The following is a 57196-nucleotide window of genomic DNA, read 5'->3' as shown; positions in this document are numbered from 1 at the left end:
GTATTGGTTTAGCAGGCTTAATTATTAGCTTCATGAACTTTTTATCAAATCGCCAATTCCAAAAACGTAAAGACAAGCGTGAACAAGAGTTACATGAAATTGAAATGTATGAAGCTAAACATAAACAACGAATGAATGATTTAAGAAGTGAGTTAAAAAATGAAATTGATTGATCAAAATGCGTGGAAATATCTTTCCGTGAAGCTCCCAATGTTGGTAGCTTTTTTTATGCTTGTACTAATTCCATTGTTGCAATGGGCATTAGATTTTCAGCTCATTCCAAAACAGCATGAAGCCGTAGTTGTTGGAATTGTAATTCCATTGCTTGGCTTGATCGGCAAGAAGATCTATCAACCAGAGCTACATGCACCACAATTAAATGGCATTAATAGCCTTTTAGCTACCCCACAAGCAACCAATGATTTGGCGTGGATGGTTGAAGCGAAAAAACATATTGGCTTGCGTGAAATTGTAGGTAAGCAACATAACAAAACTATCTTAGGATGGATCGAAGGACTTGGTGGTTGGTTCACCGATGATGAAACACCGTGGTGTGGAACTTTCGTAGCTCATTGCTTAAAGACTGCAGGTGTAAAATATCCAAAGCATTGGTACCGGGCACTTGATTATGTGAACTACGGATCAAAACTCGCTAAGCCTGCCTACGGATGTGTTGCAATTAAAACTCGCAAGGGCGGTGGTCATGTTTGCTTTGTTGTAGGTCGTGATCAAAAAACTAAAAAATTAGTCTGCTTAGGTGGGAACCAAGGCAATGCTGTTTCTTATGCATTATATTCCGATGGTGAATTTCAAGAGTTTCGTTGGTATGGGAAAACGAGCCGACCTGCTGAGTCTCGTTATGATTTGGCGGTACTAAGTGGAGTGAGTGCAATTAAGGTGAGTGAATTATGATGTAAATTGACAACCATTATATGTGCACCTTTAAATAAGCCTTAACTTAGCCCCATTTAAAAACAAGTGGGGACTAAATTTATGACAACAAACAGGCATAATAGCTAGAAGGAAATCCTTCGGAGTAATACAAAAAACGCTCTTATGCTACGCTCACATTGAATAATGATCCAATCCAAGAACTAAGTAGCATCGCGATAATACCCCAAAGCATCACTCGGATTGAGCCTCTCCAAATGCTAGCTCTCCCTGCATAACTGGCCAGTGCACCCATAATGCCAAGACTTAATACTCCAATCACCATCACGCCTTTCTCTAAGTATTGCTCAGGCAGTAATATAATGGAAACTAAAGGAAAGAGTGAGCCGACTGTAAAAGCAGTGGCTGAAGAAAAAGCAGCGCGAAAAGGCTGGGCAGAGGTATGATCTAAAATACCAATTTCATCACGAGCATGGGCATCTAAAGCATTATGTGCGGTGAGCTGACGGGCAACTTCTTCAGCTAAAGTGGGTTGCAATCCGCGTTGTATATAAATATTTTTTAATTCATTTAATTCATGTTCGGGATGGCGTTGCAGTTCACGTTGTTCCATCTCCAGATCATTCTGCTCAATGTCTTGCTGGGATTTAACCGAAATATATTCACCCGCAGCCATTGATATAGCTCCAGAAATCAATCCAGCGATACAGGTCACTAGTAGGGTATGGGTAGATGCACCACTGGCTGCAATGCCTACCACCAGACTGGTCACTGAAATAATTCCGTCATTTGCCCCCAGTACTGCTGCACGTAACCATCCAGCACGTTCAATATAATGTTTTTCGATATGATAAGAATGGTGCACAATAAACTCTCTTGCTGTTATCCACATGATTGTAGTCAATATAGGATGACGAAACCTTAATTGAGCGGTAAGCATCCGACTATTAAACTGTGTTTTCTTTAAATTTTATGATGATTTTTAGAAAAATAGATAGTTGTTATAGTTGTGTGTTTTGACGTTTTCATCAATCATTAACAAAGTTAGTCCTAACTTTTATAACTAATTTGAGTGAAAAATAGTCAGGAATAATTTTGGAATGACTAATAATCTAAATGTAGTAGTTTTGCAAAAAACAGCAATAAAAATTAATTTTGAGATAAGAATTAAAAACTTTCACTATCTCGTAATACTTAATATTAGAGGGAGTGTACTGTGATCAACCTTTAATTTTAAATGCAAAAAAGCTATTTATCAGTCTTTCCTAGCTTGTCTGAAAATTATAGACCATATGGAAAGACATATAGAAAAATTCACGAATAAGAAGATTATTTTGTAATAAATTATTGTCATTTTGTTTTAAATGTTAATATAATTAATAATGATTATTATTAACATTGGTGTTTATGTGTTTTACGCAAAGAAAAAACTACCTTTAATGATGCTTTCTACGGGCTTTCTTTTTGTTTCTTCAGCAAAAGCTAATTCTGAAGTAAATGAGGATGCAATATATGCAACACTTCCAACTATTGTAATGCAGGCAATGGCTGAAGGTGACCCAGTCAAAACCTATGTAGATTATAAACAAGCAAATGTTACTCGAAATGGTCTAGATAAAAAGGATATCCCCCAAACGATTGATACAATCGATGTATCAAAATATAAGCTCTATGGAGCAAATGATTTAAGTGTAATGCTACAAGGCACACCAGGCGTATCAACATCTTATGATATGAGGGGGGATGGGATTATGCTGCGTGGATTTAGTGCCGATTCTGGTGATATTTATCGAGATGGTATTCGTGAAAGTGGTCAAGTAAGACGTAGTACTGCTAACGTAGAGCGCATCGAAATTTTAAAAGGTCCAGCCTCTGTTTTATATGGTCGTAGTGGTGGTGGTGGTGTTATAAACATGGTCACTAAATTCGCTAACTTTGAATCACCTAGTACGATGGGGGTATATGCTGGCTTTTATGAAAATGTTGGCAGCACAGTTGATATTAATAAAGTTCTAAATGATAACTGGGCAGTACGATTAGTTGGTGAAAAATCAGATACAAATAGCTTTCGTCACGGTATTGGCACAAAAGAAGAAATGATATCGCCAAGTTTTACTTATCGAAGTGATGATGAGAAACTGTTATGGACAACAGAATTTACTTATGATGATTTAAACCGTATTCCTGATCGTGGTCCGTCTTATGAAAATTTACCTAAAGGGACCTCCACTAAAATGGGGTTTGCACAATCTGGGGATTATGTTGAGGATATTTTAAAAACAGCGAGAACAGATGTTAAATATGAATTTGCACCAGATTGGAAGTTTCATTGGGCTTTAAGTCATCGTGAAGCGGAACAAAATTTTGATCATTTTTATGCTGGATCAATGTGTACTTCTGATAAGACACCAACCTCTACAGACAAAGGGTGTTATAAAGGGTATGTCAACCAAATTTATTATTGGCAACAAACAACAAATAAGACCACTTCCAATACGTGGGATGTTACTGGTGAATTTAACACAGGATCAATTAGACATAATATTTTAATTGGTACGGATTGGACTTACGAACAGCGCGAGCCACTATTATCTAATAAAAATCAAGATGGATCTCTTATTTATGGTTTTGTTAATCCATTAACAGGTGATCGTTTTAGTAACCGCGGCAATGGACACGTTATTACGTCTCATAACTATAATGAGGGTACAAACTACGGGATATTCCTACAAGATCTCATTAGTTTTAATGATCAAATAAAAATGATGATCGGTGGAAGGTATGATTACTATGAAGCAAAAACAACCAATAAGCTTGCAAGCTCATCTGCTTATGGGCAATCTAAAACTGTAGAAAATGAGACATTCAGTCCAAATATAGGTTTTGTTTGGCAACCAGTTCCTGCTCACAGCTTATATGCTTCTTATAGCAAAAGTTTTGCCCCTTTTGGTGGAAGCATGGGAGTGAGTGCTGTATCAGCAACAGCAGACTTAGCTGCTTTCAACTATGAGCCACAATATAATGATCAATATGAAGTTGGTATAAAAAGTGATTGGCTTAATAAAAGATTGAATACGCAATTGTCTGCTTTTCATATTAAAAAACATAATATACGTGATCATGAAGATCCGGATGATGATAACTCTCCTTATGTTGTTGTGGGTGAGCATGAGTCTAAGGGAGCAGAGTTTAGTTTCATTGGTAGGTTGGTCAATAATATTTATGTGCGCGGTGGATATGGGTATACAGATGCGAAAATTAACGAAGATAAAGTAGAGCCTAAACTTGTTGGAAATTATTTACGCAATGTTTCAAAACATACAGGAAACCTATTTGTTCGTTACTTACCGACCAAAAAAATATATGGTGAAATTGGCGCAACTTATATGGGGTCATATTACACTTCAGATGAAAACACAACAGAAATGCCAGATTGGACACGTATAGATGCTGCATTAGGTTACAAAGATAAAGCATGGGGTGCTACTGTTGCTGTAAATAATTTAACCGATAAGGAGTACTGGCGGTCAGGTTCGATGCCAGGTACCCCAAGGAATTACTTATTTAAGCTAAATTATTATTTTTAAAATTAAAGTTAAGTGCCTAGATAATTGATTATCTGAAAATAAAAACCGCTTTTTGCGGTTTTTATTATTTTCTTTCTTTTGTTTTCATTAATTGACAACATGACCCCAATTTATTATTGACACTTCTCTCAGTTTCACTGTCTGAGATAGGGTTATAGCAAGTCGGTTGTGACTTAGATTTGATTTTGAATAAAAGCAAAAATCAGTAAATATTTTAACTATAATAAGCTCGCTATCCAAAAGTGATTGTTTTTGTATGCTTATTGAGCAATCTACAAAAAATAAATAATTTTATTATTTTCTAATTTGTAGACTGATTTGTAGATTGTTGAATTGCAATCCACTACATTTAAATGCATACATATGCAACTATTACTTTTTATAACTAATTGTAAATACAAAGGTTTACAACTGAATGCAACCAATTCCAATCCAACACAAACTAGGTGCTTTTTATTTTTTCTATTATTCAATTGTTGGAACATTCATGCCTTATTGGAGCTTATACCTGCAAAATCAAGGTTTTAGCTTTAGTGAAATTGGTCTTCTGTCCTCTATTGCAATTATTACTCGTTTTTTTGCTCCATTTATTTGGGGATGGATTGCTGATAAGTCAGGCAAAAGGATGCTATTGGTTAGACTAGCAACATGGATGGAAGCTGTTATTTGGTTACTAATTTTTATTATTCCTAATAACTTTCAGTCTGTTGCATTATTGATGCTTATTTTTAGTTTTTTTCAGAATGCTATTTTAGCTCAATTTGAAGGTGTGACATTATTTTGGTTGGGAGAGCGTAGAGCTGAGCTGTATGGCAAAGTTAGAAAATGGGGATCGGTGGGTTTTATCGTTGGTGTATTTAGTATTGGTGCATTACTCGAAATTGTCACAATTTCAATGTTACCCATCATGTTGTTATGTATAGCATTTACTGCATTTCTGTGGTCTTTTACCATTCATGAGCCAAAACATGCACCACAAGCGCAAAAAAAGTTAGAACCTTTATTGCCTATTTTAAAGCGTCCTATCGTTTGGGCTTTTTTTAGCATCGAATTCGTTATGCTTTTTGCTCAAGCGCCATTTTATAGTTTTTATAGTAATTATTTAAAACAAGCTGGTTTTAGTACAACTGAAATTGGATTTTTATGGTCAGTTGGGGTAATTGCTGAAATCATGATGTTTGCCTATGCCACATTTTTTCTTAAGCATTTTTCTTGGCGCATTTTGGTCAGTTTATGTTTGTTAATGACAGGAATTCGTTTTGTATTGGTAGGTACATTTCCTGAAAGTTTTTTGATGCAATTTCTTTCACAAACATTGCATGCTTTTAGTTTTGGTTTATTTCATGTATTGGCAATGCGTATTATTTTTCAAAATTTTAGCTTAGGACAACAAGGGCGAGGGCAGGCATTATATAGCACCATGTGGGGACTTGGTGTTGCTAGCGGTAGTATTTTAGCAGGGCATTATTGGCAGCAATTTTCTGGAGAATGGATTTTTATTTTTGCAGGATGTATAACGCTATTCGGTTTTATTTTTGTTCATTGGTTACCGAGTAAAGTACAAGGAATATGAAAATATGATTATAAATTAATAGTCTATGATGATATGTGAGTTGAGGGATGATTATTTTTGAATAGATTGTAAATAGACCCAATATGAAAAACATATACTGGGTCTATGTTTAGAGATAACCAGATTTGAATCGTTTGATACAAGTCAATTTAAGTTATTAAAATTAGTATAAACATCATGAAAAATATAAAATTTTTAATCGCTGTCATATTTGTATGAGAACTTTAATGAAGAATTGGCACACCTGTGACTTTTTGCACGTCTTCAAAGTTGATACCTTCTGCCAGTTCGACCAATTTAATCCCTTGTTCTGTCACATCAAAAACACCTAAATCAGAAATAATACGGTCAACCACGCCTTTTCCTGTCAAAGGTAGCTCGCAGTTTTTAACGATTTTAGGCGAGCCATCTTTGGCGCAGTGCTCCATTAACACCACAACTTTTTGGACACCTGCAACCAAGTCCATAGCCCCGCCCATCCCTTTGACTTTTTTGCCGGGAATCATCCAGTTGGCGAGGTCACCTGTTTCAGAAACTTCCATTGCACCTAATATCGCAATATTGACTTTGCCGCCACGAATCATGGCAAATGATTCTGAACTCGCAAAAAATGCTGCGCCAGAACGTGCAGTGACGGTTTGTTTACCTGCATTGATGAGATCTGCATCCACAGTCTCTTCTGTTGGAAACTCGCCGATACCGAGTAAACCATTTTCAGACTGTAGCCAAACATCCATATTTTCAGGAATATAGTTTGCAACTAGGGTCGGTAAACCAATCCCTAAATTGACATAAAAACCATTTTCAAGTTCTTGTGCAGCACGTTGTGCCATTTCATTGCGTGTCCAAGCCATGACTTCATCCCTCTGATTTTAATGTCAATTGTTCAATACGCTTTTCAGGCTGTGCATTGACAACAATACGATGTACATAGATGCCTGACAGATGCACATGATCTGGATCTAGCTCACCGACTTCAACTAAATGTTCAACTTCAACTACGGTGATTTTTCCTGCGGTGGCACAGTCAGGATTGAAATTACGTGCTGTTTTACGGAAAATTAAATTCCCTGCTTTATCCGCTTTATAGGCTTTGACTAGGGCAATATCCGCAGTGAGGGATTCTTCTAAAATATGATCTTTACCCTTAAAATTACGGACTTCTTTGCCTTCGGCAACCAAAGTACCGACACCTGCTTGGGTGTAAAAAGCAGGGATACCTGCACCACCTGCACGGAGTTTTTCTGCTAAAGTGCCTTGAGGTGTTAGTTCAACTTCTAATTCACCATTTAAAAACTGACGTTCAAACTCTTTGTTTTCACCGACATAAGAGGCAATCATTTTTTTGATTTGTTTAGTTTCTAACAATAAACCTAGACCAAAACCATCCACACCTGCATTATTGGAAATACACGTTAGGTCTTTGACACCTGTTGCCTTTAATGCTGAAATTAAAGCTTCAGGCAGACCACATAAACCAAAACCGCCAACGGCTAAAGTTTGCCCATCTTGGACAATGTCTTGTAATGCATCCGTTGCATTTGCATAAACTTTACTGAGCATATTTCACCTTATTATTACGATCTTATTCCATTAATTTTTCTTGCACTTATGTATGGTTTATATCATGAAGCGCATTGAGTTTGCCAATAGGCATTGGCATAGTTTGAAGGATTTTGTCGATTTAAAACTTGGCTGATATTTCGACTTGCCTTCATTAATGCATCAAGATTGATCCCTGTTTCAAAACCCATTTTCGACATTAAATAATATAGGTCTTCGGTTGACACATTACCTGAGGCACCTTTGGCATAAGGACAACCACCTAAACCTGCGATCGAGGAGTCAAAAACTCGAATGCCTTGTTCAAGAGACTGATAAATATTGGCAATCGCCATGCCATAGGTATTGTGGAAATGTCCTGCAAGCACTTTTGCATCTAATTCAACAAGACACGCATCCCAGACTTTTTTAACACGATCGGGTGTGGCTGTACCGATGGTTTCACCTAAAGAAATTTCATAGCAACCCATGTCATACAAACGTTTACTCACATAAGCCACTTGTTTCGGGTCTATCGCACCTTCATAAGGACAGTCAACGATACATGAGACATAGCCACGAACTTTGACATTGTTGGCTTTGGCTGCGGCGAGAACATCAGCAAATTTTTCAAAGCTTTCATCAATTGAGCAGTTGATATTTTTACGGGTAAAACTTTCAGAAGCCGCAGTAAAAACAGCAACTTCTTGGCAGCCAACCGCAAGCGCAGCTTCAAAACCTTTAAGATTAGGCGTGAGTAAGCTAAACCCAATATTAGGATCTTTCGGTAATTCGGCAAAGAGTTGGTCGCTATTTGCCATTTGCGGAACCCATTTTGCTGAGACACAAGAGCCGACTTCAATTGAAGTCAGTCCTGTTTGCATTAAGTCTAAAATCAAGGCTTTACGTTGTTCGAGTGTTAAAGGTGTTTTCTCGTTTTGTAGTCCGTCACGAGGACCGACTTCAACGATTTTCACGCAGTTGTCGTGTGCTAAAGTCATGCAACATTCTCCGTGAGTAATTCAAATTCAACCAACTCATCACCCGCTTTGACTTGATCACCCGCTTGGAAATAGGCTGCTGCAATCACGCCGTCTTGTGGTGCACGAATGGTATATTCGATTTTCATCGCTTCAAGTGTCAGTAAAATATCATCCTTTTTCACTTGATCTTTCGCAGACACTAAGACTTTAGTAATCACCCCCGGCATCGGTGCTTTTAAATTACTTTCATTGCTTGAGCTGTCTTCATTGCTGATTTTTGGCTGAATATGTTCAAAAATATAATTTTGTGCATTTGAAAATACCGTCAAAGCTTGTTCATTACGGCTAAAAGCAATTTTTTGCTTCAGACCATTGAGGTCGATGTGTACTGTATTTTCATTGAGTAATTGACCCGAGATTTGTAGTTGTAAATCTTGATATTCTGCAATGAATTGATCAGCGACGGGGCGGAAATGGATAACAATTTCATGCCCAGCCAAGTTAAATTTGACAGGGTAGCGGTTGGCTTGGTTCAAACGCCAAATGGATTGATTTTGCCAAACTGGATTATTTGCTGTTTTATTGGCTTTAAATCGGCTTAAAAGCTCGGTAAATGCTGCGATGATGATTAAATTGGTATCCGCAGTGCGAATATTTTTAAACAAAAATTCATCTTCACGTTGAATCAGATTGGTGTCTAAGTCTGCATTTTTAAATGAATCGCAACGGATAATTCGGTCTAAAAATGCAATGTTATTGCCCAAACCTTCCACATGAAAATGCCCAAGTGCATGATGCATTTGGACTAAGGCTTCATCACGATTTTTGCCCCATACGATCAGTTTAGAAATCATCGGGTCATAATAAGTCGTGATTTCATCACCTTGCACAATGCCGCTATCAACACGAACATGTTCATTTTGTGCAGGATAATGTAGGTAGCGGATTTTTCCAATCGCAGGTAAGTAACCTTTTTCAGGTTCTTCGGCATAGATTCGCGCTTCGATGGCATGACCGTTGATGCTGAGTTCATGTTGTAATTTGGGTAATGGTTCACCGCTTGCAACACGCAGCTGCCATTCAACCAAGTCTTGCCCTGTGATCATTTCAGTGACAGGATGTTCAACTTGAAGACGGGTATTCATTTCCATGAAATACGCTGTACCATCTTGTTCAACGATGAATTCAACTGTTCCTGCACCAACATAATTTACTGCACTTGCTGCATCTATCGCCGCTTTACGCATCGCTTCCAATTTTTCTTCAGCAATATTTGGTGCAGGGGCTTCTTCAAGTACTTTTTGGTGACGACGTTGTACTGAGCAATCACGTTCAAATAAATGCACATAGTTGCCGTGTGAGTCGCCAAAGACTTGTACTTCAACATGGCGCGGATTTACTACATAACGTTCAACCAAAACTTCATCATTACCAAAGCTCGATTTTGCTTCATTTTTACACGAAGACAGCGCATCTAAAAAGTCAGCTTCACGCTTAACCAAACGCATGCCTTTACCACCACCACCTGCACTGGCTTTAATCAAAACAGGGTAGCCAATACCATCGGCTTGTTGTTTTAAAAATGCTGCATCTTGGTTGCTACCATGATAGCCCGGTGTTAAAGGCACACCTGCTTTTTCCATCAAGGCTTTTGAAGTCGCTTTAAGCCCCATTGCCAAAATTGCAGCAACAGGAGGTCCAATAAACACAATATTATTTTTTTCACAGGCAAGGGCAAATTGATCATTTTCAGACAAGAAACCATAACCAGGATGAATCGCTTGCGCACCAGTATTTAACGCCGCTTGAATGATCCGATCCACTTGTAAATAACTTTGTGAAGCAGGGGATTCACCAATATAAACCGCTTCATCTGCTTGTTTGACATGCTGTGAATTGGCATCTGCATCTGAATAGACCGCTACCGTTACAATGCCTAATTTTTTTGCAGTACGAATGACACGGCAAGCAATTTCGCCACGATTGGCAATTAAAATCTTTTCAAACATGGTGTTGTCCTTATTCTGTACTGTTTGTAATCCATTCAGGGCTTTGTTTATTTAAAAACGCCTGTAATCCATTTTTCGCTTCAGCACCCTGACGTACATGTGCGATATGCTGAGCAGTTTGAACGAGTAGTTTTTCAGTTAAACTTTCTTGGCTAACCATTTGAATCAGTTGCTTGGAAGCGGCTTGTGCTTGTGGTCCACCTAATAATAAAGTGCCCACAATTTCATTTATTTTTTCATCTAAAGTTTCAGGTGTGGTCACTTCATGCACTAAACCAATCGCTTTGCCTTGCTCCGCAGTAATACGTTCAGCGGTGAGGAAATAGCGTGATGCTTGACGTGCGCCAATGGCACGAATCACATAAGGGCTAATGGTGGAAGGCGCTAGACCCAAGCGTACTTCTGAGGTTGCAAATTTTGCATCAGTACTGGCGATACACATATCACATGCAGAAGCTAAGCCCATACCACCACCAAACGCGACACCATGCACACGCGCAATGGTCGGTTGTTTTAACGTCGCTAAACTTTGTAGCATTTTTGCCAGTTTTAAAGCATCAGCTTCATTGTCTGCCTGAGAAGCTTCACCTGCTTGTTTCATCCAATTCAGGTCAGCGCCCGCAGAAAAGCTTTTGCCACGACCTGCTAAAACCACCACGCGAATGTCATCACGAGTATTTAAATGCTGAAAACATTGGTTTAATTCTTCAATGACTTGCGTATTGAAAGCATTATGGAGTTCAGCACGATTGATCCAAACCGTTGCGACTTGCTGCTGTTGTTCGAGTTGTAAATATTGAAAATCCATTTTGCACCCCTTACATGCGGAACACGCCGAACTTGGTTGGTACAATCGGCGCATTGAGCGCAGCCGCTAAACTTAAACCTAAAACATGACGAGCTTGTGCAGGGTCAACCACGCCATCATCCCATAACCGTGCAGACGCATAATATGGATGACCTTGATGCTCATACTGATCACGAATCGGTTGTTTAAATTGATCTTCTTGTTCAGCACTCCAGCTTTCACCTTTAGATTCAATTTGGTCACGTTTTAAAGTGGAGAGTACGCTTGCTGCTTGCTCGCCACCCATCACCGAAATACGTGAGTTTGGCCAAGTCCAAAGGAAACGAGGCGAGTAGGCACGACCACACATACCATAGTTCCCTGCACCAAATGAACCCCCGATCACCATAGTGATTTTTGGTACATTTGCTGTCGCAACTGCCATGACCAGTTTTGCACCATGTTTGGCAATACCTTCATTTTCATACTGACGACCAACCATAAATCCTGTAATATTTTGTAGGAATAACAATGGAATATTGCGCTGGCTACATAGTTCAATAAAGTGCGCACCTTTTTGTGCAGACTCTGAAAATAGAATCCCATTATTGGCAATGATGCCGACTTTCATGCCATAAATCGAAGCAAAGCCAGTGATTAAAGTTGTACCAAAACGCGCTTTAAATTCGTCTAAACGTGAACCATCCACAATACGAGCGATGACTTCACGAATATCAAAAGGTTTACGTGTATCGGTTGGGATGATGCCGTAGAGTTCTTCCGCTGCATAAAGTGGTTCTTCGATTTCAACATTATTTTGATTTGGCGTTTTATTTAAATTTTTAACAATATTTCGAGCAATTAAGATTGCGTGTTCATCATTTTCAGCCAAATGATCGGCAACACCTGAAAGACGTGTATGGACATCACCGCCACCGAGGTCTTCTGAAGTCACGACTTCACCCGTTGCAGCTTTGACCAGTGGGGGACCACCTAAGAAAATCGTACCTTGGTTACGGACAATAATGGTTTCATCTGACATGGCAGGGACATAAGCACCACCTGCGGTACAACTCCCCATGACAATGGCAATTTGAGCGATACCCATACTCGACATACGCGCTTGATTGTAGAAGATACGTCCAAAGTGGTCGCGGTCAGGAAAAACTTCATCTTGCATCGGCAAGAACGCACCACCTGAGTCCACCATATAAATACACGGTAAATGGTTTTGTTCAGCGATTTCTTGCGCACGTAAATGCTTTTTCACTGTGAGTGGATAATACGTTCCACCTTTCACCGTTGCATCATTTGCCACGATCATACAGCTTACGCCTTGTACTTGCCCGATGCCTGCCACTACTCCTGCAGCAGGGACATCATCAGCGTAGACATTGAAACCTGCAATTTGACCGATTTCTAAAAAAGCTGTACCTGCATCAATCAGTTGATCAATACGATCACGTGCCAAGAGTTTGCCTCGGGCAATATGTTTTTCACGTGCTTTTTCACCGCCACCCAAAGCAATGGTTGCGACTTTTTGTTTAAGATCATCGACCAGTTGCTGCATCGCCGCTTGATTGGCTTTAAAATCCTCACTTCGAATATTAATTTTGCTTTGTATTTGGTTCATCTGAAACATCCTTGTCTTTTTTATATTCGATTATTGCTACATCAGTGTTGGTGTTTAAATGATCCTGAAATTTATTATCACGCCAAGATCATTAAAAAACAGTGTTTAATTATTTGGTTTCATTGAATAATTCACGACCAATCAACATACGACGGATTTCTGATGTACCCGCGCCGATTTCATAGAGTTTTGCATCACGCCATAGACGACCTGTGTCATATTCATTGATATAACCATTGCCACCTAAAGTTTGGATCGCTTCACCTGCCATCCATGTCGCTTTTTCAGCAGAATACAAAATTGCACTTGCTGCATCTTTACGTAAACCACGATCATGATCCGCTTTGTCACATGCAGCACCAACGGCATAAACTAAGGCTTTAGACGCTAACCATGTTGAATACATATCGGCAATTTTGCCTTGCATAAGTTGGAACTCACCCAAAGCTTGTCCAAATTGTTTACGGTCATGAATGTAAGGAATCACCACATCTAAACAAGCATCCATAATGCCAAGAGGTCCACCACTGAGAACAGCGCGTTCGTAGTCCAAGCCACTCATCAGGACTTTCGTGCCATTACCGACACCACCTAAGACATTTTCTTTCGGTACTTTGACATTATCAAAGAATAGCGGGTAGGTGTTTGAGCCACGCATACCGAGTTTGTCGAGGTGTGAACCATGACTAAAGCCTTCCATATTTTTTTCAACAAGGAATGCAGTCATGCCTTTTGCACCTGCGGCAAGATCAGTTTTGGCATACACCACTAAAACATCAGCATCGCCACCGTTGGTGATCCACATTTTTGAACCATTTAAGATAAAATGATCCCCAGCGTCTTCGGCTTTGAGTTTCATACTGACCACGTCAGAACCTGCATTCGGTTCAGACATTGCGAGTGCGCCTACATATTCACCTGAAATCAATTTTGGTAAATAACGTTGCTTTTGATCTGCGTTGCCATTACGGTTAATTTGGTTGACACATAGGTTAGAATGCGCACCATAAGACAAACCGATAGCGGCTGAAGCACGAGAAATTTCTTGCATGACAATGATGTGGGCTAAATAACCGAGGTTAGTACCACCGTATTCTTCACTCACTGTTAAACCCATTAAGCCCATATCACCAAACTTTTTCCAAAGGTGGTGGGGGAATAAATTATCTTGATCGACTTGTTTGGCAATGGGCGCGATTTCCTTTGCACAAAACGCAGCCACTGAATCACGGAGCGCAATTAATGTTTCATCAAGTCCAAAATCAATACTTTGTAGGTTCATCGTCCTGTCATCCTAACGGTTTTAGTTGTTGTTCCAAAAAACACTTTTTCTTGTTGCTAAATTTACAATACATGTTTTTTTTGAAAAAGTGAATATAAATTCAAAAATTGATTTACAATTCACTTTAATTGATTGAGAATACAAAATATGAGCTATAAACGATCATCTTTAATGCAAGAACGAATGGAACAAAATCGCAAAACGATTTTGCAGTCTGCACGTGAGTTAATTGCTGAAGGTGGATTTAAAGATGCACAGATACAAGCGATTGCTGACCGAGCAGGGGTATCAAGCGGCTTGGTCTATCGTTATTTCACCAACAAAAGCCAAGTGTTGATAGAGGTGTTAGATGACGCGATCCATGTCGAAGTTGATATTTTGAATCATATTGCGGCAGGTGAGCTTACTGCGACGCAAAAGTTACATAAAGCAGTCACAACTTTTGTCAAACGTGCAATGAATAGCCCACAATTGGCATATTCACTGATGTTTGAACCCGTTGACCCAGAGTTAGAGCATGGTCGTTTTCGTAGTAAACAATTGATCAAACAAAGCATGAAGGAAATTTTGGCTCAAGGAAAAACCACAGGTGAATTCGGTTTTGAAGATTTAAATACAGCTGCACTTTGTGTGGTGGGTGCAATGACATTTGTGGTGATTGAACCTTTAAATCCTTCAAGAAATGTGATGTTTGATGAGTCCTATAAAGATTATTTTGTGAAACAGATTGCCGATTTTTGTGTAAATGCTGTACAAAGCAAGGAGGATTAATATTTATTTAACGGTTTGAATACACATAAAATCTGTTTCGACAAGTGATCATGGAAAACAATTAGATTAGAGATTAGAAAAGCAAAATCACAAAGAATCAAGGAGTATGATTCAATGTCGCAAGTACGGTTAAGTTACGCATATGGAACAAGTCAAGAACCTTTAATTGGGATGACGATTGGTGATAAATTTGATGAAGCCTGTCAGATGTATGCTGATCAGGATGCGGTGGTCAGTCTTCATCAAAATATTAGGCTCAGTTATCAAGAGCTGCAAGATCAGGTCAATGCCTTTGCCTGTAGTTTATTGCGTTTAGGGCTTACAAAAGGTGATCGCCTTGCGATTTGGTCTCCAAACTGTGTGGAATGGACGATTGCCCAGTTTGCTGCTTTTAAAGCAGGCATTATTTTGGTCAATCTCAATCCTGCTTATAAAAAAAATGAGTTGGAATATGTACTGAATAAAGTGTCTTGCAAGGGATTAATCATTGCTTCAGTTTTTAAAAGCTCTGATTATCAGCAAGTATTGACCCAAATTGCCCCTGAAATTCAGACTGCGCATGATAAAGTTTTAAATGCTGAAAAAGTGCCACATTTAAAATATGTGATTAAAATTGATGAGCAACAACATGAAGGCATTCATCGTTTTTCAGACTTGTTGAGTCCGCCTAGCAAAAAAGAACAAGCACAATTACAAACAATTGCCCAAGATTTGCAATTTGATGAAACCATTAATATTCAATTCACTTCGGGTACAACAGGTAATCCGAAAGGGACGATGCTGACTCACAATAATATTTTAAATAATGGTTATTTTGTGGGTGAAGGGATTCATTTAACACCGCAAGATCGAGTCTGTATTTCTGTGCCATTGTTTCATTGCTTTGGTATGGTAATGGGAAATCTCGCATGTATCACCCATGGTTCAACCATGGTCTATCCATCTGCTGTGTTTAATCCATTGGCGAGTTTAAAAGCCATTGAACAAGAAAAATGTACAGCAGCTTATGGTGTACCGACCATGTTTATTGCCATGCTCGAAGAAGAAACATTTGATCAGTTTGATTTAAGTAGTTTACGTACAGGCATTATGGCAGGTAGTCCATGTCCACGTGAGATCATGCAACGTGTAATTGATCGTATGCATATGAGTGAAATTACCATTTGTTATGGTATGACTGAAACTGCACCTGTCAGTATGCAGACTTCAACCACAGACCCAATTGAATGTCGTGTCGGTACTGTTGGGCGAGTCAAACCACACCTTGAAGTTAAAATTATTGATGAACAGGGCAAAGTCGTACCACGTGGCAAACTCGGTGAGCTTTGTGTGCGTGGCTATTCTGTGATGTTGGGGTATTGGGAAGATGAGGAAAAAACCAAAGAAGTGATTGATGTGGCAAAATGGATGCACACAGGTGATATTGCTGAAATGGATGAAGACGGTTTTGTCAAAATCAAGGGACGTATCAAAGATGTTGTGATTCGTGGTGGAGAAAACTTATTCCCGAAAGAAATCGAAGACTTCTTATATACTCATCCTGATGTATCTGATGTACAAGTGATTGGTCTACCTGACCCACGTTATGGTGAGGAGCTATGTGCGTGTATTATTTTACATGAGCATCATCAAGTGACAGAAGAATGCATTCGTCAGTATTGTAAGGAGCATATTTCACATAATAAAGTTCCGAAATATGTGCGATTCTTTACTGAGTTTCCGATGACTGCTTCTGGAAAAGCGCAAAAATTTAAACTTCAAGAATTTATGCGCAGCGAGTTAAATTTAAAAGAAATTGCTTAAACGTTAAGTGATCCAAAGTCGCACTAAGTTCTATTTCAAGTGACATTGTTTTGGCTTAGTGCGTTTCATTTATTTTCAATAAAATAGTAATAAGACGATGGCGAAAGATTTTAATCATCCTCAAGTGGTTGATGGGTATGATGATCATATTCGAAAACTGATTCCAGGTTATGAGCTGATCCATTTGCAGGTTCATGCTTTACTCAAAGCGCGCTTACCTGAGCGAGCTGAAGTTCTAGTGGTGGGCTGTGGTACAGGGCATGAACTGTGTTATTTGGCAGCTCAATTTCCACATTGGAGATTTACTGCGATTGACCCTGCTCAAAATATGCTTGAAAAAGCCAAAGCACGGCTTGAGTCTGAAAATTTAGCGACACATGTACAGTTTTTGCATAGCGATACCTCTGGGCTGAGTCATACAGCACAAAAATTTGATGCTGCATTGTCTATTTTGGTTTCACATTTTATTCCTGAAACTGAAAAAATGGTTTATTTTCAAGATATTTATCATGCTTTAAAAGATCAGGCTGTGTGTTTGAGTTATGACTTGATGCAAATTGAAAATGTACAACAATTGAAAACTTTGCAGCATTTAGCTGAATTGACAGGGCTTTCAGAAAAACAAAGCCAAGCCATGATTGAGCGTTTACAAGATGATTTTTGCTTAATTTCGAATCAAGCATTGCATCAGTTATTAAGGCATATAGGCTTTAAGTCTGTGGAAAACTTTGCGCAAGTTTTAAATTATTTTGGTACGTTTGCAGTGAAATAAAAAACCGAAGCAGCAACTTCGGTTTCTAATGGTTTATACCATTCTTGAAAATTAACATAATATAAGAGGTTCGTTTTTGACGGAGTCTTACATCTAAAGTTTGTATTTAGGGAATAGCCTTCGGCTCGACCTACTTTTGTTTTGGCAAAAGTAGGCAAAACCATTGTCATCCACAGAACTCGTTCACTAGCGTCAAAAAATCTAATGTTTCGCAGAAACTTTATTTATACGAAGGAGTCCTGCCTCAAACAACTGTGGATGACGTTTCCGCGTCTTAATTTATAATTAGAAGCAGAGAAAATCATTCCAAAAATACATTATAAAACTTTTATTGATTGGTATTAGTTTAAAATCGCTTAAAATTAATGCGTTGAGTTCATCGTGTACAAATGAGCAAAAGCTTTTAATAAGCGCAAAGTATCATCCGCTTGATCAATTAAAATCGTTTGATTATCAATTTGAATCAATTTTTCAGTCACAAAATAGTCTAAAATATGCTTGATTTCTACACTGATTTCATCGGCTTGCCATTTTAAGAAGTACATTTTCTGTAGTTCTGGATATTGTTGTAAAGCAGCATTGAACAATTCGTCTTTACTGATTTTTTTAATTTGTGGCTCACTTTGTGCCGTTAAAATATGAGCAATCAGTGCAGGTAAAATCAAGGTATGCAGAATATTATTGCTAAAATATTTAAGCAAAGCCTCTTGTTGGTTACATACTTTAAGCCAACGTTCATTATCATGTTCAATAAATTCAACTTGTTTAAGTTTAATTGCATACTGAATAATTTCATGGTTTGAAAGTGCTGTAATTTGTATTCTTTCATCATATACATGATATTTAAGTAAATTTCTAAACTGTTCTAGTCGTAATAAAACATCACGTTCAGCCAAAGCATGTGTGGGTGCATTTAACAAAATAGTCGCAATTAAGTTTACAGGGTTAATGACCGCGGCTTTATTAATATTTTTTAAAATATCATTGGCAACTTCGTTCACTGTTAATTTAACAGGATCAGGAAGTTCTTCTTCAGAGCTGACATGCTCAGGCACATGATTTTTCTCTAAAATTTCTTTGAGAAAAACAGGCTCACCAAAATTAACATGCACCATTCCAAAGACTTTTTCAATTTTTTGAATAGATTTGAGTAAACCAAATAAAGATTCAGCTTGTTTTTTCTGACCACCGAGTTCTTTAATATAAGAAGAACCTTCGATCAGTTTTTCATAACCAAAATAGGTTGGAATAAAGGCGATTGGTTTGCTGTTGCCACGCAAATGACTCTGAATGGTCATTGCCAACATGCCTTTTTTAGCAGGAAGTAACAAACCTGTACGAGAGCGTCCACCTTCAACGAAATATTCTAAGGGAGTATTACGGCTGAGTAGGCTATGCACATATTCTTTAAAAACAGCCGTATAAAGCGCATTTCCACTAAAGCTACGACGAATAAAATAAGCACCAGCACCACGCATGAGCTGACCCACAACAGGCATATTGAGATTAATTCCTGCGGCAATATGCGGTACCATCAAGCCACGTTTATAGATCACATAGGACAAGAGTAAATAGTCAATATGGCTACGGTGGCATGGTGTATAAACAATTTCATAATCTTTAGCTAGCTCACGAACGACTTCAAAATTATGTACTTGAATACCATCGTAAAGCTGAGTCCAGAGTTTAGTGAGCGCAATTTCAGCAAAACGCAAAGTAGAATAAGAAAAATCAGAAACAATCTCATCTAAATACTTTTTCGCTAAATCTTCAGCGTGTTGCACACTTATTTTTTTATGAATACTTTCAGTTAAAACAGCTTCTTTAATCACATCTGAAATCAGTAAAGTATTAATCACATTACGACGGTCAGAAATATCAGGACCTAAAATGGCTTCTTTATATTGATTAAAAGACTGGTTAAGTTGTTTAACGACATAGTGTGCTGGTGCAAAGTTCGGTGCGACTTCCAAAGCACTATTGATTAATACGCGTAATGAAATCGCCTGATGAAACTCAATATAATTTTCACGACCATATAAAGTGATATTTAACGCTTGCTTAATCCCTGTCGGTTTAGTCCAAGCATCTGCCATTAAAGCTTTGTACCAACTGTCTTCATTTTCGGGCGCACGTCCCCATAAAATAGTGACAGGAACAAATAAAATATCTTCCTCTGGGTGCTTTAATAAATACTCTACTAAACGTATTAATTTATCTGGATAATAAGCAGATGCATTGGTTTTAGAGGCTTCTAATACTAAAAAAGAATCATCTTCTTGGTGGTCTTTGAGCCTTAGTGTAGAAAAAGCCGAATGTAAACCGCGTTTCTCTGTTTCATTATCAATCAGAACTTTATTTGAAGTAGAATTGTCTTGAATGACATAGCAAATTGGAAGTTGTTTTGCATTTTGTTCTTTTATTGTATTTTCAAGTGCTTGAGTATCACCAAGAACTTGTGGGCTGACAATTTTATCTAAAACTTTCTTGGTAAATTGACGATAAAATTTTTGATAAGCATTGTTTGCCATGTGTATCTCAATACTATTTTTAATGTGGTCTATTATGGGCTAAATTTATGAAAAATGTATAAGACTATTTGGATATTCCTGCAACAAACTCAACTAAAATTTAACGAAATGTAGCTAAATTACGCATTTTTAAGACCACAAAAATATCTTCAATTGAAAAAACACTTTTCTGGTCAAATCGCATGATTCGTCTGCGTCACTTTAACCTTACACATTTTTTATCAATAAATCTCTGTGTTGAATGTCAACGTGACAATAAAAGACGATATGATAGTTAAATATGCAATCATTTTAAAATTAAGGAAATTTTATGACAACTGATGCTAACTTTCCAAAAACAGAAAATTTAGGCATTGCCGTTTATAGTAACAATGCAGATGCGGTAGGAAATACGCCTTTGGTTCGTATCAATCGTTTGATTTCAGGTGCTGCGACTGTTTTGGCAAAAGTAGAAAGCCGTAATCCTGCATTTTCAGTCAAAGATCGAATTGGTGCAGCACTTATTGCAGATGCAGAAAAAAAAGGTTTACTCAAAGCAGGTATGCATATTGTAGAGCCAACCAGTGGTAATACAGGAATTGCATTAGCCTTTGTTGCAGCCGCAAAAGGTTATGACATTACCTTAACGATGCCTGCAAGTATGAGTATCGAGCGCCGTAAAGTACTGAAAGCATTAGGTGCAAATTTAGTCCTCACTGAACCTGCAAAAGGCATGAAAGGTGCTATTGATGAAGCTGTACGTTTAGTTACAGAACATCCTGAACAATATTATTTGCCACAACAATTTGAAAATCCTGCAAATCCTGAAATTCATGAAAAAACCACAGGACCTGAAATTTTTGCAGCAACGGGCGGTAAAGTTGATATTTTAGTGGCAGGTGTGGGGACTGGTGGAACCATTACAGGTATTTCACGTTATTTTGAGCAAGTGAAAAATCAACCGATTTACTCTGTTGCTGTTGAACCAGCGGACTCGCCTATTATCGGTCAAGCAAAACGTGGAGAAGCGCTTACACCTGGACCACATAAAATTCAGGGGATTGGTGCAAACTTTATTCCTAAAAACTTAGACTTAGACTTAGTCGATGAAGTTATTGCCATTGAAAATCAAGAAGCCATTGATTTTGCGCGTCAGTCAGCAACACAAGAAGGCATTTTTGTGGGAATCTCAAGTGGTGCGGCATTGGCAGCAGCAGCAAAATTGGCTGAACGTCCTGAAAATGCAGGAAAAACGATTGTTGTCATTTTACCTGATGCAGGTGAACGTTATTTATCTTCTGTACTCTTTGAAGATATTTCTGCAGATTAAATATAAAAAGAGCTTGCACCCAAGTTGTGTGCAAGCTCTCTTTAAATCACTTTAAATTATTTTGCAGCAGCAACGGAAGCTTCAGTTGTAATATTTACAGTGATTTTATCGCCAACATTCGGAACAAAGCCACCTACACCAAATGCAGAACGATCAAAAGAAGTCGTTGCATTAAAGCCGATCGACTGCGCTTTAGTCATTGGGTGTTCACCTTGTTTATTTAAAACAGCATCTAAAACAACAGGTTTTGTCACATCTTTGACAGTCAAATTACCTGTGATTTTGTACTTGTTTTTACCTAAAGACTGTACTTTAGTACTTTTGAATGTGATGTTTGGATATTTTTCAGCATCAAAAAAGTCAGCTTTTTTCAAATGCTCATCCAAAGCTTTTACGTTCGTGTTTAGGCTTTCAAGAGGAATAGTCACATCAACAGAAGAGTTTGCTGGTTTGGCATTGTCAACGTTAATTGTACCTTGGATATCACTAAAATTTGCTGATGGTGTAGAGAAACCAAAGTGATTCCATGTAAATACAGTTGCTGTATGTGTTGGATCAATCTGATAGGCAACAGGTTTTGCTACAGTGAATGTTGCAATTGAAGCAACTGCTAAACCAAGTGTTAATGCTTTAAAGTTCATCTTTTTTATCTCACATTTGAATAGGGCTAAGTCTACGTCATTTTCATTTTAATACAGCATTATGGATAAAACGATATGTTGCATGAATAGAACAATTCAAAGTATTACCTATAAAAAAGATTAAAAATAAGAGAAAATTGTTATTTTTGGCAATCATGTAGCATATTGAATATCAGTGTATTATATTGATTTTCCTGTTGTCATAAGCTTCTATCTAAAATAAAACAAGAAAATTTTGATGAAATGCACTTTAAAAATATTTAAATGCCCATATAGACATTTAAGTGTATAAAGAAGCTGATATACACTCTTTTTATTTATGTTGAGAATAGATTAATTTTCATGAAATTAGCACTTGTGGTATTGGTTGGTTTAATCCTCGAAATATTTGTATGGATTGGTGTCGGTGATCTAGTCGGAAGCATGTGGTATGTATTCTTCTGGTTTATTGCTGCCTTTTTCATTGGTTTGAACTTAGTCCGTGCCAATGCAGCAGGTTTAATGCCGCAGATGCAGCAAATGCAAATGGGGCAGATGAGTGCTGACCCACAATTAACGAACAATTTACCTAAAATTTTAGCAGGAATTTTATTAATTATTCCTGGTCTGATTACAGATGTGCTTGCTATCTTAATTCTGATTCCACCTGTGCAAAAAGCTTTTAAAAACATGATGATGAAAACCATGATGAAGCGTCAACAAGCCATGATGGAAAAAATGATGGGTGGAATGATGGGCGATATGGGCGCAGACTCAGCACAGAATCCTTTCGCAGATTTAATGCGTCAAATGCAAAATCAACAACAGGGTGGACAATATCACGATTCTTCAATTATTGATGGTGAAGCTCGTGAAATTGAACCTGAGCGTAAGCAAATTGATTTCAAAGATGTAAAAAAATAAAATTTAAAAATGTCAAAAAAAGCTAGATGATGATCTAGCTTTTTTTATATGTGAGCTTTAATGCACATTAAAATAGCGAAAACACAGCGTATAATATGACATCTTTCAAGTATTTAATGCAGAGTAATATGTCATTACTATTGACGATTTGTTCTTTACATTTTATTGCACAACTCAGTCCTGGACCAGATGTTTTATTGGTTGCTAAAAGTTCAGCTTCGACTACACGACAAAATACTTTAAAAATTGTTCTGGGTATTTCTGTTGGGATTATTGTTTGGGTGGTATTAACTTTATTGGGTTTTACCGTATTAATCGAACAATGGCCTTGGATTCAACAAGTTTTAATGTTCATTGGTGGGTTTTTCTTAGCAAAAATGGGTTATGCCATGTTGAAGGGTGGAATCTTACATTTAAAACAAGAAACTTCGTTACAAGGAGTCATGTCGGAACAACCTAAAAACTATTTTATTATGGGATTGTTGACCAATTTATCTAATCCTAAAACCTTGATTTATTTTAGTAGTGTATTTTCTTTGGCTTTAAGTTCTTCGGCAAATAGTCATTTAAAATCACAATTAGCAGTGATTATTCCGATACAAACTTTTTTAGTTTTCAGTTTGTTTATGCTTATTATGTCAATGCCTAAAGTAAAATCCATTTATCAAAAATCAGGCAGTTATATTGACATTGTTTCAGGTGCACTATTTCTTATTTTTGCGTTGTGGTTATGGTTGGATGCAATTCAACTTCTTTAACGTGATGTTCACGTTTATTTTCATTGCTAAAGTCAGAAACTTGACTCGTTTTTTTTAATCCCGAGTAACTATTTGGAATAAGTCGAGTTTCTGTATTTTCTGAGCCTTGATATTTACGACTACGATTTGCTCTTTCACGTAAACCACCTTTTTTGATCAATGCTGTCATCATGTCTTCCTCAATTTATAAATGAATATTTTAATCAATCTCATCCTTAGAGTAAAAGATTGATTGGCTTAAATGTCATTTTGCTAAAATTATCATAAATTTTTAGATGAATTTAATTGTTTGATATTTAAGAAAAACTGTAAATAAACTAGATTTTTTGCTAATTTATACATAAAAAATATTATACAAATTATTTTAATTTGGTTACTTTAATCATAGTGACATTTTTAAATATTAAGATGTTCACGTTTTAGAAAAACAATAAATGTAATCGTGTAGTAGGAGGATACCTATGCTATATCAATACCAATGCGCTTGTTGTAACAAGGCTGTTACTGCAAATGATAGAGAATGTTTACACTGTGGTTCACAGCATATTCGAAGTCCTTATAGTATTTGGATTTTATGTGTGCTTGCGTGTTTAGCTGTTGTTGTAACTGTTAAAATTATGCATATTTATGTGGAAAATCATTCAGAGGCACCACATCAGATGAGTTTGGTGGAGGTATTAAATAAAGAAAATTTACGCTCTGAATCTAAGTAAATATTTTGGTTTTGGCTTAGGGTTTCTTAAGGTGAATTAACCAATTAGGATAGGGGATAAAAAAGCTCGCATTTGCGAGCTTTTTTTGTTAGATCAAATAAGATCTAAAATTATAAGTTTGCAGATGCTTTTAATGCTTCAACTTTATCTGTTTTTTCCCATGTAAATGCAGTATCAGAGCCTTCACGACCAAAATGACCATACGCTGCTGTTTGCTTATACATTGGTTGAATTAAGTTCAACATACGAGTAATACCGTATGGACGTAAATCAAAATGTTCACGGACTAATTGAATAATCAATTCATCTGATACTTTGCCTGTATTAAATGTATTGATTGAGATCGAAGTTGGCTCAGCTACACCAATCGCATATGACACTTGAATCTCACATTTGTCAGCGAGACCAGCGGCAACAATGTTTTTTGCAACATAACGACCTGCATAAGCAGCAGAACGGTCAACTTTAGATGGGTCTTTACCAGAGAAAGCACCACCACCATGACGCGCCATACCACCGTAGGTATCTACAATAATTTTACGACCTGTTAAACCACAGTCACCTACAGGACCACCAATGACAAATAAGCCTGTTGGGTTAATATGGAATTTAGTCTCTGCATGGAACATATCCGCAGGAATAATTTTTTTCACGATTTCTTCAATCACAGCTTCTTTTAAGTTCGCTTGTGAAATGTCAGGATCGTGTTGAGTTGAAAGTACAACTGCATCTAAACGTACAGGTTTACCATTTTCATATGCAAAAGTTACTTGGCTTTTAGCATCAGGACGTAACCATGGTAATGTACCATTACGACGTAATTCTGCTTGTTTTTCCATTAAGCGATGTGCATATGAAATAGGTGCAGGCATAAGTACATCAGTTTCACGGCTTGCATAACCAAACATTAAACCTTGGTCACCAGCGCCTTGATCTTCTGGTTTTTGACGGTCTACACCTTGTGCAATTTCAGGTGATTGTTTACCAATCATGTTGATCACTGCGCACGTTGAACCATCAAAACCTAAGTCAGTATGATGATAACCAATACCTTTTACGGTATGGCGTACAACTGCTTCAAAATCAATATTGGCAGTTGTGGTAATTTCACCCGCAAGAACGACAGCACCTGTTTTTACTAACGTTTCACAGGCAACGCGTGCATATGGGTCTTCTTTTAAGATGGCATCCAAAATAGCATCGCTAATTTGGTCCGCCATTTTGTCTGGATGGCCTTCGCTTACTGATTCAGAAGTAAAAACACTGTATTCGCGCATGAAAATCCTACGGCTATTATTTTTTAGATGCGTTATGTTACATCTTGTTGCCCATAATCACTAGGCTATTATCATGAAAAAAATGAATTAGATATATAAAATAATTCATTTAACCCTATAAAAACATTCAATTTCAATATGCTAAAGTCGTTAAGCATGTCATTTTTTTTGCTTATTAAATAGCTGAATGATTAAAATTATTAATATATATCATGTATATATTTATAGATGAAGTGGGTGTGATTAAAATTTTATGTATAAATGAACATTGTGAGCTTTGAAAAAGGTGTGATTGAGGTATTTTCAGACAAAGGCTTTGAGAATGTCACGAAATAAAAAGAAAACCGAGTGAAATAGTTTAGAAAAGGAAAACTTCCTGTCATACTACAGGGTGATAAAATGGATACTTTAAAATTGAGGTAATAAACGTGATTTCAGTTGGTATTGTCGGGGGCACAGGTTATACGGGCGTTGAATTGTTGCGTCTTTTACTACGACACCCAAATGCACAGGTAAATGTACTGACTTCGCGTACTGAAGATGGTCGCCGTGTAGATGATATGTTTCCAAGTCTACGTGGGCATACTGACCTAAAATATTCAGACTTGAATATTGACGAATTAAAAAAATGTGATGTGGTCTTTTTTGCAACGCCACATGGTGTTGCTATGAAACATGCAGCTGAACTGGTGGCTGCTAATACTAAAGTAATTGATTTAGCTGCTGATTTTCGTTTGCAAGATTTAGTTCAATTTGAAAAATGGTATGCTTTAGAACATGCTTGCCCAGATATTTTAAAAGACTCAGTCTATGGATTGTCTGAACTCAATCGTGACAAGATTAAACAAGCACAAGTTGTAGGTAATCCTGGCTGTTATCCAACCACAGTACAGCTAGGACTTGCGCCTTTATTTAAACAGCAAGACATTTTAATTAAACCTGAAAGTATTATTATTGATGCAAAATCTGGGGTTTCTGGTGCAGGTCGTAAAGCAAGCTTAGGCATGATTTATTCTGAAAATGCAGATAACTTTAAGGCTTATGGCGTTGCAGGTCACCGTCACCATCCTGAAATTGTAGAAGCACTCGAAAATATTTCAGGTCAAAAAGGTGTATTTGATCATATCGTATTTGTGCCGCATTTAGTGCCAATGATTCGTGGTATGTTAAGCACGATTTATGTCGATTTAACAGATGCGGGCGATGCTTTAGATTTACAAAGTTTATATGAAACATTCTATGCGCATGAACAATTTGTTGATGTAATGCCTGCAAATAGTTCACCTGAAACACGCTCAGTACGTGGTGCAAATCAGTTGCGTATTGCTTTGTATAAGCCACAACCGAAAAAACTGGTTATTTTGTCTGTACAAGATAACTTAGTAAAAGGTGCGGCAGGACAAGCTGTACAAAATATGAACTTAATGTTTGGTTTTGATGAAGATGCAGGTCTACAAGGCATCGGATTATTACCATAAAAAACGCTTTTCAACTTCACACACATTTAACTTTGCGGTTAAATGTGTGGTTTGATGCAACTACTGATCAGAGATGACGATGCCAAATACACAAACAAATACCGCGTCACAGCCGAGCCCAAAGTCTAAAAAAACATTAATGAATGGCAACTTGCCACTTCTGGCAGGTGGTGTCGTTTTATGTGCAGGTAGTATGCTTTTGGGCTACACCGTTGGACATCGTCAGGGTTTAACAGTGGTCGGGTACGATGCAGATGCCGAACAACTTGTTGAAGTTGTTGAGAAGCAAAAAGCGACTTTAACAACTTTAAATAAAAGCCTAAATGCTGCGGTACAAGAGCGAGATGTTGCAGTAGGCAATACCAAAGATCTTTTTGATGCGTTAAATCAAGCGAAGTCGGATAAAGAACAAGTCGATGGTAAAAATGCTGTCTACCGAGATGTATTAAAACAGCGAGGTGGACTAAGTTTAACTGTACAAAATTTGGCAGTAAAAGCTTTACCTGAAAATGCGTATGAATATCAAATTGATTTAGTTCAAGTCAGTCCAAATAATCGTCGTGCAACAGGATCGGCTGAAATTCGTTTAATTAGTGGTACAGAAGTTCTAACTGTGCCTATGGAAGATGGCAGTTATAACTTTGAAGATTTTGAACGTTTGACAGGACGTTGGACAATGCCAAAAGGTTTTAGTCCACAGTACATTGAAATACGTCTCAATGGTGCAACACCTGTTGTTAAACGTTTTAGTTGGTCTAGAGGCAAGGCAGTAGAAAGTTCAGCAGCATTTGCTTCTGAAGTTCCACAAGCTGAGGCAAATGCTCAATAACTTATGAATTTAAAATATATGCGAACCCTTAAACGTCAAATTAGTTTAAATGCGATGAAATCTTCTTTTGATCAGACTGGATATGTTGACTGGCATTTTAATCCACGTTTAAGCGAATCCCAGCAAAATGAAGACCATGAAGGGGATACTGCTGTACAAACAGCACCTCCTCAGTTGAAGCGTCCTCCAATGTATGCTGTTGTTTTATTGAACGATGATTACACGCCAATGGACTTTGTAATCGAAATTTTACAACAATACTTTGCATTGAATCTTGACCAAGCCACTCAAGTAATGTTAACAGTACATTATGAAGGAAAAGGTGAAGCTGGCGTCTATCCGCGAGACATTGCGGAAACAAAAGCTAACCAAGTAAATAATTACGCTCGGTCTCAAGGTCATCCGTTACTTTGCCAGATTGAGCCAAAAGAATAAGGGGGTTACATGCTCAGTCGTCAATTGGAAGTTTCTTTACGTTTGGCTGTTAGCATGGCTCGTCAAAAGAGACATGAGTTTCTTACGGTTGAACATTTGCTATTGGCTTTATTAGATAATGACTCTGCTGTTAATGCTTTAAAGGCATGTGGAGCAGAAATTGTCAGTCTACGTAAAGAATTAGAAGAATATGTAGAACAACATACGCCAAAACTTGGTGAAAATAGCGATCAAGCACCACATCCAACAGAGAGCTTTGATCGTATTTTGCAACGTGCGATATTCCATGTGCAATCAAGTGGTGGAGATCGTACGGTTGAGGGTGCGGATGTTCTCGTTGCAATGTATTCAGAACGTGATTCTTTTGCAGTTTACTTGCTCAAACGTCATCAAATTAATCGTTTGACTTTAACTCAATATCTATCGCATGGTGGACGTAAAGAAGAAATTCAAGTTGAAGAAGAATCTGATGATTTAGAAGGCGAATCACATGCCTCTGCAAATGCTGGACCATTAGAGCTTTATACATTGAATTTGAATGTCGAAGCACAAAAAGGCAAAACAGATCCATTGATTGGTCGTGAAAAAGAAATTGAGCGTACAGCACAAATTCTTTGTCGTCGTCGTAAAAATAATCCATTGTTAGTGGGTGATCCAGGCGTTGGTAAAACTTCTATTGCTGAAGGTTTGGCTTGGCTCATTGTGAATGGTAAAGCGCCGAAGCCGCTTGCAAATGCAGAAGTGTTTAGCTTAGATATTGGTGCTTTAGTTGCAGGAACGAAGTATCGCGGTGACTTTGAGAAACGTTTAAAACAACTTTTAAATGCTTTAAAGAAAAAGCCAGAAGCGATTTTATTTATTGATGAAATCCACATGATCATTGGTGCAGGTTCGAGTATGGGCAGCACAATGGATGCCTCGAATTTGATTAAACCTGCTTTGGCAAATGGTACTTTACGTTGCATTGGTTCAACAACGTTCCAAGAATATCGTCAAGTATTTGAAAAAGATCATGCTTTATCACGCCGTTTCCAAAAAATCGATGTGAATGAGCCATCTATTTCAGAAACCATTGATATTTTGCGTGGTTTAAAATCTAAATTTGAAGAATTTCATCATGTTGAATATGATGATGCTTCTTTAGTTTCAGCGGCTGAGTTATCTGCTAAGTTTATTAATGATCGTTTCTTACCTGACAAAGCCATTGATGTGATTGATGAAGCAGGTGCGCAGCGTCGTTTAAAAGCTGAAAAAGATGGTACGCTCATTACTGTTGAAAATATTGAAGATATTGTTTCAAAAATTGCACGTATTCCACCAAAAACTGTTTCTAAAGATGATAAGTCTGTACTTGAACATTTAGAGCGTGATTTAAAACGTGTGGTCTTTGGACAAGATGAAGCAATTATTGCACTTTCATCAGCGATTAAGCTCTCTCGTGCAGGGTTAAAATCTCCAGATAAACCAGTGGGTAGTTTTGTATTTGCAGGTCCAACAGGTGTAGGTAAAACAGAAGTCACCAAACAATTAGCAAAATTGTTAGGAGTTGAGTTTGTACGTTTTGATATGTCTGAATATATGGAGCGTCATGCAGTTTCACGTTTGATTGGTGCGCCTCCAGGTTATGTAGGCTATGATCAAGGTGGTTTACTCACTGATGCGATTCATAAAAACCCACACTGTGTTTTATTGCTTGATGAAATTGAAAAAGCACATCCAGATGTCTTTAATTTATTACTTCAAGTGATGGATCATGGTGCATTAACTGATAATAATGGGCGTAAGTCAGACTTCCGTAATGTGATTATTGTATTAACGACAAATATTGGTGCAGAAAGTATTTCACGTACCAGTATTGGTTTTACTGAGCAAGACAATAGTAACGACAACCAAGAAGCAATGAAACGTGCTTTTGCTCCAGAATTCCGTAATCGTTTGGATGGCGTCATTCAGTTTAAAGCACTTCCAACCACAGTGATTGGTTCTGTTGTTGATAAGTTCTTAACAGAATTACAAGCACAGCTTGATGAGAAGAAAGTTGTACTTGATGTAGATCAATCCGCTCGTGATTGGATGGCTGAAAATGGCTATGATCGTCAAATGGGTGCACGTCCAATGCAACGCCTAATTCAAGAACATTTGAAAAAACCGCTTGCGGAAATGATTCTTTTTGGTGAGCTTGCAGATCATGGTGGTAATGTTGCTGTTTCTGCGAAAAAAGAAGATGGTAAGGCAGTTGGTTTAAAACTTGAAGTTTTTGAAGATGAAACTGCTGAACCTGCCTAATTTTATTTGAAATAAAAACCCGTGTCATAAACACGGGTTTTTTATTTTTAGCATTTTTTATTTTAGGGTTGAACTTATGGATGTGCAGTTTTCTAAAGTCATCATGACATTTTTTTTATTTGTAGTGACTGCGATTGCTGAAATCTTGGGATGTTATTTTCCATATCTGATTTTAAATCAAAATAAAAGCCATTGGTTATGGATTCCTACGGCATTGAGTTTAGCAGTATTTGTATGGTTATTAACTTTACATCCTGCTGCATCGGGTCGAATTTATGCAGCTTATGGCGGAATTTATGTTTTTACTGCACTGATTTGGCTCAGATATGTTGACCAAATGAGTTTAACGCGTTGGGATCTAATGGGTGGAGCAGTCGTTTTATGTGGCGCTGCATTAATTATTTTACAGCCAAATGGTTTAGTCCGATAAATTTGAGTATAAAGAGAAATAAGAGGGTATTTTTAGTCTAATGTTGTTGATGGTTGTATTAAATTTGCACATCACTACAAATATCATCTTATTCGTATGCAATATATCATTGTAATTTTTTAAAAATACTTTCAAAATCTTGACTTCTATTTTTTAGTCATCGGTTAGATTTATATGAAAAAATTAGGTGAACTCACCTTCAAACTTGCTGGTGTAAAGTATCATGTTGAACCCAATGTATTAGAAAAAAAACAAGTGATTATTGGTTTTGAACATACTTCAATGATGGATGCTGTTTTATCATTGGCACTTTTTCAGATTTATCATATAAAAATTCATACGTTGATTAAAAAAGAGCTATTTAAAGGTCCATTTAAACCTGTCTTAGAAGCATTGGGTGGTATTGCTGTTGACCGTAAAGCCAACCAAGATATCGTTGCACAAATGGTCAAACATTTTCAAGAAAATGAAGAATTTAACTTGGTCATTGCACCTGAAGCAACACGTGCAAAAGATGGTGAAACACGTAAACCGATTCGTACAGGTTTTTGGCATATTGCAAAAGCTGCCAATGTTCCGATTGTATTGATGTATATCAATAATAAAAATAAACAAGGTGGCATTTTTGGAAAAATTTATCCAACTGATTTAGATCATGATTTGGCTTTACTGAAAGAAATGTATAAACAGCATGCTGATTTAGATATCGAAATTCCAACGCCGAAATCTTAAGGTCATGAATAATTTTTTATTTTTATAGTTCAACGTTGGTTTTAATTTTATAAGACAATGAGATTGTGTTAAATGTAATGCAATATACAAGTTAAACTTAACAAAATTTAGGCATTCATACTTTTGTATGTAAAATCAAAAATCAAAGGCTTTCTCATAAAAAAGCGCTTATGGTAGAATTACCAACAATTTGATTTGGCATCAAGCCAATCTATAAGGAGCATATTTCGCATGGCGGGTCATTCCAAGTGGGCCAATATTAAGCATCGTAAAGCAAAACAAGATGCGAGTCGCGGTAAAGTTTTTACCAAATATATTCGTGAAATTGTAACGGCTGCTAAACTTGGCGGTGCAGATGCAGCAAGTAACCCACGTCTACGTGCAGTCGTAGAAAAAGCACTTTCAGTCAATATGACACGTGATGTCATTAACCGTGCAATCCAACGTGGTGCGGGTGGTGAAGATAACGACGATTTAAAAGAAATTACCTATGAAGGTTATGGTGTAGGCGGTGTTGCTGTTATTGTTGAAACAATGACTGATAACCTAAACCGTACTGTTCCTGATGTTCGTCACTGTTTTTCTAAAACAGATGGTAACTTGGGCACAAATGGTTCAGTTGCATTCTTGTTCACAAAACGTGGCGAAATTACTTTTGAAGATGTTTCTTTAGAAGATCAAGTGATGGAAATTGCGCTTGAAGCTGGTGCTGAAGATATTGAAATTGATGAAGATGAAATCTTAGTCATCACAACACCTGAAGCATTTGGTGATGTGCAAGATGCTTTAACTGCGGCAGGTTTAAAATCTGACAATGCAGAAGTAGTGATGAGCCCATCAACTAAAGCTGAAATCACAGATATTGATCAAGCGAAAAAAATCATGAAAATGATTGATATGCTTGAAGATTTAGACGATATTCAAAACGTGTATACCAACGTTGAATTCTCTGATGCAGTTTTAGCTGAATTAGATGCTTAATGTTGGATTGATAAAAATAGGGTTTTGATTGAGTTTAAAATCGTATTTTAAAAACGCCGAATGTGATGACATTGGGCGTTTTTTATTGATAAAAATTTAAATGTGTGACGATATTGATATCAAAATATAATTTCAGATTTGATATGCTGCTTATAAAACTAAAAATAGCCTAAGTATTTTTTAAGGGACAAAAATAATTTCATAAACATCCCCTATAAAATAGGTATTATCATAAGTATTGCATTTTATGGTGATTTTTTGATTTTGTATAAAGCTTATAGAGAGATAGTTATTATCATGTAGAATTTCCTGAAATTCCCATGCCGCATCAAATTGTTTTTCTCAATTTATTTTGACTAAATATACGTCATATCAATCTTATTTCACATTGAATAGATTGAAAATAAGATCACAAAGACCCATATAAAAAGACAAAGCAATACACAGACAAATTGTGCAATTTGACCTATGATCAAATGACTTTACACATATAAATCTGAGTAATACAACAGAATTAGGACATCATATGAATATCGCCGCAAACCCCGTGATTGAAGCAGATCAAACTGTTTATTTAAAAGATTATCAAAAACCTTCTTATCTTGTTGATTCTATACATCTAGATATTCAAGTCTATGATGATCATTCCCTTGTTAAAAGTAAACTCGTGATGCAGCGTCAAGCTGCTGGTGATTTGGTGTTATTGGGTCGTGATCTTGAGCTTCAATCCATTACGCTGAATGGCAAAACGCTGACCAATGAGCAATATCAACTTGATGCTGAACAATTGGTCATTGCCAATACGCCTGATTTAGTCGAACTGAATATCGAAGTATTGATTCATCCTGAGTCAAATACTCAGTTAGAAGGGCTTTATCAAGCTGCGGATAATCTGTATGTAACGCAAAATGAACCTGAAGGTTTCCGTAAAATTACCTTCTATCCTGATCGCCCCGATGTACTTTCAGTCTTTACCACACGTGTTGAAGCGGACAAAAAATTTCCTGTACTCTTAGCCAATGGTAATTTGATTGAGGCAGGTGAAGCAGGTGAAGGTCGTCATTATACCGTTTGGCAAGATCCAACCAAAAAGCCAAGTTATTTATTTGCATGTGTGATTGGCGATTTGGCAGTACTGAAAGATCGCTATACCACTTCTGAAGGTAGTGATGTCGCTTTGGAAATTTATGCTGAAGCCAAAGATATTCCAAAATGTCATATTGCGATGGAAGCCTTAAAACATTCGATGCGTTGGGATGAAGAACACTACGGTCGTCCATATGATTTAGACAATTATATGATCGTGGCAACGAGTGCATTTAATATGGGTGCAATGGAAAATAAAGGTTTAAATATCTTTAATACTTCATGTGTACTTGCAGATGAAGAATATACCACTGATGCAGCAATTATGCGTGTGCAATCCGTCATTGCCCATGAATATTTCCATAACTGGACAGGTAACCGCATTACTTGTCGTGATTGGTTCCAATTGTGTCTAAAAGAAGGCTTAACAGTTTTCCGTGATCAATCATTCTCAGAAGATTTACAATCGGCTGCGGTACAACGTATTGATGATGTTGCTGTTTTAAAATCCCATCAATTCCCTGAAGATTCAGGACCACTTTCACATCCGCCACGTCCTGATCATTTTGTGGAAATTAATAATTTCTATACTGCCACTGTTTATGAAAAAGGTGCTGAAATTAACCGTATGATGGCAACATTACTCGGTAAAGAAAAATTCCGCCAAGGAACAGATGAATATTTCAAACGTCATGATGGTCAAGCGGTGACGGTTGAAGATTGGGTTGCGGCATTAAGCGCAGGTTCAGGCGTAGATTTATCAGCATTTCTCATTTGGTATAACCAACCGGGTACACCAAAACTGCAAGCGCAAGGTGAATATGATGCTGCCAATCAGAGCTATCGTTTAAGCCTAAAACAAAGCTTAAAAGCACATGCAAAATATCCAAACCTGAAAGCTGTTCCGATTCCTGTAGCATTGGCTTTATTTGACGCTGAAACTGGTGAGCAACTGGTATTGAATGCTGAAGCTTTGTTTGAAAATGGCGTGAAAGATGGTGTGTATTTATTTGATCAAAATGAAGCAAGCATTGAATTTACAGGTTTAAAAGCTGCACCTGTGGTGTCGTTATTGCGTAGTTTCTCTGCACCTGTAAATCTTGAATTTAACTATTCAGATGAACAACTTGCATTCTTATTGCAGTATGAAACCAACGGCTTTAACCAATGGCAAGCGGCTCAGACTTTGCTTGAACGCATTTTGTTGAATGGTCATAATGCACAAACTTATCTGGATGCAATTCAGAAAACCTTACCTTTCGTCATTGCCAAAGATCCACTCTTGGCTTCGCGTTTATTTGATGTACCGACTGAGGGCTATTTAGGTAGCCGTATTGATCAAGATTATAATCCTATAGTGCTCAATGAAGCACGTGAAGCTTTGCTGAATACTTTGGCACGTGAATTGGGCGGTTTTGTTAAAGAAACTTATTTAAGCCTTGACCCAATTGCACAAAAAGAGTTTTCTCAGGCTATGGGTGTGCGTGCGCTGAAAAATATCATGCTGAGTCTGCTTGCACGTCAGGGGGATAGCGAAGTCTTTGATTTGGCATACGAACAGTACCAAAATACAGGCAATATGTCTGAGCGTTTAGGTGCTTTAAAAGTCTTGGTCTGGAATGATTCACCTCAGGCACAGGAAGTTTTACAAGACTTCTATACCCGCTTTAAAGACGAAGCTTTGTCATTGGATCAATGGTTTATGATTCAGGCAGCACATCCAAAAGCAACCGCAGAAAGCATTGCTTATTTAACCTCTCATGCCGATTATGATTTGGCTGTGCCGAACCGAATCCGTTCTGTATCAGGTGGTCTAAATGCCAATCCTGTCAATACATGGAGTTTTGGGGTTCAGCATTTTATTGATCTGGCAAAATATCTGGATGAGAAAAATCCGATTGTGGGTTCTCGCTTATTGCAAGTCTTGTCACGTTGGTACACTTTGGCAGAGCCACAGCGCAGTCAAGTGAAAGCTGAGCTTGAAGCATTGAAATCTCAAGTGAAATCGAAAAATGTCAGTGAAACCCTAAATAGTATGTTAAGTATTTAATTTCAATTAAGTATTTGATATATAATAATTTAGCAAGCTATTTGCCTTGTTTTTTATAGGGCAAATAGCAAATATGATTTGATTGATAAATTCACAATATTTAATTGCTTTCTATGGTATGTATTCTGCTAAAAACTAAATATCACATAGATACATTTTAAGTTTATCGATGAGTATTTTAAAAAATGAAAGCTAGTTTTATTCAAGTTTCTTTATTTATTTTAATATCTTTACCATCATTGGTTTTAGCGAATAAACAAAATTTACCCACATTAAGTCATCCAACTCTTGCAAACTCTCAAGCTCAATTTGAACAGGGAAGAAAATATTATTTTGGTGAGGGTGTGGAGAAAAACTATAAACAAGCTTTTGAATTATTTAAAAAATCTGCTGAGAAAGATAATATGCTTGCACAGCACTCACTCGGATTTATGTATTTTAAAGGCGATAGTGTCGAACAAAATAATCAACAAGCGCTCAAATATTTTCTGCAAGCTGCAAATCAAGGTTATGCAGAATCACAATTTAATGTAGGTCTAATCTATGTAAATGGTTTAGGTGTTGCTCAAGATTACAGCCAAGCTTTTGATTGGTTTTTAAAAGCAGCTCATCAGGAATTGCCTAAAGCAATGAGAAATATTGGTCAGATGTATGAATCAGGTTTAGGTGTTCATAAAGATTTAGAGTTAGCAAAAAAGTGGTATCAAAAAGCAGCCGAAAAAGGTGATGCAGATTCACAAAAAAAGCTTTTGAATTTTTAATCGCTTAACTTCTGTATTTAGGTAGAAGTTAGAAACATCACCTCATCACATCACCTTCGGCTTGATATGAGTTTATTGGAATTAACCTGATAAATTTAAATTCATATTTCTTTTTGATTGACTCGTTTCGATAATGCCTCGGCACTTTCCACCCGTTCCGAATAACGATCGGTCAGATAGGCAGTTTGCCCACGCGTGAGCAAGGTAAATTTAAACAACTCCTCCATGACATCCACAATACGATGATAATAAGCAGAAGGTTTCATCCGATCATTTTCATCAAATTCCAGAAATGCCTTGGGAATAGAGGATTGATTGGGAATGGTGATCATGCGCATCCAACGTCCTAAAATACGCAGTTGATTGACTGTATTGAATGACTGTGAACCACCACAGACCTGCATGAGGGCTAAAGTTTTACCTTGCGTTGCCCGAATTGCACCTGCAGCAAGTGGAATCCAGTCAATCTGCGCTTTGAAAGTTGAGCTCATGGCACCATGACGTTCATGGTGAACACCACACCATTCCCTCAGACCATGCCAACAGTTCATGTAATTCTTTGACTTTGGCATGGCTTGCATCGCCATCTTCAGGCAATGGCAAACCTTTAGGATGAAATATTTTGACTTCGGCACCGAAATATTCAAGAATTCGTCCTGCTTCCTGAGCAGCAAGGCGGCTGAATGAACGCTCTCGATTGGAACCATATAACAATAAAATTCGTGGTGGATGTGGCAGTTCCTGAGCCTGTACATGTGTCAGAGTGGGTTGTTCGAGTAGATTTAGATTCAGGTGAGAGAGTGTCATATATTGTGCAAGCTCTTAAAAATATTTCTTTTTCAACCACAGTGACACACCTACTAGACTGATGAGCACGGGCACTTCAACCAAGGGACCAATCACAGTGGTAAATGCCACAGGCGATGCCAAGCCAAAGGTGGCAATGGCGACGGCAAGTGCCAATTCAAAATTATTACCTGCTGCGGTAAAGGAAATGGCGGTGGTTTTGGCATAGTCATTGCCCATCCATTTGCTCATAAAAAAGCTGATGAAAAACATCACCACAAAATAAAGCGTCAATGGAATGGCAATACGCAGAACATCCAGAGGCAGGCGAATCACATCGGCACCTTTCAGGCTGAACATCGCCACAATGGTTAACAGTAAGGCAATTAAGCTGATCGGGCTGATTTTAGGAATAAAGCTGTTTTGATACCATGCCAATCCCTTTTGTTTGACCAAGATCCATCGGGTCAGAAAACCCAATAAAAATGGAATGCCCAAATAAATCAGCACTGCATGGGTAATGGTCCAGAAACTGACCTGAATGATTTGCGCTTCCACCCCAAAAAATGGCGGTAAAAAGCTCAGGAATAACCATGCATAGGTACTGAAAAACAGGATCTGAAAAATACTGTTAAATGCGACCAGCGCAGCAACGTATTGATTATCACCGCAGGCGAGATTATTCCACACCAAAACCATGGCGATACACCGTGCCAGTCCGATCAAAATCAATCCTGTCATGTATTCAGGATAACTTTGCAAAAAGATGATCGCCAATCCAAACATTAAACATGGTGCAATCAACCAGTTCTGCAACAAGGATAAAGTCAGGGTTCGCTTGTCTTTAAAGACCTGTGGCAGGGTGGCATAGTCAACTTTGGCAAGCGGAGGATACATCATCAAAATCAAGCCAATTGCAATGGGAATATTGACTGAGCCAATGCTGAGCTGGTTCAATGCAACCGATGCCTGTGGAAACCACACTCCAATGGCAACCCCGAAAGCCATGGCAATAAAAATCCATAGCGTTAAGTTACGGTCTAAAAACGAAAGTTTTGCAGCCATGTACTACTCGCAATGGATGGATACAGAATGTTGACTGTTTTTCAGGATATTGGATGGATGCTCGTGTGCCATGATGTTTAAAACGGACTGTGCCCATTCGGGAAGATCAGGATGCAAAGCGTAATACACCCATTGTCCACGGCGCTCATCCTGTAAAATGGCAAGATTTCTGAGCAGTGCCAGATGTCTGGAAATTTTCGGCTGGCTGAGTTCGAGTTGTTCAGTGAGCTCACAGACACAGACATTTTGTTTTTCAATCACCAGTTTCAAAATATCTAAACGCGTTGTGTCTGAAAGACATTTAAAAAAATCGACTTGGTTCATGTCGGTATTTTCCAATATATTTACTATTGCGAATATACGGATATCCATATATAAATGCAATATCCATTTCGATTGAGCAATCTCATGTCACAAAACATTAAGATTTACCATAACCCAGCCTGTGGCACATCACGCAATACTTTGGCACTGATTCGAAATTCAGGACAGGAACCTGAAATTATTGAATATCTGCAAAATCCGCCAAGTAAAGCAGAGCTGATTGATTTAATTCAGCAATCAGGGTTGAGTGTTCGTGCAGTCATACGTCAGAATGTCGAGCCTTTTGAAACATTAAAATTGGCGCAATCTGATTGGAGCGATGAGCAATTGTTGGATTTTATGCTGAAATATCCAATTTTGATTAATCGTCCTTTTGTCCGTACAGCGCTTGGTACTCGATTGTGTCGACCTTCAGAACTTGTTCTTGATCTTCTATCCGCACCGCAATTAAAGCCATTTAGTAAGGAAGATGGTGAAGTGGTTATTGATGAGCATTTACAACGTGTGAAATAATAAAGCAATTTCAATTGCTCTAAAAAAGTATCTAGGATGAATCTCCTGCGCGTTTTCAGATGCGCTGTGTTGAGTTTTGAAATGACTTTTGAAAGGCTATTAACATTGAATAAACTGTCAAAATTGTTAAAATGCCTTTCTTTTTCTGTTTTCATTTTGCTTTATTTTTTTTATTAAGTGCAAAATGATAAAAAACAGTATCTTACTTAAGGATTTTCTTAATGCTCTCTATCTATTTAACAGATGTTCAAAAAAATGTTCAATTTAAAGATTATCCAGGTGAACATCCTGTTAAATTTATTTTAGGTTTTAAAAAGATTTTTCCGAGTGTTATGGAGTTGTTGCTGCCTGTTCTTCCACAAGATGAAAATTTAGAAAATATGACTTGGGAATCAACAACACAAGATTTTGAGACATTTAAATTATTATTAAGCGGTTGGGGGGTGATTGAATTACGTTTACAAGCGATTCGTCAATTTAAAGATAAAAACTATGCGGATCAGTTGGTAAAAACAGCTCAAGCAAAACGTAAAGCGTTCTTGCAAAGTCAAAAACAACTTAAAACAGTAGATTTGGATTATCTTTTTATGCATGAGATTCATGCTTTGATTGATGCTGAATTGGTGGAGCTTGGTGAGAAATTCTATTTACCTATTTTACGTGATCTTTGGAAAAATAAAGTAAATAATCAAGTATTAAATGCTAAGTTTTGATGTCTTCACAGATCATAAAAATGCCAATATAAAGTTGGCATTTTTTATTACATTACAATTACTCTTTTGATTTATGTACTGTATAAGTCAGATCAGACAAATCAAAACCTAAACTTTTAGCATAATTTAAATATTCATCCAGTATGGTCTGCTCAATCTTTGGTGAGCGACTTAATATCCATAGGTATTTTTTATTTGGACTACCGACTAAAACGACTTGATAATTTTGATTAATTTTTAAAATCCAATAATCACTACGAGCTACAGGTAACCAACGAATCGCATTCGGTAGAAAGCTTACGGTAAGTTTCGTGTTTTCTGGGGCATTTTTTACAAAAGCTTCACCAATTGATTGCTGTAAATTATGATTTTGATCCCAGCATTGATTATCTACTTTAAGATTGCCTTGTTCATTTAAAGAATAATGGGCTGTCACATTATAATCACACTTTTTCTGAAAAAATAAGGGCTTACGGGCTATTTCATGCCATGTTCCTAAATATTTTGTTAAATCTACTTGTTGTGCTGTAGGTATTTTTTCAGCACCGATATTGGCTAAGGTCACGGCTGCTAATAAAATCAGACCACTAATAAATAATATTTTCTTTGCTCTTGATTTCAACATAGGGCTACCTTTTGAGTTGTAACATGTCTGTTAAGATATAATTTATTAATATCAATAATTTATAGCATGGATTAAGATGATCATACATGGATGGAGATGAAGTGAGTAATATTTATTACTCACATGATTTTTAATATAATTTGGATTTAAACTTGATGATTAACAATTTGTTATACAAGTCAAAGTAGAAAGCTTATTAATGGATTGATATCATTAGATATTGAATACATTCATGAGATTAAAAAAGGATAGCTTTGCGATGAAAGCTATCAACTAGCATTTAAAAGAATATTTAGATTTGAACCCAATTATCTTTCACTTCTTGTGAGTCTTTATTGAGTATCACTTTATTATCAGTGACTTGGCTTACCCATGATGTTGGAATCAAATGATGATACCCATCACCATGTTTAGTTAATTTAATTTGATCATTGCCATGTAAATGATCAACCTCACCAACTTTAGTTCCACAAGATGCAATAACATCAGCATGATTATTGATACTTTCAACATTAATCGTAGTCATTAGAACAATTCCTATTTCAAATGCGATTGAGTCTTTACCGTATAGTAAAATATTTTTTAAATCTTAATTTGTAATAAAAGGAATACAAAGCGGTTCTTAATCTTACTAAAGGTTTGAATATATTTACATTGTTGTATTTGGAAATGTTTTTTATTTGTTTTAGTTCTAGTAATAAGAAAATAGTGAGAGATATTTTGAGTTTTTATTAAAAAATGCTGTTCAATGTTTATGGAGTATTTTCATGATAAAAATAAAAGACGGTATATAAATTATGTTTTGATTTCTGTAAATAAGCCGTTTTTTATTTTATATTTCAATGTAAAATTGGGCACTTAGATAAAAATGAGACTGAAAAATGCAAGTGCTTTTAAAAAAAATAGCGCTAGGTGTAACCACTTTATTTTGTTACAGCACATTGAGTTATGCCCAACCCCCTCAAAATGCACAAGATCTATTAAAAATGATCACTTTACCTGTACTAAAAATAGAAAAAAGTGAAGATAATATTACCAGTTACTATTATAAAGACTCTAAAAACAATGATTTAGTTATTGGAATTGCAAAAGAGTTTATTGATGTGAGTTGGTCATTTAAAAAATCTCCAAATGAAGCTTCAGAAACAAATCAACAGATTAAAACAATAAGTAAAAAACTTTTAGGAGAGGAATGGCAAAGTTTATATTCGGCGATCACAGAAGGTGGAACAGTTGACTATTTATCACAAGATGATGGTACTGTGATTACAGATGCAACTTGTTCAGCAACAGAATGTGGCTATCAAGTTCGTCTTGAGCAATAACGGCTCACTTCATTATACTTTGTTATGAATTTGATTTTATAAAGAAATTTTGAATAAGTCGCTAAGCCTTCTTTTTCTACAATTTGACTACTGATGTAGAAAAAGAAGGAAATAACCTGAAAAATGACTTTTGAACATTTTGCCTTATCCATCCTTCATTTTTAAAAGAGGGGGAAAGGGTTAAGAAATAGCAACTAAAGTATTGTATTGCATGTCTTCTAACCAATCATTGATATCAAGATGATTGGCAATTGAAAACTCATTATTGACTTTAAATACCAATAATGAATCATGAATACTCATAACATTAGCCAGATGTTGTCTGATAATTACAGCATCATACTTGGTATTGATCAGCCATGTTGATTGGTTAACACGAATTGAATGATCATAATCTTCAATCGTTTTATTTACTTCATCAAAATGATCTGGGTAGAGAGAGTTTAAAATAATTAAATAGTTCATGTGAATAACCTCCATAAAAGAGATTTAAAATTAAATATCTTTTATTAATAATGTGACTTGCATCACTTAATATTTACTCTAACATTAAATTTTTTTGACAAAATCAGAAAGTGTCTAACAATTTTGTTTGGATTGATTGTCTTTGGTTGTTTTAGTTTAATTACTTTACATCTGAGTTACATTTTATTTTATATATATTTGAATGTAGCAGGGACAAAAGTTTTTCATCAGTGTTAAATTGAAGTAAAATTCATGCTTAAATTATTTAAATAATAAGCTCATCTAAAGATGGGCTTTTTTATTATTTCTCCCTGTAAGATGTTGAGGTACTGTAATGTTGGTTAAAATTGAAGATGGTTTTTATTTAAACTCATCGCATATTATTGCAATACATGTTTCTAAAAGTATGATAAATCAAAATTTCTTAATCGAAATTGAATATACGCCTAATCATCAGACAGCAACAGGGTCTTATCAAAAATCTTTTATGAGTAAATTAGATGCGGATGCCTTTTTGCAAAAATTGCATCAACAGATTTTATAATTGATCAATAATGTATTTTATTATGGATTGAAATTATGAGAAAAGGACTTCAATTTTTGTGTAAAGTTGGTTCAAATTACTTTTATTTCATGGTTAGTTTTTTAAATTTAATGTGAATAATACTGTAATAGCTAAATTAAAAAAATAGATTTCATTTTTACATTTATAAACATAAAAAGTAGTGTTAAATAAGACAAATAATTTATCTCTATATAAGATACCAACCAGATGGTATGTTTATGTATGCGAGAAAAAGATGAGTCCACTATTAAATGCTTATGCACTGTTGGCTTTAGCAATTGTTTCAGAAGTTATTGGCTCAACCTTTATTGTTAAATCAGAAGGTTTCAGCAAATTGCTACCGTCGCTTGCAGTGATTGTTTTATATAGCATCGCTTTTTATTTATTATCTCAAGTTGTTAAAGTTATTCCTTTAGGAATCACTTATGCAATTTGGGCTGGCGTTGGGATCGTATTGACTGCTTTTATTGGTTTCTTTGTATTTAAGCAAACTCTTGATTTAGCGGCAATATTGGGCATAGCCTTGATTATTTCAGGGGTTGTTGTTATTAATTTATTTTCTTCAACAGCGGGGCATTGATAAAATAAAATGAGTAATTTACATCAGCGGAAAAAACAGCCTGAAAAAGTCCGTCAATTAATTTTAGAAAACACGATGCGCCTCGCAGCAGAAAATGGTCTTAGTGGCGTCTCTATTCAAGCTGTTGCAACTTTATCTGATGTGAGTAAAGGCGGCGTATTTCATCATTTTGCAAATAAACAAATTTTAATTACGGCAATGATTGAAACTGCAATGCAAAAAATAGATCAAGAAATTGAAAAATATGTAGCAGTTGAGCATGACCAATATGGTTGTTTTACAAGAGCTTATATTGAATTAACATTAACAAGTGAAAATTTTGGGATCGGATCATTATGGTCAGCATTATGCATGACTTTTATTTCAGATCATACTTTTTGTCAGCAATGGAATCAGTGGTTAGAGCAGCGTTTAGTCAAACATCAAATCACTGATCAAAGTATGCATTTACAGCTATTGCGTTATGCTGCGGATGGTGCTTGGTTGATCGAAGGTTTTAAACCTAACAATCAACACAAGCTTATCGAAATTAAAAAAGAATTAATTCAACAAACTTATCATGCACCATCTCAGTTAAAAAATTAAACTGCATTTAGCCCACGCTGAGCATAAATATTTTCAAGTGTATCAACCAAAGTACGTGTTGTTTGGTCAATTTCAAAATTTAAATAGTCGCCAATATTGAGTTGCCCAAATTTAGTTAAACGAATTGTTTCAGGAATTAAGTCTACAGAAATTTGCTGTTGGGCTTGATTGACCTGATTGATTGTAAGACTACAGCCATGTAAACCAATAAAGCCTTTTAAGAAGAAATATTTAATTTTTTCTTTTGGAATTTCAATATCTAAATGTAAAGTTTGTCCATTTTTAATGATGTTTGTAACTTGGGCTGTACCTTCAATATGCCCATATAAATTATGTCCGCCATTTTCCATACCAATTTTAAATGAACGTTCAATATTGACTAAATCATCTGCTTTTAAAAAGCCTAATGTTGTTAATGAGAGCGTTACATCTGAAATGTCAAAACTGACCAGTTTTTTATCTGGATGAATAGCTGTAACAGTTAGGCATGTTCCATCAATTGCAACGCTTGCACCAATAAAAACATCATCTAAAAAGCCTTGGCTATTATTGACTAGAATGGTGATATAACCATCATGTTGTTCAATACTTTGAATTTTTTCAGTACCAAGAACAATACCTGTATACATTTTACACTCATCTGAATTTTGAAAAATTATCTTTATTAATAACATAAATCAGGAGTGTTGCAGATAATTATTTATGATTAAAAGTTCAAACATCGGCAATAAAAAAGCCACGATGAACGTGGCTTTATAGCGTAGTTATGACTTGCTATTTTTAATAAAAAAATATTTTAGCTTTCTAAAAGTACAGAACCATACTGTTCACGTAAGTCTTTTTTCAGCATTTTACCCGTACCTGTTAATGGAATTGCATCAACAAAAATAACCTTGTCAGGAATTTGCCATTTAGCAATTTTATCTGAATAGTAGTTTAATACATCTTCTTCAGTGACTTCAGCACCTTGTTGTTTGATTGCAATCACAATAGGACGTTCATCCCACTTTGGATGAGTTGCAGCAATGACGGCTGCCATCGCAATATTTGGATGACTCATTGCAATATTTTCAAGTTCTACAGACGAGATCCATTCCCCACCTGATTTAATGAGGTCTTTAGCACGGTCACTGAGTAGGAGGTAACCGTCTTCATTGACTGAAGCAATATCGCCTGTATCAAACCAGCCATCTGCTGTCGTCGCACTGTTAGATTTTCTATAATAAGACTCAATAATCCAATGACCTTTTACTTGTAAGTTACCCGTGGTATGACCGTCACGTGCAACTTCATGAGTGCCATTTTCTTCATCTGTAATACGAATATCGACACCAAAAGGTGGGCGACCTTGTGACAGACGAATTTTTAATTGTTCTTCTGAAGACAATTGTTGATGTTTGGCTTTCAACTGATTACTGGTGCCAAGAGGGCTCATTTCAGTCATACCCCATGCGTGAATAGTTTCACAGTGATATAAATCTCTGAATGCTTTCATCATTGCAGGTGGGCAAGCTGAACCACCCACAACGTTACGATTGAGACTGTCTAAGCTACTACCCAATTGTTTTGCTGCGGCAAGTAAGCCTTGCCAAATGGTTGGAACACCTAAGGCGATATTCACTTTATACTGGTCGATCATTTGTACTAGACTTGCACCGTCTAAGCCTGGACCAGGAAGAACAAAAGTACAACCGACCATTGCAGCAGCATAAGGTGTCCCCCAAGCGTTCACATGAAACATTGGCACTACAGGCAACATCACATGATTTGCTGAAAGATTTAAAGAGTCAGGTAAACAAATAGCATAAGTATGTAGAATCGTTGAACGGTGGCTATATAAAGCACCTTTCGGGTTGCCTGTTGTACCTGATGTATAGCAAAGAGAACTTGCTGTATTTTCGTCAAAGTTTGGCCAATCAAACTCAGCAGAGTTTTCTGCAATAAGTGCATCGTAAAATTTTACTTCAGGTAGTGCAGTCGCTACATCTTGGTCAAAAGCACCTAAGCAAATAAAATGCTCAACAGTTGGGGTATGTGCTTTAACGGCACTAATTAAAGGTAAAAAAGTTTTATCGAATAAAACAACTTTGTCTTGAGCATCATTAATAATGAAAACAAGCTGTTCTGGAAATAGGCGAGGGTTAATGGTGTGGCAAATCATGCCACTACCTGAAATGGCATACCAAGATTCTAAATGACGATGGTTATTCCATGCAATTGTTGCAATACGGTCGCCATGTGCTGTTCCTAAACTTGCTAAAGCATTCGCAAAACGTTTTGAATTTTCAGCAACATGTGTCCAATCAGTTGTTGTTATTGTGCCATCTGTATTTTTAGAAATGATTGCTGTATCACCATGATAACGTGCTGCATGCTCAATTAAATTACTAATCAGCAGCGGCTGAAGCATCATATTTCCTTGCATATACTATCCTTTATTTTGTTGTAAATTGGTTGGTCTTTAGATAATCCGTTCTATTTAAAAAGCATCAAATAGAAAAAATACTTCTTCATCCTAGCGAAAAATAAGCTGAAAGCAATCAAAAAATTAACAATTTTTTTGTAACGAAAATAAAGGTATTTAATTTTAAAAACAAAGATTTATGAAATTATCATTATTTGAAAATGTTGTAGCAATATATAGACTAAAGTCTAATTTTTATAATGTAAATATAACTTGAAATAGTTCACAAATATGCTAAATATATGAGACACCTTTATAAAAATATATGTTTTAGGATAAAACATGAAAAGGTTCAACAATGGGAGGTTATGAATGTTTCAAAAGATCAAAAAGATTTTGTGTGTACACCAATTTGAATATGAGATTAATGAATACTCTGTTGTGACTAAAGAATGTCGTAAATGTGGTATTTCTCATTAATTTTATATGAAAATACAAGCGGAATATCATCACATTATGTGTTTTAAATGTAGTGTGATGATATTGAAAAAATAATATAAATCTATCGCAATATTTTTATTTAGTTTTTATCTTTTTATTTCAGTTAAAATAATTGATTCTCATATTTTGAATTTTTATTGAAATGTCGAAAAACTTTTCTCTAGATAGCTACGTTGTTGATCAAAGCTTAGCTGATACTTTAACGTGGTTATGCCATCATCAAGATTGCTTTGATTCTTTTCAATATGATGCTTTTACTCAAGAATTAATTGTCAACCATGCCAATGGCAAAGATCTTATCCGAGAAGGGATGTACTTAAATGCAAAATATGGCATTTTGATTACTTCATTATAAAGTCTGATGAATTTGTACGATTCATATTTTTCTATACATAAAAAAGCGATAAGTTAAATATCGCTTTTTCATTAAAAATATGACTTTTTGACTTAACTTTATTTAGCTTGCCATTGCATCCACAGAGAGTTCGGCTGCTGTAGGTTTAGCTTTTTCAGCTTTTAAACCAAGTTTATTGAAAAGTTGTTTGTCTTTGCCTTCGCCTGCGTTTGGCGTGGTTAATAATTTTTCACCACTAAATAATGAGTTTGCACCTGCCATAAAGGCTAAAGCCTGATCTGAATCCGTTAAAGCTTCACGTCCTGCTGACAAGCGAATATAGCTTTTTGGCATGATAATACGTGCCACTGCAATGGTGCGAATCCATTCTGTGACATCCAATTTCTCTACATCTGCTAATGGTGTACCATCAATAGGAACAAGCATATTGATTGGCACAGATTCAGGATGTGTAGGTAAAGTCGCAAGCTCTTGCAATAAACCAATACGGTCATTACGGTTTTCACCTAAACCAACAATACCACCACTACACACTTTCATACCTGCACTACGTACATGATCGAGCGTGTTTAAACGGTCATCAAAAGTACGTGTGCTAATGATATGTGAATAATATTCACGTGAAGTGTCTAAATTGTGGTTGTAGTAATCTAAACCTGCTTCATGTAAACGTTCAGCTTGAGATTGGTTGAGCATGCCTAAAGTCATACAGGTTTCAAGACCTAAGGCTTTGACTTCACGTACCATTTCGAGCACATAAGGCATATCGCGTTCATGCGGATTACGCCAAGCAGCGCCCATACAAAAACGTGATGAACCAGAAGCTAATGCTTCTTTTGCTTCACTAATAACTTTATCTACAGCAATACGTTTTTCAGCTTCAAGCTTAGAGTCATAATGTACTGATTGAGAGCAATATTTACAATCTTCAGGACATTTACCTGTTTTGATTGAAAGTAGTGTACTGACCTGAATCGTGTTTGCCTCAAAATGATCACGGTGAATCTGTTGAGCTTTAAACACCAAGTCTAGAAAAGGTTGTTCATATAAGGCTTGGATCTCGTCACGTGTCCAATCATTTCGTACTAAAGGCATAGGTCAAATCCCTGAAAATCTCGCTATCTGTATTTATCATACACAAATCATGCCAAAGCCAAAGGGCAAAAACGTCCAAATTGTAATTGGCATATTGACTTAAGATTATCATATAAATTCAAAATAAAAATAGTAATTTACTTACAAAGTTGACTGTTTTTTACGTCATTTACTCGCATAAATGAGTTTGAAACTTTTGCTAACTTCAGTGTATTCGTCATTAAAAAAAACAAATATCAGTAACTTGGTAAAGAACGTGCTTTTAAAATGAGGCTTGAAAACAAATAAATTTTTTAGATATTTTCCTTAGATTTTCTCAGTTGTTCGGCAATCGCCCAGTCAACATGGATTTGCACAATCTCATCATGAGTCGATTTTTGTTGCTCTAAAGCTTGTAAAATTTGGGGTGAAAATGGTGCATTACCTAAACCAATCGCAATATTTCGCATAAAACTTTGGTATCCTGTGCGCCGAATTGGACTGCCTTCTGTGCAAGTTAAAAAAGTTGCTTCATCCCAGTGCCATAAGTCTAAAAGTGAAACTTGATCTAACCCATGTCGCGGGTTGAAATCTTCAATACTGGTTTTTTTTGCAAAGCTATTCCATGGACAGATCAGTTGACAATCATCACAACCAAAAACTCGGTTACCAATGCCTCGTCTTAATTCTTCAGGAATGACACCTTTATATTCAATTGTTAAATACGCAATACATTTTCGAGCATCCAACATATAGGGTTCAACAATTGCTTGCGTTGGGCAAATATCAATACATGCTGTACATGAACCGCAATGTTTGGTCGTAGGTCCATCAAAAGGCAAATCTAGGGAAGTAAATAATTCACCTAAAACAAAAAATGAGCCTGATTTTTTATGAATGAGTAAAGTATGTTTACCTGTCCAGCCCATTCCTGCATTTTCAGCCAGTGCTTTTTCAAAAACAGGCGCAGAGTCAGCAAAAGGACGTGATTCAAAATCACCTATTTTTTCTTTAATTAAATTTGCTAGCGTTTTTAGTCGTCCACGCATGACTTTATGATAATCACGCCCTCGAGCATAACGTGCAATAATGGCAGAATTTGGTGCATCAGGTACATAACGCGGCTTTGGTGTTTCGACCAAATAGTTCATACGCACACAAATGATACTTTTCGTGTTAGGGACTAATAAAGTTGGATCAGCACGTTTTTCTAAATTTTCTTCTAAAAATTTCATATCACCATGATAACCACGTTTTAAATATTCTTTAAATCGTGCTAATTCTGCTTGAGCATCAGGTTTGGCAATGACACAATCAGCAAAGCCAAGTTGCAAAGCTTGTTCCTTGATCCACGTTTTAAGTTGTTGCGGATCAATCTGTTGTAATGCAATAGAAGTTGAAGATAAAGAAGCTGACATAGAAGATATAGGGAAGAATAATGCACGTTCAAGTTTATCACAGCCATGAAATTCAAGCATGGGAAGCGCGTTGGTTTGATCAGCAAAATAGTTCTTTTGGCTTGATGCAGCAAGTCGCATGGTTAATCACACAGCGTTTACAGACTTTATTTTCTCAGCAGCTTTCTCAAAATCAGCTTAAAATTCAGAACATAGCCATTTGGTGTGGAACAGGAAATAATGCTGGAGATGGTTATTGTTTGGCAAAATATTTACAACAATTGGGTTATCAGGTCACCGTTTTTGCTGCACCTTTGGGTCATTCTGAAGACCTAGATCAAGCCATGCAATTGGCAAAAGATAATCAAGTGAATATTCAACAAGGTTTTGAACAGCATCAGCAGTTTGATTGTCATATTGATGCTTTGTTTGGTATTGGTTTAAATCGAGTATTAAATGAAGAGTGGCAAGCTGTTATTGAAAAATTTAATCAGCAAACAGGTTTGAAAATTGCTATAGATGTACCGAGCGGTTTACATGCAAATACAGGACAAAGCTTACCCATTGCAGTAAAAGCGGATTGGACTTATAGCGTGTTGGGGTTAAAAGCAGGATTATTAACAGGACAAGGTCGAGAATATGCAGGAAAAATTGATGTTATTTCTGCGATTCCACCAGATGCCGAGTTGCAAAGTTTAGCGCAACTCGCTACAACGAAAATTTGTTTACCACCACGTAAAGCATTTGGTCATAAAGGGAGTTATGGGCACGTTTTAGTTGTTGGTGGGCATGCTGAAATGGGTGGAGCAGTGATGATGGCAGCCGAGTCAGCATTTAGTGCGGGTGCAGGTAAAGTCACAGTGGTTTGTCATCAAAAACATCATGCTGCAATTTTGGCACGATCTCCCAATATCATGTTACGTGATATCAATGAATTAAGTGATGAAACCATTCAGAACTTATTAGATCAAGTTGATGCGATCAGCTTAGGAATGGGATTAGGGCGTGATGTTTGGGCAGAGCAACAATTTTTGAAATGGTTTTCTAAAATAAATTTAACCACACATTTACATGTTGTTTTAGATGCTGATGCGCTATGGTTTTTAGCCCTTCATCCAATCAAAGTGAATGCGCAGACCTATTTAACCCCTCATTCTGGCGAAGCTGCAAAGTTATTAAATTGTTCAGTATCTGAAATAGAGACCGATCGAATTGCTGCGATTTATCAGTTAAAAGAAAAATATGCAGGGCAATGGGTGTTAAAAGGTTCAGGTAGTTTGACACTTGAACAGCAACTTTTATGGATTTGTTCAGCAGGAAATGCAGGCATGGGAACAGGTGGAATGGGGGATGTGCTTGCAGGAATGATTGCGAGTTTAAAAGCCCAATTTTCAGATCAAATTAGCTTACATGATATTGTGACTTTGCATGCTTTGGCTGGTGATCATTTAGCACAACAAGGTCAACGTGGCTTGCAGGCACATCATATGAGTGAGGCGGTTTATTATGTGGTAAATTATGCGGCATAATGTATTGATAAAATTTTATATTCTTACAATTCATGAAAGCTATAGGCATGATTATTTTAAAAATCAACAGAAATATATTTGAGTGAAATAAAATGGCAGAAAAGTATTTGGTTGTCGCAATAGTTTTTGCGGCATGTATTCTCATGATTATTTATACTCAACGAGATCATTCAAAATCTAAAAAAAAGTTGAGTTTAAAAGAAAAACTTCAGCAGGAGTTTCCGCAATATAAAGTGATTGAACGTAACGAAAATATTGTGATTTGCAAAGAAATTGAAAATAGTCGAGTTGATGAAGAATTAATGTTGATTCGAATAGATCCAAATCAACAAAAAAACTTGAGAACAATCGGTAAAATGTTGATTGCGACTTATAGCAAAGCACCTTCGATTCGAGAAATAAAAAAAGATGGTATGCCATATTTATAATGTGTAAATTCTGTATCTTATCGTCTACGACTATTGCGACTACGTCCACGTGCCATACCACCTAAAGCATTGAGCACAGCGAGTTTGCTCATGCTACCTGAGGCGTGTGCATGACAGATTGCTGCTGCTAAAGCATCGGCAGCATCAGCTTGTGGATGAATGGAAAGATTTAATAACTTCATGACCATCATTTGAACTTGTTCTTTATCTGCAGCCCCATAACCAACGACAGATTGCTTGATTTGTCGTGCAGTATACTCTGCAACTTGTAAGTCTAGATTAACTAAAGCTGCAATTGCTGCACCACGTGCTTGTCCTAGTTTTAAAGCGGAATCTGGATTTTGTGCCATAAAAACTTGTTCAACAGCAGCTTCTGTAGGACCGTGGAACTTTACAATACGATCAATACCAGCAAAAATTCGCTTTAAACGTTCAGGCATTTCTGTAGTTTCAGTACGAATTGTGCCTGCATCTACAAATTTTAGTTTTTGACCATCTTTTTCAATAATTCCATAACCTGTTAATCGTGAACCTGGATCAATTCCAATAATAAGCGACATATATTTAATATTTAAAAGTGAATTATTGCTGAATTATATGATTTTCTAAGACAAAAATGTATGTATTTTTAATTTATAGTTTTAATAGTATTTATTTAATCTAAAATTAAACCTTGAAAATGATGTAGAGCATTATGATGAATTAAAATATAGACGTAATTTAAAGTCTAGGTCATTGTTACGGTAATAAGAATTTCTCTTGGTGTAATGTAAATAAATGTAACCAATGTTATTGATAATTATTTTTATTTATATTTTATTTAGAATAGAGTATTTAAGTTATTAATATTTAATGTTTAATATTTTATTTATAAAATGATTGTTTTTAAGGGTAGTTTAAGAAAGAGCTGAATGCTTCATTATATTATTGTATAATTTGTGTGTTCATTTTGTGTTGATTGTTGTTGTTTTTATGAATATTGTGAAATTTTTAGCAAGTTTTAATACTGTAAATACATATTTAGTTTTAGCAACTTTGGGGTTGGCAATATTATGTAGTTATTTTTATTTAAACCCTTAGTTGCTGAAAATAAAATTTAAAACCTATATTTATATAGGTTTTTTTATAGGTATAAAGATTAATTCATTATTTAAAAATGAAGTACGAGCAATAATCATTGTAGTGTGATTTATTTTGATTGATCAATAAGAGATTCTTATATAGAGAAAATCTATCTTTATTTGATAAGAGTATAAGTTTGGCTACCTAGAATATCCTACAGTAAAATTCTCTAATTTTGAGTACACCGCATAAATTATGATGAACAAGTTTTTGCAATAAAGCTCTGGAGAGTTAAGTAGTCTATGAAATGGTAATGTTATTGATTTTTTATATAGATAGACTTTGTTGACATAGTGCTTACATAGATTTAGATATTAAAAAACCACTTAGGATTAATGCACCTAAGTGGTTGTTTTATTTGGTGGGCCCGCCCAGACTTGAACTGGGGACCAACGGATTATGAGTCCGCTGCTCTAACCAACTGAGCTACAGGCCCTATAAAGTTAAAAACTATATATATCAACATCTTTAACTTGAATCGCATAATACACAATAATTTTTTTAATTGCAATATTATTTTTTGTAGGCGCTGTGTAGACGGTAAATAAATTGCTATACTTATTGCATGTTATTGCTAACGAACAGCATTCTATACGATGTCAAATCAAAAAACAAAGCTAACAAAAACATTTGTTGATTCTGTGCCCTTATCGCCCAATAAACAGGTCTTTTATAGAGATTCAGATTTGATCGGCTTTGCTTTACGTGTAACAGCATCAAAGGTTTACGTGGTGGAAAGGCGAATAGGTGATGGTAAATCATCTGTTCGCGTTTTAGTGGGAAGACATGGAGAATTAACTCCTGCACAAGCCCGAGAAAAAGCACAAATGTTACTTGCACAAATGGCGGCAGGTATTAATCCAAATAATGAAAAGAAAAAAGATAAAGATTTAAAATTAGTAAATTATGCAAAAGAAACACAACAACCCACGCTTATGACCGCCTACAACGCCTACATTAATGAAAGAGAACTTGGCGTGAAGTCATTAGAAGACTATAGAATGTGTGTAGAGGATTATTTGGTTGAATGGAAAGACGTTAAGTTAATTGATATTACACGTAAGATGATTCAAGAGAAGCATGTGGAATTAACTATAAGGTCTAAAGCACGTGCAAACTTAGCGATGCGTTTTTTGCGTGCTGTGTTTAATTTTTCAATTGAACATTATTTAGATGTAAATGATAAAAGTATTTTAGATATTTCCAATCCAGTAAATACTTTAGGTGCGAAAAAAGCTTGGAATAAAATTAAAAGAAGAAAAGGGTATATACGTAAAGACCAAATACATGATTGGGTTCACACAGTACTGTCAACTGAATGGGTAGGTCAAAATTATTATAATCATAATGCTTATACCAATCAGGATTTTTTACTCATCGTACTGTTAACAGGCTTTCGCCGTGAAGAAACAGAAAGTCTAAAATGGCAAGATGTTGACTTAAAATACGGAACAGTAACCTCTGTAGATCCTAAAAATGGTGAGCCAATTACTTTACCAATGGGACCTATTTTAAAACATATTATGCAGGCTAGATTTGAACGATCTGGTGGCAAGCCTTATGTTTTTCAGGCAAGACAAGGTGATGGTCATGTGACCAATCGTAGTAAGGCACGATATAAGATCACTGAATTAAGTGGTATCGAATTTACATACCATGATTTACGACGTACTTTTTCTAGTATCGCCAATAGCATTAATATTGGTTCATATACAATTAAGAGGCTGATTAATCATTCACTCGATGAAGCAGATGTAACAGATGGCTATATTCAAGTTTCTTTTGAAGATTTACATTCAGCAATGATGAAAATAGAGCAAGCAGTTTTTACAGATCAACACTTTGACATGATTAAAAATAGAAAATTTAAAGCGCCTACGAGGCACCACGATTATCTAGAAAAAGCGATGTCTTTGAAGTTGGAAGAAAATAGTTTAAGTGCGATTTCAAAAATTGATCAGCTTAAAGTTTTAATGAATCCATTAGAAAATCATACTAAACAAAAATAAGGAATTTATAAGTACTTTTTATTTATTGTTAATATTCAATAGTAATGATTTGATATAGAAATTTATACAAAATACTTTAATGAAATTGGAGGATTATCAAGTTTATTTAGATTTAATTTTTTAAAAATCAACAGAGTATATAACTTCAATTGTATGCTTGTAAAAGCAACAATATTTGATACTCATTAAAAAGGTGGGTTTTATTAAATAATTAAAAGGGTATAGTGGACTGTTAATTAAGTGCGTTATTTTATCTATGTCTGAAACTTATAAATATCTTCATACCCAAATGGGTACATTTGGTTCCCTTCCAACGCATAAGGTTTTTGTAAGTAGTGTTGGAAGAAAAACAAAGTTAATTTTTGCTGATGATACTTTTGTTTATGGTATTGTTTCTGATTGGGCTTTAAATCATTCAGGTTTGGATTCAAGAAAACCGACATGGGGAGAAGAGCCTAAAATATTTTTAGAAAATGAAAAGATGAGATTAAACTCATATAAAGCCTCACATCCAAATTTTATAACTCAGGGAGATATTGGTTAGTTTTTTTAAAATATTTTTTATATGATTTTTATCATAAATTTTTTTATTTTAAATAAAGTTTGCTTTGTTGGTGTTTAGGGCGTATAAAGTCATTTCGTTGATGCGGGATGGAGCAGTCTGGTAGCTCGTCGGGCTCATAACCCGAAGGTCGTTGGTTCAAATCCAGCTCCCGCTACCACGAAGAATTTTAAAGTTCATATATCTATTATTTAATACAGCGTAGTAGATATTTTTTATCGATTTATATACTTGTACCCCTATTATAGTACAAGTATTTTTTATTCAAAGTTTTATATACCCTTGCGCTTCTTAAGGCTTGGGTATTTTTTTATATAAAATAAAGCTTTTCAATATAAATTAAAAATAAAACTTTTAAATCGTGCATTTTAAATATTTAGATGTTATTGTGAGATTGATCGAATCCGTAAGCAAAACGGTGGTGTTTGAGTTGTTAATGGAATGGCGTATTCCTTATAAATAGATTTAAGTTCAAACAATTGACGCAGAGCATGAGATTGCAGCATGCCGATCCAAAAAGCCCATAGTGATAAACTGTGGGTTTTTATATTGATCTTAATCATTTAATTAGATTTTATTATGATCAAATAAAATTATTTATTTTCTCATTAAAATTTATGAAAATGGTAGGTTAAGCTTATTATTAAAAATGATACTGAGTTGTTTTTTAGTTATTTGCTTATACCTATTATTGGGCGTAGTATGTCTATATTAAGTGAATATCATTAGAATTGAAGGTTGGCTTCAACTCTATTTCGCAATTTATATGCTGATGTAAATATCATAAGTGTGAGATAAGACAGATCGTCTTATTTTTGTTAGTTCTACAAATAGCTCTAGTTTAGTTAGTCTTAATATTTAATACTTCTCTGTTTACAAAAGCTCAAAGTGAGTTTTTAAATTGAATAAAGTAAATGGCTGGACAATAGCCACCGCCTTAAATGGTGATAAGATACGTGTGAAGATAGTTCCTTTGCAAATGCCGCAAAATAGTCGTGAAGGAACTATTTTAGTTGAGGTTGGAAAGGAAATACAATTAGAATCAGGAGAGAATCGTCGATTTAATATTGATGGGCATTCTTTTTATTTAGGGATGAATCAACTTTATCGAGTTTCTATATAGAAAGTTATAGAGAATATAGATTTTTATGTGCTTATTTCTATTGATCTATAATATCTAGTAGGTTTTTAAAGAGTTTAATTCTATGCGTTGTTATATTAAAAATTATTGATTTTGATATGTTTTGATTGATTATGTGAAGTAATTTATTAGTCTAGTTTTAAAGATAATAAACTATTAAATTAACTTATTGGGTAGAAGGAGATGCTACCCAATATTATTTTGATAGTATTTTTATATGTAGTCAATATATTTAGTTTTTAAAGATATTTATGGTTTTTGTTTAGTGTAAATAATATCTGATAAAGGCTTTGTT

The 57196-nt window shown here is 36.0% G+C and carries 53 protein-coding genes, 2 tRNA genes and 1 pseudogene; 32 read left to right on the top strand and 24 right to left on the bottom strand.

Features of this window, described 5'->3' with window-relative positions:
• Window positions 1-159 precede the first annotated feature (159 nt).
• Complete coding sequence (locus C9E89_RS14990) at window positions 160-912, top strand: NlpC/P60 family protein (protein WP_107009145.1); 753 nt, start codon at window positions 160-162, stop codon at window positions 910-912.
• A 142-nt stretch (window positions 913-1054) separates the two neighbouring features.
• On the opposite strand, the gene C9E89_RS14985 is transcribed toward C9E89_RS14990, so the two are convergent.
• Window positions 1055-1756, bottom strand: a complete 702-nt coding sequence (locus tag C9E89_RS14985) for a VIT1/CCC1 transporter family protein (protein WP_107009149.1) — start codon at window positions 1754-1756, stop codon at window positions 1055-1057.
• Window positions 1757-2279: 523 nt separating this feature from the next.
• Between C9E89_RS14985 and C9E89_RS14980 the strand changes: the two genes are divergently transcribed.
• Window positions 2280-4478, top strand: a complete 2199-nt coding sequence (locus C9E89_RS14980; protein WP_378228032.1) for a TonB-dependent receptor — start codon at window positions 2280-2282, stop codon at window positions 4476-4478.
• Window positions 4479-4893: 415 nt separating this feature from the next.
• Complete coding sequence (locus C9E89_RS14975) at window positions 4894-6051, top strand: MFS transporter (protein WP_107009144.1); 1158 nt, start codon at window positions 4894-4896, stop codon at window positions 6049-6051.
• Window positions 6052-6275: 224 nt separating this feature from the next.
• On the opposite strand, the gene C9E89_RS14970 is transcribed toward C9E89_RS14975, so the two are convergent.
• From C9E89_RS14970 to C9E89_RS14940, 7 genes are all read right to left on the bottom strand, one after another.
• The gene (locus C9E89_RS14970) at window positions 6276-6905 is read right to left on the bottom strand and encodes a 3-oxoacid CoA-transferase subunit B (RefSeq protein WP_107009143.1); all 630 of its coding nucleotides are present in this window, start codon (window positions 6903-6905) and stop codon (window positions 6276-6278) included.
• 4 nt (window positions 6906-6909) lie between these two features.
• The gene (locus C9E89_RS14965; protein ID WP_107009142.1) at window positions 6910-7614 is read right to left on the bottom strand and encodes a CoA transferase subunit A; all 705 of its coding nucleotides are present in this window, start codon (window positions 7612-7614) and stop codon (window positions 6910-6912) included.
• A 62-nt stretch (window positions 7615-7676) separates the two neighbouring features.
• On the bottom strand, window positions 7677-8594 hold the full coding sequence (locus tag C9E89_RS14960) for a hydroxymethylglutaryl-CoA lyase (protein ID WP_107009141.1): 918 nt from the start codon (window positions 8592-8594) through the stop codon (window positions 7677-7679).
• A complete protein-coding gene (locus tag C9E89_RS14955) occupies window positions 8591-10585 on the bottom strand; it encodes an acetyl/propionyl/methylcrotonyl-CoA carboxylase subunit alpha (RefSeq protein WP_107009140.1) in 1995 nt (664 codons plus the stop codon). Before C9E89_RS14955 ends, C9E89_RS14960 begins: the two co-directional genes overlap by 4 nt.
• 10 nt (window positions 10586-10595) lie before the next feature.
• Entirely contained in the window at window positions 10596-11393 is a 798-nt protein-coding gene (locus C9E89_RS14950) for an enoyl-CoA hydratase/isomerase family protein (RefSeq protein ID WP_107009139.1), read from the bottom strand.
• 10 nt (window positions 11394-11403) lie between these two features.
• Window positions 11404-13005: a carboxyl transferase domain-containing protein gene (locus C9E89_RS14945; protein ID WP_107009138.1), complete on the bottom strand. Its 1602-nt coding sequence runs from the start codon at window positions 13003-13005 to the stop codon at window positions 11404-11406.
• A 109-nt stretch (window positions 13006-13114) separates the two neighbouring features.
• Window positions 13115-14287 carry an isovaleryl-CoA dehydrogenase gene (locus C9E89_RS14940; protein WP_107009137.1) on the bottom strand — a complete coding sequence of 391 codons (1173 nt, stop codon included), beginning with the start codon at window positions 14285-14287 and terminating at the stop codon, window positions 13115-13117.
• Window positions 14288-14434: 147 nt separating this feature from the next.
• Here C9E89_RS14940 and C9E89_RS14935 point away from each other — a divergent pair, with 147 nt between their 5' ends.
• The 3 genes from C9E89_RS14935 (at window position 14435) to C9E89_RS14925 (ending at window position 17633) form a co-directional block, all read left to right on the top strand.
• Window positions 14435-15058: a TetR/AcrR family transcriptional regulator gene (locus C9E89_RS14935; RefSeq protein ID WP_107009136.1), complete on the top strand. Its 624-nt coding sequence runs from the start codon at window positions 14435-14437 to the stop codon at window positions 15056-15058.
• Window positions 15059-15172: 114 nt separating this feature from the next.
• Window positions 15173-16861, top strand: a complete 1689-nt coding sequence (locus C9E89_RS14930; protein WP_107009135.1) for an AMP-binding protein — start codon at window positions 15173-15175, stop codon at window positions 16859-16861.
• A 97-nt stretch (window positions 16862-16958) separates the two neighbouring features.
• On the top strand, window positions 16959-17633 hold the full coding sequence (locus tag C9E89_RS14925; RefSeq protein ID WP_107009134.1) for a class I SAM-dependent methyltransferase: 675 nt from the start codon (window positions 16959-16961) through the stop codon (window positions 17631-17633).
• Window positions 17634-17995: 362 nt separating this feature from the next.
• On the opposite strand, the gene plsB is transcribed toward C9E89_RS14925, so the two are convergent.
• Window positions 17996-20164: a glycerol-3-phosphate 1-O-acyltransferase PlsB gene (gene plsB, locus C9E89_RS14915; protein WP_107009132.1), complete on the bottom strand. Its 2169-nt coding sequence runs from the start codon at window positions 20162-20164 to the stop codon at window positions 17996-17998.
• A gap of 310 nt (window positions 20165-20474) precedes the next feature.
• Between plsB and cysK the strand changes: the two genes are divergently transcribed.
• A complete protein-coding gene (gene cysK, locus C9E89_RS14910; protein ID WP_107009131.1) occupies window positions 20475-21473 on the top strand; it encodes a cysteine synthase A in 999 nt (332 codons plus the stop codon).
• Window positions 21474-21529: 56 nt separating this feature from the next.
• On the opposite strand, the gene C9E89_RS14905 is transcribed toward cysK, so the two are convergent.
• Complete coding sequence (locus tag C9E89_RS14905; protein WP_107009130.1) at window positions 21530-22114, bottom strand: YceI family protein; 585 nt, start codon at window positions 22112-22114, stop codon at window positions 21530-21532.
• Window positions 22115-22456: 342 nt separating this feature from the next.
• On the opposite strand from C9E89_RS14905, the gene C9E89_RS14900 reads away from it, so the two are divergent.
• Both C9E89_RS14900 and C9E89_RS14895 read left to right on the top strand, forming a co-directional pair.
• A complete protein-coding gene (locus C9E89_RS14900) occupies window positions 22457-23017 on the top strand; it encodes an FxsA family protein (protein WP_107009129.1) in 561 nt (186 codons plus the stop codon).
• A 128-nt stretch (window positions 23018-23145) separates the two neighbouring features.
• Complete coding sequence (locus C9E89_RS14895) at window positions 23146-23775, top strand: LysE family transporter (RefSeq protein WP_107009128.1); 630 nt, start codon at window positions 23146-23148, stop codon at window positions 23773-23775.
• On the opposite strand, the gene C9E89_RS14890 is transcribed toward C9E89_RS14895, so the two are convergent.
• Window positions 23729-23944 (bottom strand): hypothetical protein, encoded by a 216-nt coding sequence (locus C9E89_RS14890; protein WP_107009127.1) that lies wholly within the window; start codon window positions 23942-23944, stop codon window positions 23729-23731. The genes C9E89_RS14895 and C9E89_RS14890 overlap by 47 nt on opposite strands.
• 292 nt (window positions 23945-24236) lie before the next feature.
• On the opposite strand from C9E89_RS14890, the gene C9E89_RS14885 reads away from it, so the two are divergent.
• A complete protein-coding gene (locus C9E89_RS14885; RefSeq protein ID WP_107009126.1) occupies window positions 24237-24488 on the top strand; it encodes a hypothetical protein in 252 nt (83 codons plus the stop codon).
• A 110-nt stretch (window positions 24489-24598) separates the two neighbouring features.
• Here C9E89_RS14885 and metK read toward each other — a convergent pair whose 3' ends face one another.
• Window positions 24599-25765, bottom strand: coding sequence for a methionine adenosyltransferase (metK, locus tag C9E89_RS14880; RefSeq protein WP_107009125.1), 1167 nt, complete (start codon window positions 25763-25765; stop codon window positions 24599-24601).
• A gap of 422 nt (window positions 25766-26187) precedes the next feature.
• Here metK and argC point away from each other — a divergent pair, with 422 nt between their 5' ends.
• The 9 genes from argC to C9E89_RS14835 all read left to right on the top strand — a co-directional run bounded on the left by argC (window position 26188) and on the right by C9E89_RS14835 (window position 36833).
• The gene (gene argC / locus C9E89_RS14875) at window positions 26188-27243 is read left to right on the top strand and encodes an N-acetyl-gamma-glutamyl-phosphate reductase (protein WP_171405144.1); all 1056 of its coding nucleotides are present in this window, start codon (window positions 26188-26190) and stop codon (window positions 27241-27243) included.
• Between the two features lie 79 nt (window positions 27244-27322).
• Window positions 27323-28072: a DUF6776 family protein gene (locus C9E89_RS14870; protein WP_107009147.1), complete on the top strand. Its 750-nt coding sequence runs from the start codon at window positions 27323-27325 to the stop codon at window positions 28070-28072.
• Between the two features lie 18 nt (window positions 28073-28090).
• Window positions 28091-28507: an ATP-dependent Clp protease adapter ClpS gene (gene clpS, locus C9E89_RS14865; RefSeq protein WP_107009123.1), complete on the top strand. Its 417-nt coding sequence runs from the start codon at window positions 28091-28093 to the stop codon at window positions 28505-28507.
• Window positions 28508-28516: 9 nt separating this feature from the next.
• Complete coding sequence (gene clpA / locus C9E89_RS14860; RefSeq protein WP_107009122.1) at window positions 28517-30793, top strand: ATP-dependent Clp protease ATP-binding subunit ClpA; 2277 nt, start codon at window positions 28517-28519, stop codon at window positions 30791-30793.
• Window positions 30794-30869: 76 nt separating this feature from the next.
• Window positions 30870-31223, top strand: coding sequence for a YnfA family protein (locus tag C9E89_RS14855; RefSeq protein ID WP_107009121.1), 354 nt, complete (start codon window positions 30870-30872; stop codon window positions 31221-31223).
• Between the two features lie 174 nt (window positions 31224-31397).
• The gene (locus C9E89_RS14850; protein WP_171405143.1) at window positions 31398-31955 is read left to right on the top strand and encodes a 1-acyl-sn-glycerol-3-phosphate acyltransferase; all 558 of its coding nucleotides are present in this window, start codon (window positions 31398-31400) and stop codon (window positions 31953-31955) included.
• Window positions 31956-32186: 231 nt separating this feature from the next.
• Window positions 32187-32936, top strand: a complete 750-nt coding sequence (locus tag C9E89_RS14845; protein WP_107009119.1) for a YebC/PmpR family DNA-binding transcriptional regulator — start codon at window positions 32187-32189, stop codon at window positions 32934-32936.
• 526 nt (window positions 32937-33462) lie between these two features.
• Window positions 33463-36072 carry an aminopeptidase N gene (gene pepN, locus C9E89_RS14840; RefSeq protein ID WP_107009118.1) on the top strand — a complete coding sequence of 870 codons (2610 nt, stop codon included), beginning with the start codon at window positions 33463-33465 and terminating at the stop codon, window positions 36070-36072.
• Between the two features lie 185 nt (window positions 36073-36257).
• A complete protein-coding gene (locus tag C9E89_RS14835; RefSeq protein WP_107009117.1) occupies window positions 36258-36833 on the top strand; it encodes a tetratricopeptide repeat protein in 576 nt (191 codons plus the stop codon).
• Between the two features lie 101 nt (window positions 36834-36934).
• On the opposite strand, the pseudogene arsH reads toward C9E89_RS14835, so the two are convergent.
• The 3 genes and pseudogenes from arsH to C9E89_RS14820 form a co-directional block, all read right to left on the bottom strand.
• Window positions 36935-37640 (bottom strand): annotated as a pseudogene (gene arsH / locus C9E89_RS14830) (arsenical resistance protein ArsH).
• 15 nt (window positions 37641-37655) lie between these two features.
• Complete coding sequence (arsB, locus tag C9E89_RS14825) at window positions 37656-38684, bottom strand: ACR3 family arsenite efflux transporter (protein ID WP_107009116.1); 1029 nt, start codon at window positions 38682-38684, stop codon at window positions 37656-37658.
• Between the two features lie 3 nt (window positions 38685-38687).
• Window positions 38688-39008, bottom strand: coding sequence for an ArsR/SmtB family transcription factor (locus C9E89_RS14820; protein WP_107009115.1), 321 nt, complete (start codon window positions 39006-39008; stop codon window positions 38688-38690).
• A gap of 84 nt (window positions 39009-39092) precedes the next feature.
• Between C9E89_RS14820 and arsC the strand changes: the two genes are divergently transcribed.
• Entirely contained in the window at window positions 39093-39521 is a 429-nt protein-coding gene (gene arsC, locus C9E89_RS14815) for an arsenate reductase (glutaredoxin) (RefSeq protein ID WP_107009114.1), read from the top strand.
• Window positions 39522-39742: 221 nt separating this feature from the next.
• Window positions 39743-40234 carry a hypothetical protein gene (locus tag C9E89_RS14810; protein WP_107009113.1) on the top strand — a complete coding sequence of 164 codons (492 nt, stop codon included), beginning with the start codon at window positions 39743-39745 and terminating at the stop codon, window positions 40232-40234.
• A gap of 58 nt (window positions 40235-40292) precedes the next feature.
• Here the strand turns inward: C9E89_RS14810 and C9E89_RS14805 are convergent, their stop codons facing one another.
• Together C9E89_RS14805 and C9E89_RS14800 are read right to left on the bottom strand one after the other, a co-directional pair.
• Window positions 40293-40859 (bottom strand): lipocalin family protein, encoded by a 567-nt coding sequence (locus C9E89_RS14805; RefSeq protein ID WP_107009112.1) that lies wholly within the window; start codon window positions 40857-40859, stop codon window positions 40293-40295.
• Between the two features lie 292 nt (window positions 40860-41151).
• Window positions 41152-41385 (bottom strand): DUF2171 domain-containing protein, encoded by a 234-nt coding sequence (locus C9E89_RS14800; RefSeq protein WP_107009111.1) that lies wholly within the window; start codon window positions 41383-41385, stop codon window positions 41152-41154.
• A 355-nt stretch (window positions 41386-41740) separates the two neighbouring features.
• On the opposite strand from C9E89_RS14800, the gene C9E89_RS14795 reads away from it, so the two are divergent.
• Complete coding sequence (locus tag C9E89_RS14795) at window positions 41741-42184, top strand: hypothetical protein (protein ID WP_107009110.1); 444 nt, start codon at window positions 41741-41743, stop codon at window positions 42182-42184.
• Between the two features lie 180 nt (window positions 42185-42364).
• Here the strand turns inward: C9E89_RS14795 and C9E89_RS14790 are convergent, their stop codons facing one another.
• The gene (locus tag C9E89_RS14790) at window positions 42365-42649 is read right to left on the bottom strand and encodes a hypothetical protein (RefSeq protein ID WP_107009109.1); all 285 of its coding nucleotides are present in this window, start codon (window positions 42647-42649) and stop codon (window positions 42365-42367) included.
• 334 nt (window positions 42650-42983) lie between these two features.
• Here C9E89_RS14790 and C9E89_RS14785 point away from each other — a divergent pair, with 334 nt between their 5' ends.
• The 3 genes from C9E89_RS14785 to C9E89_RS14775 all read left to right on the top strand — a co-directional run bounded on the left by C9E89_RS14785 (window position 42984) and on the right by C9E89_RS14775 (window position 44379).
• Complete coding sequence (locus C9E89_RS14785; RefSeq protein ID WP_107009108.1) at window positions 42984-43193, top strand: hypothetical protein; 210 nt, start codon at window positions 42984-42986, stop codon at window positions 43191-43193.
• Between the two features lie 256 nt (window positions 43194-43449).
• Window positions 43450-43794: an SMR family transporter gene (locus C9E89_RS14780; RefSeq protein WP_107009107.1), complete on the top strand. Its 345-nt coding sequence runs from the start codon at window positions 43450-43452 to the stop codon at window positions 43792-43794.
• Window positions 43795-43803: 9 nt separating this feature from the next.
• Complete coding sequence (locus C9E89_RS14775) at window positions 43804-44379, top strand: TetR/AcrR family transcriptional regulator (RefSeq protein ID WP_107009106.1); 576 nt, start codon at window positions 43804-43806, stop codon at window positions 44377-44379.
• Here the strand turns inward: C9E89_RS14775 and C9E89_RS14770 are convergent.
• On the bottom strand, window positions 44376-45008 hold the full coding sequence (locus C9E89_RS14770) for a riboflavin synthase subunit alpha (RefSeq protein WP_107009105.1): 633 nt from the start codon (window positions 45006-45008) through the stop codon (window positions 44376-44378). The two genes, C9E89_RS14775 and C9E89_RS14770, sit on opposite strands and share 4 nt — an antisense overlap.
• Window positions 45009-45175: 167 nt before the next feature.
• Window positions 45176-46804, bottom strand: a complete 1629-nt coding sequence (locus tag C9E89_RS14765) for a long-chain-fatty-acid--CoA ligase (protein WP_107009104.1) — start codon at window positions 46802-46804, stop codon at window positions 45176-45178.
• 622 nt (window positions 46805-47426) lie between these two features.
• Here C9E89_RS14765 and C9E89_RS14760 point away from each other — a divergent pair.
• On the top strand, window positions 47427-47639 hold the full coding sequence (locus C9E89_RS14760; protein WP_107009103.1) for a hypothetical protein: 213 nt from the start codon (window positions 47427-47429) through the stop codon (window positions 47637-47639).
• Window positions 47640-47741: 102 nt separating this feature from the next.
• On the opposite strand, the gene bioB is transcribed toward C9E89_RS14760, so the two are convergent.
• Window positions 47742-48734 carry a biotin synthase BioB gene (gene bioB / locus C9E89_RS14755; RefSeq protein ID WP_107009102.1) on the bottom strand — a complete coding sequence of 331 codons (993 nt, stop codon included), beginning with the start codon at window positions 48732-48734 and terminating at the stop codon, window positions 47742-47744.
• Between the two features lie 293 nt (window positions 48735-49027).
• A complete protein-coding gene (queG, locus tag C9E89_RS14750) occupies window positions 49028-50131 on the bottom strand; it encodes a tRNA epoxyqueuosine(34) reductase QueG (protein ID WP_107009146.1) in 1104 nt (367 codons plus the stop codon).
• A gap of 20 nt (window positions 50132-50151) precedes the next feature.
• On the opposite strand from queG, the gene C9E89_RS14745 reads away from it, so the two are divergent.
• Together C9E89_RS14745 and C9E89_RS14740 are read left to right on the top strand one after the other, a co-directional pair.
• Complete coding sequence (locus C9E89_RS14745) at window positions 50152-51639, top strand: NAD(P)H-hydrate dehydratase (protein WP_107009101.1); 1488 nt, start codon at window positions 50152-50154, stop codon at window positions 51637-51639.
• 92 nt (window positions 51640-51731) lie between these two features.
• Window positions 51732-52067, top strand: coding sequence for a hypothetical protein (locus tag C9E89_RS14740; RefSeq protein ID WP_107009100.1), 336 nt, complete (start codon window positions 51732-51734; stop codon window positions 52065-52067).
• Between the two features lie 17 nt (window positions 52068-52084).
• Here C9E89_RS14740 and ruvC read toward each other — a convergent pair whose 3' ends face one another.
• Both ruvC and C9E89_RS14730 read right to left on the bottom strand, forming a co-directional pair.
• Window positions 52085-52627 carry a crossover junction endodeoxyribonuclease RuvC gene (ruvC, locus tag C9E89_RS14735; RefSeq protein WP_107009099.1) on the bottom strand — a complete coding sequence of 181 codons (543 nt, stop codon included), beginning with the start codon at window positions 52625-52627 and terminating at the stop codon, window positions 52085-52087.
• Between the two features lie 921 nt (window positions 52628-53548).
• Window positions 53549-53625, bottom strand: a tRNA-Ile gene (locus C9E89_RS14730).
• A 160-nt stretch (window positions 53626-53785) separates the two neighbouring features.
• Between C9E89_RS14730 and C9E89_RS14725 the strand changes: the two genes are divergently transcribed.
• The 4 genes from C9E89_RS14725 to C9E89_RS14710 all read left to right on the top strand — a co-directional run bounded on the left by C9E89_RS14725 (window position 53786) and on the right by C9E89_RS14710 (window position 56883).
• A complete protein-coding gene (locus tag C9E89_RS14725; protein WP_107009098.1) occupies window positions 53786-55198 on the top strand; it encodes a tyrosine-type recombinase/integrase in 1413 nt (470 codons plus the stop codon).
• Between the two features lie 256 nt (window positions 55199-55454).
• The gene (locus C9E89_RS14720) at window positions 55455-55742 is read left to right on the top strand and encodes a hypothetical protein (protein ID WP_107009097.1); all 288 of its coding nucleotides are present in this window, start codon (window positions 55455-55457) and stop codon (window positions 55740-55742) included.
• 101 nt (window positions 55743-55843) lie between these two features.
• Window positions 55844-55920, top strand: a tRNA-Met gene (locus C9E89_RS14715).
• Between the two features lie 741 nt (window positions 55921-56661).
• Window positions 56662-56883, top strand: coding sequence for a transposase (locus tag C9E89_RS14710; RefSeq protein WP_107009096.1), 222 nt, complete (start codon window positions 56662-56664; stop codon window positions 56881-56883).
• Window positions 56884-57196 lie beyond the last annotated feature (313 nt).

The organism is Acinetobacter sichuanensis, assembly GCF_003024515.2.
GTDB classification, from domain to species: domain Bacteria; phylum Pseudomonadota; class Gammaproteobacteria; order Pseudomonadales; family Moraxellaceae; genus Acinetobacter; species Acinetobacter sichuanensis.
Note: the sequence above shows the minus strand (reverse complement) of the source record. Positions and strands in the feature narration are given on the sequence as shown.

Excerpts from the sequence above, each read along its gene's own strand:
- C9E89_RS14850 (WP_171405143.1), top strand. The coding sequence starts at position 31,398 with ATGAAAAAATTAGGTGAACTCACCTTCAAACTTGCTGGTGTAAAGTAT.
- C9E89_RS14955 (WP_107009140.1), bottom strand. The coding sequence starts at position 10,585 with ATGTTTGAAAAGATTTTAATTGCCAATCGTGGCGAAATTGCTTGCCGT.
- C9E89_RS14820 (WP_107009115.1), bottom strand. The coding sequence starts at position 39,008 with ATGAACCAAGTCGATTTTTTTAAATGTCTTTCAGACACAACGCGTTTA.
- C9E89_RS14765 (WP_107009104.1), bottom strand. The coding sequence starts at position 46,804 with ATGCAAGGAAATATGATGCTTCAGCCGCTGCTGATTAGTAATTTAATT.
- C9E89_RS14975 (WP_107009144.1), top strand. The coding sequence starts at position 4,894 with ATGCAACCAATTCCAATCCAACACAAACTAGGTGCTTTTTATTTTTTC.
- clpS (WP_107009123.1), top strand. The coding sequence starts at position 28,091 with ATGCGAACCCTTAAACGTCAAATTAGTTTAAATGCGATGAAATCTTCT.
- C9E89_RS14790 (WP_107009109.1), bottom strand. The coding sequence starts at position 42,649 with ATGAACTATTTAATTATTTTAAACTCTCTCTACCCAGATCATTTTGAT.
- C9E89_RS14740 (WP_107009100.1), top strand. The coding sequence starts at position 51,732 with ATGGCAGAAAAGTATTTGGTTGTCGCAATAGTTTTTGCGGCATGTATT.
- C9E89_RS14925 (WP_107009134.1), top strand. The coding sequence starts at position 16,959 with ATGGCGAAAGATTTTAATCATCCTCAAGTGGTTGATGGGTATGATGAT.
- C9E89_RS14905 (WP_107009130.1), bottom strand. The coding sequence starts at position 22,114 with ATGAACTTTAAAGCATTAACACTTGGTTTAGCAGTTGCTTCAATTGCA.
- C9E89_RS14945 (WP_107009138.1), bottom strand. The coding sequence starts at position 13,005 with ATGAACCAAATACAAAGCAAAATTAATATTCGAAGTGAGGATTTTAAA.
- C9E89_RS14940 (WP_107009137.1), bottom strand. The coding sequence starts at position 14,287 with ATGAACCTACAAAGTATTGATTTTGGACTTGATGAAACATTAATTGCG.
- C9E89_RS14785 (WP_107009108.1), top strand. The coding sequence starts at position 42,984 with ATGTTGGTTAAAATTGAAGATGGTTTTTATTTAAACTCATCGCATATT.
- C9E89_RS14775 (WP_107009106.1), top strand. The coding sequence starts at position 43,804 with ATGAGTAATTTACATCAGCGGAAAAAACAGCCTGAAAAAGTCCGTCAA.
- C9E89_RS14810 (WP_107009113.1), top strand. The coding sequence starts at position 39,743 with ATGCTCTCTATCTATTTAACAGATGTTCAAAAAAATGTTCAATTTAAA.
- C9E89_RS14895 (WP_107009128.1), top strand. The coding sequence starts at position 23,146 with ATGTCATTACTATTGACGATTTGTTCTTTACATTTTATTGCACAACTC.
- metK (WP_107009125.1), bottom strand. The coding sequence starts at position 25,765 with ATGCGCGAATACAGTGTTTTTACTTCTGAATCAGTAAGCGAAGGCCAT.
- pepN (WP_107009118.1), top strand. The coding sequence starts at position 33,463 with ATGAATATCGCCGCAAACCCCGTGATTGAAGCAGATCAAACTGTTTAT.
- arsC (WP_107009114.1), top strand. The coding sequence starts at position 39,093 with ATGTCACAAAACATTAAGATTTACCATAACCCAGCCTGTGGCACATCA.
- C9E89_RS14900 (WP_107009129.1), top strand. The coding sequence starts at position 22,457 with ATGAAATTAGCACTTGTGGTATTGGTTGGTTTAATCCTCGAAATATTT.
- C9E89_RS14885 (WP_107009126.1), top strand. The coding sequence starts at position 24,237 with ATGCTATATCAATACCAATGCGCTTGTTGTAACAAGGCTGTTACTGCA.
- C9E89_RS14870 (WP_107009147.1), top strand. The coding sequence starts at position 27,323 with ATGCCAAATACACAAACAAATACCGCGTCACAGCCGAGCCCAAAGTCT.
- plsB (WP_107009132.1), bottom strand. The coding sequence starts at position 20,164 with ATGGCAAACAATGCTTATCAAAAATTTTATCGTCAATTTACCAAGAAA.
- C9E89_RS14760 (WP_107009103.1), top strand. The coding sequence starts at position 47,427 with ATGTCGAAAAACTTTTCTCTAGATAGCTACGTTGTTGATCAAAGCTTA.
- C9E89_RS14890 (WP_107009127.1), bottom strand. The coding sequence starts at position 23,944 with ATGACAGCATTGATCAAAAAAGGTGGTTTACGTGAAAGAGCAAATCGT.
- C9E89_RS14855 (WP_107009121.1), top strand. The coding sequence starts at position 30,870 with ATGGATGTGCAGTTTTCTAAAGTCATCATGACATTTTTTTTATTTGTA.
- C9E89_RS14770 (WP_107009105.1), bottom strand. The coding sequence starts at position 45,008 with ATGTATACAGGTATTGTTCTTGGTACTGAAAAAATTCAAAGTATTGAA.
- C9E89_RS14800 (WP_107009111.1), bottom strand. The coding sequence starts at position 41,385 with ATGACTACGATTAATGTTGAAAGTATCAATAATCATGCTGATGTTATT.
- bioB (WP_107009102.1), bottom strand. The coding sequence starts at position 48,734 with ATGCCTTTAGTACGAAATGATTGGACACGTGACGAGATCCAAGCCTTA.
- C9E89_RS14950 (WP_107009139.1), bottom strand. The coding sequence starts at position 11,393 with ATGGATTTTCAATATTTACAACTCGAACAACAGCAGCAAGTCGCAACG.
- arsB (WP_107009116.1), bottom strand. The coding sequence starts at position 38,684 with ATGGCTGCAAAACTTTCGTTTTTAGACCGTAACTTAACGCTATGGATT.
- C9E89_RS14965 (WP_107009142.1), bottom strand. The coding sequence starts at position 7,614 with ATGCTCAGTAAAGTTTATGCAAATGCAACGGATGCATTACAAGACATT.
- cysK (WP_107009131.1), top strand. The coding sequence starts at position 20,475 with ATGACAACTGATGCTAACTTTCCAAAAACAGAAAATTTAGGCATTGCC.
- C9E89_RS14725 (WP_107009098.1), top strand. The coding sequence starts at position 53,786 with ATGTCAAATCAAAAAACAAAGCTAACAAAAACATTTGTTGATTCTGTG.
- C9E89_RS14935 (WP_107009136.1), top strand. The coding sequence starts at position 14,435 with ATGAGCTATAAACGATCATCTTTAATGCAAGAACGAATGGAACAAAAT.
- C9E89_RS14960 (WP_107009141.1), bottom strand. The coding sequence starts at position 8,594 with ATGACTTTAGCACACGACAACTGCGTGAAAATCGTTGAAGTCGGTCCT.
- C9E89_RS14930 (WP_107009135.1), top strand. The coding sequence starts at position 15,173 with ATGTCGCAAGTACGGTTAAGTTACGCATATGGAACAAGTCAAGAACCT.
- C9E89_RS14745 (WP_107009101.1), top strand. The coding sequence starts at position 50,152 with ATGCACGTTCAAGTTTATCACAGCCATGAAATTCAAGCATGGGAAGCG.
- ruvC (WP_107009099.1), bottom strand. The coding sequence starts at position 52,627 with ATGTCGCTTATTATTGGAATTGATCCAGGTTCACGATTAACAGGTTAT.
- C9E89_RS14835 (WP_107009117.1), top strand. The coding sequence starts at position 36,258 with ATGAAAGCTAGTTTTATTCAAGTTTCTTTATTTATTTTAATATCTTTA.
- C9E89_RS14795 (WP_107009110.1), top strand. The coding sequence starts at position 41,741 with ATGCAAGTGCTTTTAAAAAAAATAGCGCTAGGTGTAACCACTTTATTT.
- C9E89_RS14780 (WP_107009107.1), top strand. The coding sequence starts at position 43,450 with ATGAGTCCACTATTAAATGCTTATGCACTGTTGGCTTTAGCAATTGTT.
- C9E89_RS14970 (WP_107009143.1), bottom strand. The coding sequence starts at position 6,905 with ATGGCTTGGACACGCAATGAAATGGCACAACGTGCTGCACAAGAACTT.
- C9E89_RS14990 (WP_107009145.1), top strand. The coding sequence starts at position 160 with ATGAAATTGATTGATCAAAATGCGTGGAAATATCTTTCCGTGAAGCTC.
- C9E89_RS14845 (WP_107009119.1), top strand. The coding sequence starts at position 32,187 with ATGGCGGGTCATTCCAAGTGGGCCAATATTAAGCATCGTAAAGCAAAA.
- queG (WP_107009146.1), bottom strand. The coding sequence starts at position 50,131 with ATGTCAGCTTCTTTATCTTCAACTTCTATTGCATTACAACAGATTGAT.
- C9E89_RS14720 (WP_107009097.1), top strand. The coding sequence starts at position 55,455 with ATGTCTGAAACTTATAAATATCTTCATACCCAAATGGGTACATTTGGT.
- clpA (WP_107009122.1), top strand. The coding sequence starts at position 28,517 with ATGCTCAGTCGTCAATTGGAAGTTTCTTTACGTTTGGCTGTTAGCATG.
- C9E89_RS14805 (WP_107009112.1), bottom strand. The coding sequence starts at position 40,859 with ATGTTGAAATCAAGAGCAAAGAAAATATTATTTATTAGTGGTCTGATT.